This is a genomic window from Lutibacter maritimus (genome assembly GCF_900116115.1).
GTDB lineage: Bacteria > Bacteroidota > Bacteroidia > Flavobacteriales > Flavobacteriaceae > Lutibacter > Lutibacter maritimus.
Window position 1 is genome coordinate 1 of sequence record NZ_FOZP01000003.1, and the last position, 57,671, is coordinate 57,671.

The window sequence follows — 57,671 nt, forward strand, 5'->3', positions numbered from 1 at the left end:
TCTTACTTTTTCAATAATTTCCAAAGCACTTTTTACATCTTCTGTTAGCTTTGTATAATTTTTACTTGATAATATTTCTTTTGATATTAATTGTGATCCCATTCCAACACAAGTTACTCCTGCACTAAACCAGCTTTTTAGGTTTTCTTCTGTAGGTGAAACACCTCCTGTTGGCATTACACTCGTCCAAGGTTGTGGTCCTTTTATTCCTTTTACAAATTGTGGTCCGTAAATATCTCCAGGGAATAATTTTACAATTTCACAGCCCAATTCTTCTGCTCTAGCAATTTCTGTTAATGTTCCACAGCCTGGTGACCATAATACTTTGCGTCTATTACAAACTACTGCGATATCTTCTCTTAAAACAGGTGTTACTATAAAGTTTGCCCCTAAAGCCATATATAATGAAGCTGCGCCAGCATCGGTTACGGATCCAACTCCCATAATCATTCCTGGTAATTCTTTAATCGCATATTTGGTTAACTCTCCAAAAACTTCGTGTGCAAAATCACCTCGTGCCGTAAATTCCATCAATCTTGCTCCGCCATCATAACATGCCTTTAATACTTGTTTACTTACTTCTAAATCATTACTGAAAAATAAAGGAATCATCCCTGTTTCTTTCATTGCTGTTGCAACTTCTATTCTTGTAAATTGTGCCATTTTTTATTTATCTTTTTTTAATGAAGCTTTTCTTAAAATGGATTGTTGAGTCGTGTTTTCTACGACTCAACTTTCCGATTTAACCAAACTTAATTATAATACTTCTTTGTTATCGTGCTACTCTTCCTGAGGCATCACCACCCATTAATTTAGTTACTTCATCTACAGTTACTAAGTTGGCATCTCCTTTTATGGTGTGTTTTAAACAAGAGGCTGCTACTGCAAAGTCTAATGCGTTTTGATCATCATCTGGATACGTTAATAATCCGTAAATCAATCCGCCCATAAAACTATCTCCACCTCCAACTCTATCTACAATATCAGTAATTTGATACTGACGTGTTTGCAATAGTTGTTTTCCATCATATAAAACGCCGGCCCAAGTGTTATGAGATGCTGAAATTGAACCTCTTAACGTAGTAATTACTTTTTTAGCTCTTGGGAATTTCGCCATCATTTGCTGACAAACCGATAAAAACGCTTCTGCCTTTACATCATGTCCGTGTGTTTGAACTGCTGCTCCTTCTGGCTTAATGCCAAAGTGCATTTCTGCATCTTCTTCATTGCCTAAAATAACATCACAATACGATGTTAACTCGGTCATAATTGCTTCTCTATCTCCACCATATTTCCAAAGTTTTGCTCTATAGTTTAAATCTGTGGAAATGGTTAATCCTAATTTGCTGGCTGCTTTTACTGCCTCTAAACAAACATCCGCTGAACTTTGTGAAATTGCTGGAGTAATGCCTGTCCAATGAAACCACTCGGCTCCAGCAAAAACTTCCTCCCAATCTATCATGCCCAATTGAATTTCAGACATAGATGAATGTGCTCTATCATACACAACTTTTGAACCTCTACTAACTGCGCCTGTCTCTAAAAAGTAAATTCCTAAACGATCTCCTCCCCAAACAATCTTATCTACTCCAACGCCTCTTTTACGCATTTCCATCATCGCACATTCTCCAATGTCATTTTTTGGTAAACGTGTTACAAAATCTACTGAAACACCATAGTTGGCTAAAGAAACTGCTACGTTTGATTCTCCGCCTCCATAAACAACATCAAAATTGTCCGCTTGTGAAAATCTTAAAAATCCTTGTGGTGATAATCGCAACATAATCTCACCAAATGTTACTACTTTACTCATTTGTATTTGTTTATAATATTATCAATTTTTAATTTAGAAAACATAAAATTACTTTAATGGATAATTGTAATTGTTCAAATTATGGTAGTTAATAATACAAAATGTTATATTTAAAATTTGAAATATTCTTTTGCGTTGTTATAGCTTATATCTGTAACCATTTTACCAATCCATTCCATATCATTTGGTAATTCTCCTCTTTTAATTTCATCACCAAGAAGGTTACATAATATTCTTCTAAAATATTCATGTCTTGGAAAAGATAAGAAACTTCTAGAATCAGTTAACATTCCTACAAAACAACTAATCAATCCCATGTTTGAAAGTGCATTTAGTTGTTTAGTCATTCCATCTTTTTGATCTAAAAACCACCATCCCGAACCATATTGCACTTTTCCTTTTAAACTTCCATCATTAAAGTTGCCAATCATAGTTGCCATTACTTCATTGTCTGCTGGATTTAAGTTGTAAAGGATTGTTTTTGTTAATTTATTTTTGCTGTCTAAAGCATTTAAAAACGATGATAATTTTTGGGCTTGTGAATAATCGCCAATAGAGTCCCAACCAGTATCTGGACCTAAAACTCTTAACATTCGTTCATTATTATTTCTTAACGCTCCTAAATGAAATTGTTGAACCCAACCAAATTCGTGATATGCTTCGGCTAAAAATAACAAAATAGCACTTTGAAATTTATACGCTTCTTCTGTTGATATTGTTTTATTGTTTCTTTTCTTTTGAAATATTGAATTAATTTCAGTTTCGGTAAAATTTTCAAAATAAATTTGATCTAAACCGTGATCGCACAATTTACAACCATTATCATTAAAATATTGAATTCTATTTTTTAAAGCATCACATAAATCTTGGTAAGTATTAATAGAGCAGTCTGCTGCATTTTCCAGAGCATTTAAATAGTCATTATAACCATCGTTTGCAATTAAAATTGCTTTATCAGGCCTAAATGCAGTGCTTACTTTTAGGTTCAGATTACTTTTTGCAATTTTTTGATGATGTTCTAAATTATCAATAGGATCTTCTGTTGTACAAACTAACTCCACATTTACTTTATGCAACAAGTTTTGACAACTATATGCTTCTGTATTTAACTTCTCCTTTGTTTCTTGATAAATTTTTTCTGCTGAGTTTTCATTTAATAAATCATAAATATCAAAATAACGAGCTAACTCTAAATGTGTCCAATGATATAAGGGATTTCTCATTGTATAAGGCACTGTTTTTGCCCAACTCATAAACTTATCTTTATCAGACGCATCTCCAGTAATAAAGTTTTCATTAATTCCCAAGGTTCTCATGGCTCTCCATTTGTAATGATCGCCATTTATCCAAACATTTGTAATGTTGCTAAAAATTTTATTTTCAGCTATTTGCTGTGGAGGTAAATGATTATGATAATCTATAATAGGCATTTTACTTGCATACGTATGATAGAGTTCTTCAGCATATTTATTTTCAAGTAAAAAATTATCGTGTATAAAATTTTTATCACTCATTTTAAAATACTTATAATTATTTAATAAATTTATTTAAGTGTAAAATTTAATTTTAACAACCTTTAAATCCTTTTTAAATTGATTTTTAATTTAAAAATTATTTTAGGATTAAGTGAATGTTTAAAATTAAATTATCAACAAACAATATAAATTGTAATCGATTACACAAATGTAAAACAAATTTATTGAAATCCAATTTTTTATGTCATTTTATGCAAAATTTGATTTAAATTTTTATAAAAACACTCTAAACATTGAGGTTTTAAAATAAATTTAAATGATTGAAGTAAAAACAAGTTTTAAACAAAAAGTATCCTAAAATAACTTTATACAGAAAAATAAGTATAGAAGACTTAAAAACATCACCACAATCATATGTTGATTTTTATATATAAAAAAAGGAAAAACCCATAAACATCACTCTTATGGGGCTCTTTCTTGATTGATTGTTGGCAGAGGAAGGGATTTGAACCCTTGAAGTTTTCTCTTTATTTACTAGTACTTCCCATCTCCATTAAAATTTTGTTGACAGATTTGTTGACCTAAATTGACATTAACCCACAATCTCATTAATAAATGACAAGATTTTTAACACTACAAATAGCACTAAAACATATCAAATATTATGAAACTTTTTGTAAATAATCTGTCACAATTTTAATGTTGAACCCACTATATTCGGTTAATTCTTCTAAAGTAATAAACTGTTGTGACTCTTTACTTTAAACTAAATTCAACTTCCAGAAGCTCTACACTATTTGTTCCGACAAATACTTTAAAATCGCCTATCTCAGCTTTAAATCTCATATCGTTTGTATAAAATGCTAAATCTTTTGAAGTTAATAAAAATGATATTTCTTTAGATTCCCCAATTTTCAAAAAAACTTTTTCAAATCCTTTTAATTCTTTCACTGGTCTAGTAACACTTCCTACAATATCTTGAATATATAATTGCACAATCTCTTCACCATCATATTTTCCAGTATTTGTAATTGTTACCCTAACCTCAATAGTTTCATTAAAATTAAACTCATTTTTATTAATTTTTAAGTCTGAATACTGAAATGACGTATAACTTAAGCCATAACCAAATGGATATAATGGCGAATTAGGAGCATCTAAATATTTAGATCTAAATCGTTGTTCAGCTCCTTTAATTTTATAAGGTCTTCCAGTATTTTTATAGTTGTAATAAATAGGAATTTGTCCAACATTTCTAGGAAACGACATGGTAAGTTTCCCTGATGGATTGTACGCTCCAAAAAGCACATCCGCAATTGCTGCTCCGCCCATTGTTCCTGAAAACCAAGTTTCTATAATTGCATCCGTAACTTCGTTTTCATATTCTAATGTTAAAGGTCTACCATTCATTAAAATTAAAATAATTGGTTTCCCTGTTTTTTTAATTTCAGCTATTAGCTCTTTTTGCACACCTGGTACATCTAAATTAGTTCTACTTGCAGCTTCACCACTTAATCCGTGAGATTCTCCTAAAACCATTATTACAACATCTGATTCTTTAGCAATATTTACAGCTTCATTGAATTTTGATTTATCATTTCCTTCAATTTCACAACCCTTTGCGTACTTAATAATTTCAGTATTCCCTAGTAAGTTTTCTATTCCTTCATAAACGCTAACAGCTTTACCAGTCCTATCTCCACGCGCTATCCAAGTTCCTAAAATATGACTTTCGTCTTTAACTAAAGGACCAATTAACGCTATTTTTTGATGCTTATTTAAAGGTAAAATATTGTTTTTATTTTTTAATAAGACAATAGATTTTTGAGCTAATTCTTTGGCTGTCTCTAAATATTCAGGTTTATAAAGCGTTACTTTTTCACGTTGTTCATTACTATACCTGTAAGGATCTTCAAACAGCCCTAAACGATATTTTAAAATTAAAATACGCCTTGCTGCAGCAGTTATTTTTTCTTCTGAAACTTTACCTTCTTCAACTAATTTTTTTAGATTTCTTAAAAATATACCACCTTGCATATCCATATCAACTCCGGCATTTAACGCTTGTTCACCTGCCTGTTTTTCATCTTTAGAATACCCGTGAGGAATCATTTCATTTATTGATGTATAATCAGTAACCACAAAACCATCAAAGTTCCATTCATTTCTTAAGATATCCGTCAATAAAAATTTATTTCCAGAAGCTGGAACTCCATTTAAATCATTAAAAGAAGTCATAAATGTTGTTACTCCTGCATCAATGGCAGCTTTAAATGGAGGTAAATAGGTTGTCCTTAATTCTCTTTCCGACATATCTACTGTATTATAATCTCTTCCTGCAATCGCTGCTCCATAAGCTGCAAAATGTTTTGCACAAGCCAAAATTGTATTGTTTTTAGATAAATCATCACCTTGAAAACCTTTAACACGTGCTTTTGCAATTGCATTACCTAAAAAAACATCTTCCCCTGCTCCTTCTGAGACTCTTCCCCAACGAGGATCTCGAGAAATATCAATCATTGGTGCAAACGTCCAGTGAAAACCTGAGGCCGAAGCTTCTTCTGCCGCAATCCTTGAACTCTTTTCAATTAAATCTAAATCCCAAGATGCTGATTCTCCAAGTGAAATTGGAAATATAGTTTTGTATCCGTGAATAACATCATATCCAAATAATAATGGAATTCCTAATCTGGTTTCTTCAACTGCAATTTTTTGAAGTTCTATGGTAGCTTTTACAGTTGGCACACTAAATACAGCTCCAAGCATACCATCTTTTAAATAATCAACAAAATTTTTGTCTATAGTTGGCCCTGTAATGTCGGAGCCAGAAGAAAAGAGAACAGTTTGACCTATTTTTTCATCCAATGTCATTTTTTGGAGTAAACTATCAACAAAAATTATTGCTTTTGAGTTATTGGAACTTTTCTCTGGCTGCTCTTTATTTATAGTCATTTTAGTTGAACAAGAAGAAATTGATAGAAAAGATATCCATAAAATTATATTTGCTAGCTGTGTTTTCATTTTTGAGTATTTACTTTTTAAAACTTATCTCGTCTAGTTTTATTGAATATTAAATTCGTTGATTGTCATATACATCCAAATTTCCATTTTAACTTAAGGATTAAAGAATTGAAATTATTCTAGCATAAAAACCAAAAATGAATTCACATAAATACACAACAAATTCCACTTTTTTTTTGACATAAAGAATGTGTTTTTTATATTATTTATATCTCAATTTTACGAATACAGGCAAGTGATCTGATGGGTATTTTAAGTTTTTAGAATCGCTTAAAATTGCATATTTGTCAACTACTATTTTATTGTTTTTTGAAATAAAAATATAGTCAATTAATTGTGTCACCGGTTCATTGTGTTTAAAACCATTAAAAGTTCCTGAAGGGCCAAAAGGTTTTTCTCTTGAAACTTCCCTACAATCATTCATTTCTTTTTTTAGATTTATAATTCTTTCAGTAGTTGGTTCAGAATTGAAATCGCCCATAAATATTACGGGGTAATTTTTTGTGTTAAGAATTTTAATTTTTGACAGAATTAATTCAATACCTTTAGTTCTCGCTTCTTCTCCAATATGATCTAAGTGTGTATTGAAAACCCATATTTTATGTTTTGTTTTTTTATCTTTCAACAAAGCATAGGAACAAACTCTGTTATATGCAGCGTCCCAACCTTTTGAAATTTCATCAGGTGTTTCAGAAAGCCAAAAAGTAGCTGTTTCTTTAACAATAAATCGATTTTTTTTATAATAAATATTTGAGGATTCTCCTTTACCATCACCATCTCTTCCAACACCAACTTGATTGTATTGAGGAAGTAATACTGACATTTCAGTAACCTGAAGAGGAGTTGCTTCTTGAACACCTAAAATATCAGGTTCATAAAACTGTATTTGTGATGTTAAAAATTCCTTTCTTAATGGCCAAGCGTTTTCGCCATCAACTTCAACATTTAAACGGACGTTATAGGTCATTGCTTTAAAAGTCTGGGCATATGAGTTGATACACAATCCAATAAATAGTAATAAAATAACTAATTTTTTCATCCTAATTTTTAATTGTTGGTTTCTGGTATATTCTAACATAATCTACTAACATTTCGGAAGGGAAAATTGTATCATCAATATCACCTCCCCAATTTCCACCAATGGCAAGATTTAATATTAAAAAATAAGGTTTATCAAAAGGCCAACCTTCGTTCGTAGAAATCATTCCATTTTCTCCTTTTTTAGCTTCAAAAAATAATTTATTATCTATATAAAACTTGATAAATTCAGGTGTCCATTCTATTCCATATAAGTGAAAGTTATTAAAAACATCAGGAATTCTATCAAAATGTGTTATTTGAGTATTCTTTATATGATTGTATTCTTTGGAATGTAGTGAAACATGCACCATATTTGGGTCTTTTCCAACATGTTCCATAATATCAATTTCACCACACAAAGGCCAAGCCTCTTCTTTTTTACGAAGACTTTCTGGTAGCATCCAAATTGCTGGCCAAGTTCCTTTTCCTTTAGGTAATTTTGCCATTACTTCAATTTTTCCGTATTGCAAAACAAACCTATTATAAGTTGTTAACCTTGCTGAAGTATAATGTCTATTTTCAATGTCTTTTTTTAAAGCTACAATATGTAATTTCCCATTTTTAACAAATGAATTATCTAAAGATTTTTCCAAATAGAACTGTTTTTCATTATTACCAAACCCCTGACCTCCATATTTATAATTCCATTTTAATGAATCTGGCAAACCCTCATTATTAAATTCATCAGACCAAATTAACTTATAATCTTTATAAGTAGTTAACCGATTTTTAAACATTTTTAATAATAATTCTGGTTCATCAGTAGTAATAAAATCAAAATTATTAGCTAATAACCAATCCATATCGGCAACATTATTTACTGTCCAAGCATTTAAAGTAAAATCAGATGCTTTAGTGCTTTCAATGGATTTTAAATTGTTTTTATAATTATTATAGTAGTAATCAATACCACTAATACCATCTTTTTTTAATTGCTCAATTGATTTATTGCTTTCTAAGTATTGGGTTAAAGCTGCTGGTTCTAATTGTATTATTTTTTTTAGTATATCATAATCAAAACTTATATATACTACCAAATCTTTTGCTTTTAGTGCTTCAACCATTTGAACTACTTTAGTTGCTATAAGCTGTCCTCTTTCCTTACTTATTTTTGAAGGTTTTATCTCACAAAACAATCTAGTGGTGGCATTGTTTTTAATCCCAGCCAAAAGATATTCTTTTAAAGTTGGGAGCTTTTCTCCATTGAATAATTTAAAAGCAGCTAATTCTGAATAGTTGGTTTTTTCAATTTCTAAATTATTATATTGTGGGTCATGCGTTACAATTAGCACGTTATCTGCAGTCATTCTAACATCAAATTCTGAACCTGAACAGTTTAATTGAATTGCTTCCTTAAGTGAAGCTATTGAATTTTGAGGAAGATTTTTATTTTTCCAAGCACCTCTATGCGCTACAACTTTGTTATTTACAAAATTAACATTGCTTTGTAAATTAATATTAGTTGAGTTACAACCTAAAATAAATGCAAAAGTTGCTATTAATAAACCTGTGGATATTTTTTTAATTTTTCCCATTTTAAATACTATATATTTTAAAAGTTGCTTCTGAATTTTCTAAAAAAACAGAAGCAACAATAAAACTAAACTTAATTAATAGATAAAAACACTTAATTATACTTGGATAATTAACTTAACTATGATTATTTATTTTAGCACCCACATTATTTTATTAATCTCATCATAACCTTGGTATTGATTATCTAATGCTATTATTAAATTTTCTCTATTCACTGAGTTTTCTGAACTAGGGTAAGTCCAACGCATAGGAATTCCTGATAAATTTTCCGTATTTAAGCTAGTTGCAGCATTTATTGGAAAAACTGGATAACTATTTCTACGATATTCAAAAAAGCTTGATTCTGCTTCTTGCATAAAATTAAGAATATAACGTTGCATCCAAATTTGTTTCAACTGGTCTGCAGAAGTAGTTTTAAATGCTGCTTCTCCAGTAAAATATGCATTGATATAGGCTGCTGTAATTGCTTTTCCGTGAGCAAAACTTGAAGTTACTGCCATCATATCTGTTAAAGCGGCTTTTACTCCATTTTCATAATGTGTTTGGGCTGAACCTGATATCCAACCACGAATTACAGCTTCTGCAAGAATAAGTTCTTGTTCTGCATACGTCATTTTTCTTAAAGGTTCTGTAGCATCTTGAGTTAAGAAACGCTTGTTAATTAAAGAATATACTCCTGCACTATGATTTAAATTCATTTGAGAATAATCCATTTCTACATCAACTCCAACATAAGCTTCAGCATCTGACATTAATTTTCCTGCTGTTATTTGTGCAACAGCTGGTTCTCCAAAATAAAATAAACGATAATCATTTAATGATTTTAAATTATTAACTAATAATGAACTTAAAATAGTTTTTGAAGTGAATAAATCAGATGTTCCAGAAATTGGATGTTTATTAGTTGCAGAATAGTTTAAACCATAAAAACCAGTACCAGCATCCATTAAATTACCAGCAGCAACAATTGCTGCAAATCTATTTTTTATATCTAATGATGTAACGGTTTCCTTTTTACTTAAGCTCATTAATACCTTTAAAGCAAAAGCATTAGTTGCTTTACGCCATTTTTCTGGATTTCCGTTATAAGGTGTTGGATCACCAGTAAATGTTATTCCATTTGCAAAAAATTGATCTGCCTCAACTAAATCATTTAAAACACCTATTAAAACAGATTCTTGAGAATCATATTTTGGTTTATATATCCCTTCTTGACCTAAATTAGCTTCAGAATAAGGTATATCTCCCATTTCCATTGTAAGGTTATAGAACATGATTGCTCTTGCAAATTTACCAACTCCTTTATAAGAGTTTTCCATAGTACTTCCAGTTGCATATTCAACCATTCTATCAATATTAGGAAGTATTGTCATAGCATCAAAACTACTACCGCCTATTAAATTATACTGAGAAGCTAATTGTCCTTCATTTGCATAACCTACATATTTAGGTAGGGCGTTGTCAGAAATCATTGCTTTTGCATCTCTTCCTCCAAATTTTGTAACTCGCAATACTACATTTGTACATAACATAGCCGCATTTCCTTCTGTAGTTGCATCTGGATTATCATTCAGATCGTCAAAGTTACTGCAGCTGCCAACCATCACCAATATTATTATAATGGTTATTGTTGTTATAAGTTTTTTTATTGTTTTCATTTTTTTAAAATTTCTTAGTTAATAAATTAAAAATCAAGTTTTAAATTAAACCCTAAATATCTTTGAGAAGGATCACTAAAATCATCACTTCCACCATCTGGATCAGAGTATTTAAAATCTTTAGCCCATAATAACAGGTTTTGTCCTATTGCAGAAACCGAAATATTTTTAGCGTTTAACTTATTTGTAACATCTTTTGGCAACACATAAGTAATAGACATTTCTCTCATTTTAAAGAATGTAGTGCTATAAGTATCTACAGGAGAAGGTGATCCGCCCCAAGCTGTACCTTTATGATATTTACTAATATAATTTTTATAAGTTACAGCAACATCATTTGGTGCGTAGGTACGTGTATCTGTAACTATGTTTCCGTAAGTATCAAAAGTAACATCTCCTGAAACTATTTTAACACCTTGACCTACATAATTGCTAGTACCAGGTTGTGTTGCATCTAACATTCTTTCTGGCACTACTGAATCTGGGTGAGATCCTGAAATCCACATATACATTTCTGTACCTGTTTGAGCTAATCCTCCTACTCGACCATCAAAAGAAACTTGTAACATCCAATTTTTATACTTTAAACTTGAGTTAAGTCCCCAAATCCAATCTGGATCATAGTTTCCAAATTTAGATCCAAATTTTGAATATTGTGGTAAACCATTACTGTGTATTATATTACCCTCAGAATCTTTTAAATAATCATTAATTATATAATGATCAACTCTACTTCCTTCTTTTACCCAAGGTTGGTCTGTAGAAAACTCATCATCTAATTTTGTATAATAACGTGCATATTTAGACCAGTTTAAATTTAAATCCCATTGCCAGTCTTCTGTTTTAAATGGTGTAACATCAACAGAAACTTCTATACCTTTTCTAGTAATTTCTTCATCAATATTTACATAGTTAGAATAATATCCAGATGCTGGGCTAATTGTAGTTGATTTTAAGAAATCATACATTCTTTTGTTGTAATAAGATACATCTAAAGCTGCTCTTTTTTTGAAAAACTTCATTGCTGTACCAATTTCAAATGTTGATGAAGATTCTGCTCTTAAATCAGCTCCACGAATTGAACCAGGATACGATGCTGATGTTAAACTACCCCAAGCATTTGGTGTAATTGAATAAGCCGTATTAATGTCGTAAATACCAGCTGGTTTTTTAGCTGTAGTTTGTGATGCTCTAATTTTCCAGAATGATAACCAATCAGATTTTGGCAATAACTCTGAAGCTACAAAACTTGCAGAAAAAGATGGATATAGGTAAGATCTATTATCTTTTGATAGCGTTGAAGTCCAGTCATTACGCAATGTAGTTTCAGCAAATGCAATACCTTTATAAGAAACTCCAAAACGACCATATAAACTGTTTACTTGTTGTTTATGTATTCTTGAATTAACATACACTGGAAGTACTGATGCTTTTAAAGAATAAAAACCTGGTATTGAAAGACCTCCTTTAGTTAAAGACTCTAAACCTTCATCTTGATTATAAGAAATTGATCCTCCAAAAAGTCCATCAACCGTAAAATCATTTACTTTTTTATTAAAAATAAACATTAAATCTTCATTTAAACTATACCCTCTTGCAATCCCTTTATTAAAAGAACCTTTTCTAGATTCTCCCCAAATTTCTGTCCCTCCATCAATAACTTTTGCGGTACCTGCTCCTTGAAATGAACCCATAGAAACTGTTACTTCTTGTACATTACTATATGTATCAAACCCAACACGATTGGTAAGTTTTAACCACGAATTGATATCATAATTCACTGAAAGCATACCATTTAAAATATCTTTATTGGCACTTCTTGTTCTTTCATTTCTATCAAAGTAAGGGTTGTTAGCACCTGCTGTATAACTACTATTTTGTACTTCATTTTTAACCAACCAATAATCTTTGTAATCTCTTACATCCCAATCTCCAGTTCCCCAAATAAGCATACTATACATTGGATCATAAGCTCTATAACCATTAAATCCTAAGTTTGGTGAAGTTTGTTTACTATAAGACATGGTAGAAGAAAGACTAAATTTATCTGCCTTCATTTCTCCTCCTATACTATATGAGTATTTGTTAAATTTAGAATTTGGATATTGACCAACATTATCAACTTTTGTGGCAGAAATACGAAAACTTCCATTTTCGCCTTGTTGTAAAACACTTATACTATTATTTAAGATATAACCTTGTTCAAGAAAATTATTAAAATTATCTTTTCCTATTGGTAAATAAGGCATTGGTACAAGTGTTTTTGAAATAGGATCCCATTGAATTACTTCTCGTCCATCCATTGGCACACCCCAAGATCCATTTGCAGATCTATCGTAAGTGTTTGTAGCTGAACTAACGGTTCTACCAAATGTAGATTGTAATTCTGGAATTGCTAAGTAACCTGCGGTAAACATAGACCCACTATTAATTGAAACTGACAAACCGCTTTTTCCACTTTTTTTAGTTGTAATTAAAATTGCACCTCCTTGACCTCTAAAACCATAAAGTGCCGAGGCTGTAGCTCCTTTAAGAACACTCATAGATTCTATATCATCTGCAGCAACATCTCTAAGTGTCATATTTTGATATGGGACTCCATCAATTACTAAAAGTGGATTTTCTCCACGAATTTGAATATCTGGTGCAGCACCAAACTCTGTACTGTTAAGCACTTTTAAACCAGAAATCTTACCAGTAAGTGAAGTTCCAACATCTACACCTCTTACAGTTTGTAGGCTTTCTCCAACTACTTTTTGAACCGCATAACCTAATGCTTTTTCCTCTCTTTTTATACCTAATGCAGTTACAACTACCTCATTTAATGTTTGAGTGTCTTCTGTAAGAATAATATTTAAATTATCAGCATTGTTGATAACTATTTCTATTGTTTTATATCCTATAAAAGAGAAAACCAACTTTTCTCCTTTTTGAATATTTGACAACGTAAATTTACCTTCAAAATCTGTAGTTGTTCCTTTTGTTGTATTTTTTACAACAATAGAAACTCCAGGTAAAGGAATTTCATTAGCGTCAATAACGGTTCCGTTAATTTCTATGGTTTGCGCCGTAACGACGAAAATACCTAAGAATAAAAAAAGTGAGAAAAGTAATCTGACTTTTTTAGTGAATAGTCTAAATTTCATAAACATTTGAGTTAAGTTATAATTTTGTTTGATTATATCTATTGGATGAATCCAAAAAGAATAATATTAAAATTAAACATTATTCTCACTGTTATATAAAAGTATACCACAACAAAAAACAGACAAACTCATTCAATTGTTAAAATTTTTAAATATTCATTACTGAAACGTTAATAATATTAGGTTTAGGGAAATTAAATATGTTTTAATGTTGTAGGTTAATTATAGTTATTTATCTAATTAAAACGTTTGCGTTGTGGTAATGTCGTAGTAAAAATAATATACGATGTAATGTTATATGTTTAAGATGTAGCTAACTAAACAAGTATCATGAGGTAAACCCATTTGTTTTCTTAATCTGTAGCGTTTTGTTTCAACACTTCTTACAGTCATGTTGAGTAATGGTGAAATTTCTTTTGAAGTTAAGTTTAAACGTAAATATGCACAAAAACGCAAATCGTTAGGAGTTAAGTTTGGGTGTAATTCTTTAATCTTATCTAAAAAATATTTATCTGCATTATTAAAAGCTTCTTTAAAAACATCCCAGTCTTTTGAGTTATTTAAATTCCCATCAATTAATTTTAATACTTGTAAATTATTTGAATTAATATTATTCGTTTTTAATTCATTCTTTATACTATTTAGTACTTCATTTTTATTAATAATACTCATTGTAGAAATTGCCAACTCCCTATTTTTATTTTCAATATCTTGGTTCAACTTTTCATTTTTCATTCTAATAATTAATTGCTCACTTTCTAGTTGTTTATGAGCTAGCTGATTTTTATAATGCCTTAAATGTGCCTTATGTAATAAAAATGTACATATAAAAAACACAAGGCAATAAATGAATATTGCAAAATATGAAAAATACCAAGGCTTTAAAATTTGAAAATGATATGTAGCAATATTACTTGTGAGTTCATTTCCTAATTTTCCTCTAACACTAAAAGTATAATCTCCAAATGCTAAATTGTCAAAAGTTAATATAGTTTGGTTACTCCAATCGCTCCATTTATTATAATAGCCTTCCAATTTGTATTGATAGGTTACTGATTGGTATTTATCAAAAACCGGGACACTAAATTTAAAAACAATTGAGTTTTGATCAAATGTAAACTCTCCATTATTACTCAAATTCACTAATGATTTATTTGACTCCCTATTTTTTGTTGAAATTTCATTAATAAAAATTAAACTTTCTTTTCGAGTTTCAAAATTTTCAAGATCTAAAGTAATATAACCATTTGAAGTACCTAGTAAATATTTGTTGTCTTTGTATAATGAAATATTTTCGTATCCACTTATACCTTTTCTAAGAGATGCAGGAATATCTATTGTATGTATATTAAATTCTTTTGTTAAATCATTTATTGTTGCGTAGTTAATACTTTCTTTAGAGAAACCCCATAATTTTTGACTTTTATCAACAATTAATTTTCCAGATAAAAAAGTTTCAGTTTTAATTATAGGACTTAAAATAGTGTCTATTAAAAATTTATCTGTTGTTAAATCATATTTATAAATTCCTTTATTATTAGCGTAAAAAATAGAATTATTGAATTTTATTAAACTAGAGTTTTTTCCAATAGAAACATCGTTTTGTTTTGAAATTTTGGTAAATTTTTCAAAACTTTTATCAATATTAAGTTTAAATACCCCCTTATATCCGTGACTTACAAATAACTCATTACTATTAATAAATTCAAAATATCTTGCAGAATTATCAAACCCAACTATTTTATTTTCTAAAACCCATTTCCCATTTTTATTAATCAATACATAAAAACCACTATAATTACCTTGCAATAATCTATTTTTTGAATCAGGAATTTTTCTAAAACTCCAGGTGCCCGATATATCACTTATTTTTATGGCTTTATTTTCATCAATTAAAAAAGTACCTAAATGATGCCCGCAAAATAACTCTTTATCATTTTCAAATAAATCCCAAACCTGACCAGCGGTTCCTGCAATAATTTTAAAGGTTTCATTAGAGTTTATTTTTTTGCAAAACAATCCTTGATTGGTTCCTAAATAAATATAATTATTAAAAACAATTGAAGTATAAACAGTTCCTAAAAAACCGTCGTCATCATTAAAAACATTTACAGGAGATTTTATGTTAATACAATTAATTCCATTGTCTAAACCTACCCAAATATTCTCATCACTATCTTCAAAAAGTGAGAGTGCCGTGTTATTGCTTAATCCATTTTTCTGATTTAATTGGTATTGTATTTCACCTTCTTTTGATAAAAAAATAATTCCATTTGAAATTGTTCCTAAAACAAAACTTTTGTCTTTTAGCTGAATGCTATTGTATATTTTAATACCATCTAATTCATTCAATTCAGAGCCTTTCCACTTTTGAAGCTTCCCTTCTTTAAAAATATAAAAACCTGAATTTCTTGTTTGAATAAGGAGCCCTTCATCAATTGAAAATACATTAATTAAAATATTGACATCTAATATTGAATTATTTACAATTAATTTTGACTTACCTTCTTTGATTTTAAACAAGCCTTCATTATTAACAAAATAATAGATTTCATTATTATTGTTAAATACCTTAGAAATTGAATTTTTAGAATTTATAATTGTGAACTTACCTTTTGCCGGATTATAAAAATAAATCCTATTAAATGACTGAAAAATTATCCAATCTTGATAGGTAATAATATTCCATATATTCTCATCTTCAATCATTTTTTCATTTAGCTTAGGCACCAAAGAATTATAATTCAACATTCCAAATGAGTCTTTTTCCCAATACCCAAATTCCATATAAGATCCCGTATATATTTTATTATCAACAACTTTTACAGCTCTTATTATAGTGTTATTTGGTGAAGAATATATTTTCCATGTGGCACCATTATATTCTAATAAACCTTCATTATTTGCTATATAAATAAACTTATTTGAAGCTTGTGAAATCATCCAATTCTGATTTTCACCTCCATATACTTCAGGTGTAAATATTTGTATAGATGGTAATTCTTGGGCGTTTAAAGAGCAAGAAATTAGAAAAATAAAAAAAACTTCTTTTAAATATCTCACTATTTTGAAGTTAAGGATTAATAAATACTATTACACTTTTTATAAATGCTTTCCAAAGTTAATCAAAATTGGTTTTGAGTAATAATTTATCACAAGTTAATAAAACAATTAAGATGAATTAAATTGGAACCTTTCTTTTAATACTAGATATTAACTCGCTTTTAATTAGGCAGGTATATAATACAAATACTGTTGCTTTTGTGCTTTTTTGAAGTTTAGACATTTTTTTTACATCTAATTTTTATCAGTTGTGAATATTAATAATCTAGTGTTCAATTTTTGACCCACTTTTTTAAGAAAAACCTTTCAAAGTGAATGTTTACAAGGGGTTTGTAATTTTTAGCAGAGAGGAAGGAACTAAAACCTATTCTCAAAATCCTTAAAAATAAAGGGCTAACAGACTCATTAAATTTAACTGACACCGAATTAGCCCCTTTTTATTTAATTCGAAATGTATTCGTTTATGATATCTATCTCTATTCCTGAGTATTCTGAAAATTCATTTATGGTTATAAACTGATGTGGCTCCTTCCCAAAATGCACTTTTATTTCATTGAGTAGTTTTCTTCCATAGCGTTCACTTCTGCCAGTGATACACTGAATGTCTTTTGGGTATATGCAAGCTCTTATTATTTTCATTTCATACACTATCCATACTTTATCCTACCAGTATCTATTCTTTATCTGTGTTTAATTCGGAACAAAAAGAATGTTTCGGAATGGATGGATGTTGGTTTTTTAAATTTTATTTAAAGATACTTTCATTTGTTGAGAATTAAAAATTTTAAATAATTATGGCTAGACAAAATGGTATTATTAAACTAAAAGGAACTATCGGAGGTATTTCCTTTTACAAAACAAGTGATGGGCATTTGGCTCGTGAAAAAGGAGGCGTTGAGGCTTCCAGAATCGCCAATGATCCTGCGTTTCAAAGAACGCGTGAAAATGGTTCTGAATTTGGAGCTGCAGGTAAAGGTGGAAAGATTGTGCGAAATGCTATTCGTATTCTTTTGCAAAATGCAAAAGATAAAAGAGTGGTGAGTAGATTGACAACTGACCTTTTAAAGGTGGTAAAAACAGACACTGTAAATGATCGTGGAGCAAGAACTATTCAAGATGGGAATATGAGTTTAATTCAGGGGTTTGAATTTAACACGAACGGTAAATTAGGTTCTACGTTGTTTACTCCATCTGTAAACGCTTTTGACCGTGTTACTGGAGAAGCAACTGCTAGTATTGCCCCTTTTTCAGCGAAGAAAAGAATTGCTGCTCCAAATGGAACAACACATTTTAAAGTGGTAACAGGTGTTGCTTCCTTAGATTTTGTAAATGAAACCTCCACTTTTGAAAGTGATGAAACTGAAATTCTACCTTATGTAAACGCAAATACAGCTGCCATTGATTTGAGTGCATCTGTAACTGCAAATTCTGATCTTCCTGTTATTCAGGTTTTGGGAATTGAGTTTTATCAAGAGGTAAATGGCGCTATGTATCCGTTGAAAAATGGTTCGTACAATGCATTGTCAATTGTAAAAGTTGATACGGTATAGTGGAACTTGTTTTACATAGAACGTATTTTAAAGAGGGTACCAACGGTGCCCTTTTTATGAATCAACAATTTATAGGTTTTTGTATTGAACTGCCCTGGAAAGATAATTTAAAAAGAATGTCTTGTATTCCTGAAGGTATGTATGAGTTAAAACCTCGATATTCCGACAAGTTTAAACATCATTTAGTGCTGCAAAATGTACCCAAAAGAAGTTTGATTTTAATACACCCAGCCAATGATGCCAACAAAGAATTACAAGGCTGTATTGCGCCTGTAAGTTCACTTACAGGAATTGCCAAAGGATTGCAATCTCGCAGTGTGTTTCAGAAAATACTTTCAGCTTGTTACCAAGCTTTTGACCGAAAAGAAAAAGTAACCTTAACCATTAAAAACTAATTTATGAAAATTACTGAACGCTATAAAAAACCAACTCCAACCTTTTTTAGAAAATTGAGAAATATTGGAATTGCATTGGCCGCAACTGGGGGTGCAATTATTGCAGCTCCTATAAGCTTACCTACTATTTTAGTGACTATTGCCACTTATTTAACTGTTGCAGGAACTGTGGCAACTGCCGTAAGTCAAGCTGTAGTGAGTGACAATGAAAATGAAACCAATGGCGAATAATGACATTCAATTACGCTCTGGAATTGTTGGAGGTACATTTCTCTCCACTATTTTTAATATCAGCTTAAACGATGTTGTTTTTACTGTTGTAATGGCTGTGATTGGGGCAGTTGTAAGTTTTTTTGTTTCTTGTTTGTTGCGGAGGTTTTTTTCTAAAAAATAAAGCCTAGCTATTTTTTTAGCCAGGCTTTGTTTTTAACGGTCTAATATAAGCGTAGTGCGGGATTAGAAGCACTTCACTTTCGGTTTAACCATATGTTTATTAATGTTCAATTCGTTTAAATTTAGCACTTTAGCCCGCATTACGCTTATACATTGTTATGGGCTGTGCATTTTTTGTTGTCTTGTCTTTCTTTTTTAGTCAATTGTCAAAAATTGTTCGTATAAAATTTTAGCGTAATACTTTCCATATCGGTTTATAACAAGTTTGCTAAATAGAATTGGAAGGAAATATGCAACAGAAAGAATCCAACCTAAATTTCTTGTCGTTAGGTCGTTGGAACAATATGAATGAATGAGAATTATTACTGAAATAAAAAAGGCTAAAAATGAGCCTCCTATTAAATTTCTAAAAAATCCGTATTCAATATTGTGTTGTAACAAAAGAGAATTGTCTCGTAAAACATTTCTGATTTGAGAAACTGCTGTTACTATAAGTTTTCTTGCTCTTAAAACGTCTGACGATTCTTCTGTTTCTGAAAGTAAACTTAATCCAAATTTAGTTTTTATTTTATCTTCAATTTTTTGCCTAATACTTATTTCAAGTTCATTATTTGATTTTAGCAAAAAATTAGTTGTTGGCATATTTATTTCGTCTTTGAAATAAAGTTTTTGAAATATTTCCTTAGATAAAAAACGATTTATTTGAACAAGTAAAAAAACAATTGCTGATGAAAGAATTATGTCGGTAATTGTCGGAAGTACTGAAAATATATTTTCAAGTTTGTCGTGATACAACGAAGATACAAACTTATTGTAAAGTATTATTGCTGGTATTGAAGTCAATACGGTTGGAAAAAGTCTTGCCTTGAAATAATAGTTGTTGAGTGCCATATATTAAGCGTTGTATAGGAAAAGAAAGTAAGCTTTATGTATTGAATTATATTGTGGCTCGTCCCAACCACGTTCTGCTCGGAAATCTCTTGCAAATTCGTAGTTTTTCACATAAACTTTTAAGTAGTCTGTTGAAGTGTCTAAAACTACATAACCAGCTTGATTATTAGTGATTCGTATCTTGGGATATTTTGAATATGCCAGATGTTTCGAACTTGCATTTCCAAACAAAGTAACTTTGGGTTTAAGTGTATCTAAAAAATCGTATTTTCTATCTGAATCTCTACCGTGATGTGGTGCTAATAAAACATCAATATTAGAAACTTCACTTTTGTGATTTTTAAGTATGTATTCCCAAGAATCATCGTGTGTGTCACCTGCTAAAAGTATTTTCCAATTACCACCATTTTTCTTGGGTGGCGTGAATAATATTGCATAAGAAGCGTCATTGTAATCTTCTGTTTCATTGCCGTTTTGCACGAGTTCGGCTGTTGGGCACAAGATTGTTATGTTGTCCTCATTATAATATTGATTGTCGTTTTTTGAGAAGTATGTCAGACGTTTGGTATTCGTGTTTTTTCCTGCTCTTAGGTTTTTATAGAACTTCCAGTCTTCTTTGTTATAACCCGCAAAGAACCCGTTAAGGTCAATTTCTTTGTCATTATCGGTGTCCCAAGTGTTGTAAATTGAAAACTCCTCGTATAAGTCCTTAATGCCGTCTAAGTGGTCCATATCTGGGTGAGAAATAATGAACCGAAAAATACTGTTAATGTTAAGATTGTTTTTTAAGTAGTCAATTGGATTGTCTGGTGTTTTCTTTTGGTTGTAGTTTTTCTTGTCAGAGGGTACGTGAGTTCTATTTCTCATTTCTTCTCTTTCTGCTGATGCTTTAACCGCTTTTTCTTCGTCTGTATCTTCGTCATTGTATGCGTTGCTTACATCCATAACTGTAACTCGTCCTGAATCGTGTTGTATAATGTTGCAGTCTCCTTCAAGTACGTTTAAAAAATGAATTGTCGCCATAATTCTTTGTCAAATTTTGATATTGTAGTTTCGTGTCGTTGCATTGCCCATAACTTGTTATATACATTATTTTTCTCTTTTATCCCTTAATAAAATAGAGGTTAAAAGTAATTTTAGATTATTTTATCATTTGTTGAAATTGCAATTTTTTCAATGTACTAATTTACTAAAAAAGTGATTAAAAAATATGGTTGTTACTAATTTTAAATGAATTTAAATTTCATTTGTAGTAATATGGTACAAAAATATTTTAAAACCTCTGCATTTCGCTAAATCAATCATATGTTTAGTTCCTTTACTTTTTCTATCCCAAAAGGCAATTAATACGTCAGCATAATTTGCCATTTGCTCGTTGCGTTTTGGTCCTGCAGCTCTTCCAAATCTTTTCCAGTCGGCTGGAAATTGGGTTATTTTAAAACCTCTCTCCTTTGCGTATTGCTCACCAAGTTTGTCGGCTCCTTTATAATAAGCTCCGCTTACAATTTCTACATCGGTTTGATCTTGGAGAAACTGGTCGCATACTTCAGATAGTTTTTTATAGTCGGTGAAGGTTCTACTTCCAGCAATGATTATTTTCATAAGTTGTTTTCATTTAATGATGGTGAGATCCCCAGTCAAGCTGGGGATGACGTTTAGGTTTAGCTTGCTGCAGACCCTTAAGACCTCAACAATGCAATTTTTAATTGCTTTATTGTTGAAAGTTGTTGTTTTAGATTGTCTTCAAATGCATTGATTTTTTTGAGTTTTTCAACTTTCATTTTCCATTGTTTTTCCTGGTTATTTTGGAGTGCTTCATTGATTACTTTTTTAGCATCTGAAATACTGATAAAAGGGATAACACTTCCTTTTAAATAATAACTGAAGTATTGACCTGTTTTAAGCGATAAGCATAAATAATACAAGGATTCCCGGGTTGGTTCTGCAGCTGTTGTAATCACAAAACAGTTGGTGCAAGGCTGGTTCATCGGCCTGCCACTGTTTAAGCCTTTCGACAAGATAAAAAAGTGCGGTGTGTTGTAGGTTCTTCCTGGTTGGTGTGTTTTGATTTCAAAATTAGACATAGGTACGGAATTAAAGTTATGCTTCACTGCGTTCCGCACACATAAATTTTGAAACAAAAAGAAAAAAGAAAGCAATGTTACTGGTTGTGAGGGATCGCCTGTCAAGGTTTTTGAGAAAAATACGACCTGTGTTTTTATAAAAAAACGGAGACGAACATTTGTGAGGTGGAGATTTTTTTCAAAACCCATAGGGCTTGACCTTGAAAGGTGTTGTGCGGCTGGAGAAGGGAACAACCTAGTTTTGCTGTCTTTTTTTATTTTTACTTTGAATCTAAAATATCGTATTATGGAAAATCCTTTTGAAATTATTATTGAAAAATTGAATGTTATTGAAAAACGAATTTCATCAATCGAACACAAATTAGGTGGTACATCTATAAATGATTGTTATAAAGAAGTTATGAACTTAAATCAGTTATGCGACTATTTAGAGCTTTCTAAAAGCCATATTTATAAACTAACGAGTAACCAAGAAATCCCGCATTATAAAAGGGGTGGCAAAAAATTGTATTTTAACAAATATGAAATTGATAATTGGCTATTACAAAATAAGATTGTAACTAGAAGGGAAATAGAAATGCAAGCAGCTAATTATTGTATAAAATATAAATTTAAGTTTTAGCAGGTAATCGCACGACAAATGCGGTAGCATTTAGGCGAGCCGCCTAGGCGAGTTGAACGGAGGGTGTTGGGGCAAAAGCACGTTGACAACGGAATAAGTGCGTGCAACAACTACGTGGCACACGCAGGGTTGGCGCTGTTTTTGCTTACTTTTTTGAAATCGGATAATGATGTGGGAAAAGCAAGTGCAAGATATAAAGTGAAGAATGTAGCGTATTGTGTACTTCGCTTTTGGTTATTAGCTGCTTGATTTTAGTTGTTGGTTTGATAGGATGCTAATTATCAATTTTGTTGGATTAGCGAAGTGCCAAAACGAGAAATGATGAACAGAATATCTTGCTCTTGTGAGCGTTTGCAATATGGTTTAATCACGAGTGATAAGGAGTGGTTAAATTATATGCAAAATGGATTTTCTTTTTCTGAAGTAAGTACTGCAAAAACTGTGACAACCCGATTAGCCCGGAGTGAGCAGCAGGCGAGCCAAAATTATGAAACAGCGGTTGTACCCAATAAAATGACTTGCGTAGCAAAACATTAAAGGGTTTGGGTACAAAAGATAGCTGTGGGTGAGGAATGCGTGGAATGTGTGCAATAAAATAAGTGAGTGCGCTACAATGAGCACCCACTGGAGCACAAATTGTAGTGCAATGAATGGCAAGTACAAATGCGACATAGGAGCATTTTTAATTGTATTTTATGAAACAAAATGGAGCAATTGACGAACACCTTATTACCTGCACGAATGTTTGTAGTTTGTTGTGTTTATTCTTATGGAAACGGATTTAAAAGCGCAAAGGCAAAAAGTAAGTTCTTGCTTTTTTCAGCAAGTTCTTACTGTGCGGAATTGGAAGCTGTATGTAGTGGAATGTAATGAAACGGAATACTGCTGGAGATGGGGCGATTAATTATAACATTATGGTAACTAAAATGTTAAAATGGACCTTAAATAATTTTAAGTTTATTGTTAAATATCGATTGACCTTATTTTTGTATGCCTCATATTTGGCATTATGGATGGACTTTAAATATTCTTCTTCCTCCAAAATCATTTTATGAAAAATGATTACAAGTAGCACATATAAAACGATTAAGATAATTGAAGGGAAAATTAGAATGTATCCTAAAAAAAGAATATTATACGATAAAAAATAAGGGTTTCGACTAATGCTATAAATTCCAGTTGTAACCAATATGGTTTTTTGATTGTATTTAATACCCACTCTCCAAGAATTTTTCATTGCAATCAACGCAAAAATTCCTAAAATAAAACCTACAAAAATAACTATATAGCCAATTGATTTTAATGAGTGGTAATTCAATATTTCAATTTCAATAATCCATTTAGGTTTAAGTAAAGTTAAACGGAGCATTATTAATACATACATAATTGTTGAAATGAAAATCGACATTGATAATTTTAATGATTTCCCTCTTATGGATTGCTTTGTAGCTAAATATGTCTTTATATTTCTAATTGCAAAAGCAAGTATAAAAAATACAAGTATGAGCCCTAAATATATTTTTTCAATCATTTCTTATACCGTTTTCCTTTATAATTTGCAGGCATATTTATTCTTTAAAAGTAAATTGATTTATTTAATCCCACTTCATTTTTTGAATACGCACCGCATTTAAAATAGCCAATAATGCAACGCCTACATCTGCTATAACAGCTTTCCACATTGTTGCCATTCCCATAGCACCAAGAATTAATACTAGTATTTTTACACTCAATGCCAACCAAATGTTTTGCCAAATAATCTTATTGGTGGAATTGCCAATTTTTATGGCTGTTGCAATTTTTGAAGGTTGATCTGTTTGTATCACTACATCGGCTGTTTCAATGGCTGCATCACTTCCTAAACCTCCCATTGCCAACCCTACATCAGCTATGGTAATTACTGGAGCATCATTAATTCCATCGCCTATAAAAGCAATTGTTCTTCCCATTGCCTTCAATTTTTCTACTTCTGAAATTTTATCTTCAGGAAGTAAATCACCTATTGCTTTATCAATCCCTAATTTATTTGCAATGGTGTCAACAACTGCTTGTTTATCACCAGAAAGCATCACAACTTCTTTTATGTTTTTAAAGTTATGCAAATCTAATATTGCTTTTTTAGCATCTTCTTTAAGGGTATCTGCGATTGTAATATAACCTGCATATTTACTATTTATGGCAATAACAACAATGGTTTCAGTATTGGATTTTAAGTTTTCATCATACGCAATTTGAAATTTATCCAATAGCTTTGTATTTCCAGCTAACACCTCATACTCTCCAATTTGCCCTTTCATTCCATAACCGGAAATTTCTTCAACATTTGTGGATTTATAATTAGTCTTTTTAATTGCAGCATATTTCACAATAGCTTCTGCAATTGGATGAGTAGAATTGGCTTCAAGGACAGCTGTTAATTCAACCATTAATACTTTATCGAAATTTAGGGTAACAATTTCTTGTACTTCAAATACACCTTTTGTTAAGGTGCCTGTTTTATCCATAACCACAGTATCAACTTTGGTTATTAAATCGAGATAATTAGAACCTTTAAATAAAATACCATTTTGTGATGCTGCACCGATTCCACCAAAATATCCAAGTGGTATAGAAATTACCAAGGCACAAGGACACGATATTACTAGAAATATTAAGGCACGTTGTAACCAAACTTGAAATATATAATTATCAGCAAGAAAAAAGTAGGGTACTATAACTAATGCAATTGCCAACCAAAAAACAATTGGGGTATAAATTTTAGCTAAACGACTAATTAAGAGTTGGGTCTTTGCTTTTTTACCAACTGCCTCTTGCACCAATTTAAGGATTTTGGAGAGTTTGGTGTCTTCGTATTTACTGGTAACTTTTATTTCTATGACTTTAGTAAGATTTACCATTCCTGCCAGCACTTGCTCACCTTTATTACTGTTTTTAGGAACGGATTCTCCTGTTAATGCAGCTGTATTTAAAACGGCATCATTTGAAATTAATTCACCATCTAAAGCTATTTTTTCGCCTGCTTTAACCCTTATTATTTGACCAATTTTAACATCTTTGGGATGTTTTATAAATGTTAATTCATTCTCAATAATTGTTACTTCTTCAACCTGAACTTTTAACAAGGCTTCAATAGAACGTTTTGCTCTATTAACAGCACCGTCTTGAAATAGTTCTCCTACTACATAAAATAGCATAACGGCAACACCTTCTTCATAAGAGTCTATTAAAAATGCACCAATTGTTGCAACCGACATTAAAACAAACTCATTATAAATTGTCCCTTTAACTATTAATTTTGCTGCTTTTAAAAGAACAGGTCCGCCAATAAGCATATAAATTACACTAAACCAAATTAAAGGAATAGGTGCTCTAAAAAAAGGAACTTCAAAAAAATCAAGACCAATACCCAACAATAGAAAAAGCAAACTAATTATTGGAATTATGTAAGCTTTGTTTATGGCTAAAGTATTATTTGAAGCAACAGTTTCCTTTGTATAATCTACTGCACAAGCACCATCTTCGCATTCATTGTCTTTACTCATAATTTAATATTTAATTCAAAATTAAGTAAATAGTGTATGCAATGGAAGTGCATTAATTTGAATTGCATTTGTTGCAAATGCCTTTTACAACAAGATTTACATCTTCAGCAATAAAATTTTTAGGTAAACTTATGTTTGGTATTTTGTGGTCTGTTAAACAACTAGTTTCATTACATAATTTGCAATGAAAGTGCAGATGTAAATCAGTCTCAATTTCACAATGACAATTTTCTTCGCATAATGCATATTTAGTAATTCCAGTACCATCGTCAATTTTATGAGCTAATTCACTTTCAACAAATGTTTTTAAAGTGCGATATAATGTTGTTCTATCGGATTTAACAAAATAATCTTCTACATCCGTTAAGCTGATAGCGGATTTTTTATTTAAAAGAAATTGTAAAACCAACAGTCGCATTGCTGTTGGTTTTACGTTATTTTTCTTTAATATTTGTTCTAATTCAATCATATTAAAAATCAATTTTTTTTATTGACTTCCCAGTTTTTATTTTATATGCATCAATAACATCAGAGACATAAACAATGCCATCAGCTGGATAAGGCGTTTTTGCATTTTCGCAAATTATTTTAACTGCTTTTTTAACTTCCTCATTTTGGCAAATCAATTCTAACTTAATAATCTTACTGTCTGCAAAATGAAATTTTAACGAAGGTACTGAATCTTCTCTTTTATAGGCTCCTGTGCCTTCACATTCAGATAATGTAACACTTTCAAATCCATTCTCTTTAAGAGCTTCTACAACATTTTCTAATTTTGTAGGTTTTATAAATGCTTTAATTTCTTTCATTTTAAAATATTTTAATGGTCGTGTCCTTCAAATTCGCCTTTGTTAAGCTCTGAATTTACATAATATGCACCTTTTGTAACTATTAAGATGTTTTTTTCCATAGGATTGGGAAACTGTACTTCTGAAAATCCTAAATCAGAAACGCCCTTAATTACTTGAATTTTTTCAAGTACAAGATCATCTTCATCCTTTTCTATTTGAATAAAAATATAATCCAACCCCTTTTCATTTACAAATGCTTCATCAGGTAGCGCGTCAACTAATTTGCTATCTGTTGCAATTCTGGCTTCTACAAACATACCTGTTAACAATCCTTCGTGTGTGCCAATAATTTTAGCGTGTACTTTTACAGATCTAGTATCCAAATCAAAAGCTTTTCCTAAGGCAAAAATTTCAGCTTCATAAATTTTATTAGGCCTTGTTGAAAGTGTAAATGCTATTTTTTGTCCCATACTTAATTTTTCAATGTCTTTTTCAAATACATTTAAACCTAAGTGTAAAAAGTTATTATCTACAATTTCAAACATTTCTTGTTCAGGAGCAACAGATTTCCCAATATTAATTTCAATTTTTTGAATATAACCTTGAATTGGAGCTATTACCGGAATTGAAGCAATAATTACACCTTTGTCAATGGAAGAAACGTTAATCCCGATTAAATACAGCGTTGCCTTTGTAGCATTTAAATCGGCTTTGGCATTTAAATATGCTGCTTCCGATTCTTGAAATGCACGAGCAGAAGTAATTCCTTCTTTTTCTAATTCTTTCTTTCTTACATAATCTTTTTCTAAATATGTTAAATTACTTTTAGCAGCAAGATATGCACGTTGCATAGAAATAAATTCGGGATTGTTCAATGTTGCAATAACCTGACCTTTTTTTACAAAATCACCTTCAACTACTGAAACACTTTGTACGCGACCGCCAATTATAGCACTTACACTTGCCATATTTTGAGGCGGTAATTCTAATTGACCGTTTACTTTTAATGAAGCTCCTAAATTTAGTTGACTAAGGTTGCCTAACGCTATGCCCATTATTTCTAATTGGTTTAATTTTAAAGCTACTTTATTTGGGGTTTCCTCTTCATTAGCCACATCTTTTGTTTGTTCACTTTTATTTTCATCGCCTTCAGTATGCTTTGACTCGCTATTTCCACAACTTATTATGGTAAAAAGAAGTATTAATAAGGTGCTGATTTTTAAAATATTTTTCATCTTAATTGTATTTTCCTGTTAGGTAATTAATTTCGTTTACTGTTTGATTGTGAAGATTAAGAGCGTTTAAATAACTACTTCTAATTTCAATCGATTGTTCCATAAGTGCAATATATTCTACATAGCCTATTTCACCATCTTTATATGCTTTTATAGCAGATGAAAATAGTTTATCCGCTAAAAATATACCTGTTGAATCATAATATGCTAAAGCAGCTTTTTGCTTTTCATATTCATTGAGTTTGGTTTGCACTATTGCGTCTAATTCTAATTTTGTTTGCTGATAATTTATTGAAGCTATTTCAGCGCTTTTTTTGGCTGCCTGAGATTTTCCTTGTTGTGCTCTAAAAAATAAAGGTATTTTAAGACCTACTTCAAAACCCGAGAAGTTTTTAACTCCATCAATTTGTTGATTGAAATAACCTGCGGACAGGTCTGGAAGAAATTTTGCATTCTCTAATTTATGTTCTCTCTCTTTAACTGCAATTTCATTTTGTTGTAATAAGAGTATTGGATTTTCAGTATTTTCTTCGGCAAAAGTTTTAAAAGGAATTTTTTCTAAATTTTTATTAGAAATTTCAAAGGAAACATCCATATTCATTAGCAACTGCAATTGCTTAGTTAAACTTTTTATGTCTAATTCCACTTCAGATTTCAACAATCTAATAGCTTCATTTTTACCTTCTGCGGCGATTTTTTCTATCAAATTAGTTTCGCCAAGCGCGTATTTTTTTTCAGCAATTAAGGCGAAATTTTCATATTCTTTCTCTAGGCTGGAAATTAAATTTGATTTGTTTTTTGTGAACCATAACTCTAAATAAATAGCTCTTACATTTCGCTCTAACTTATTATTTTCAACAATTAAATTAGTTTCACTTAGTTTTATTTTATCAGCTTGTAACTTAGCTTGTGTTCCATAAATTGTAGGAAATTTAAAATCTTGTGAAATATTCCATTCATAATCTATTTGTGGTGAATTTATTTGACCACGTGTATAATTTATAGCTGTTTTATCAAGATCAAAATTTGTTTTTTTTAAACTTTGTTGTTTTTCAATTTCTAATTGAGCTCCTTTTATTAAAGGATTGTTTTCCATTGCAATTTTAACTGCGTCTTCAATTGATATTTTTATAGGTGCTGTTTGTGCATAGGATTTATTTAATGCCATACTAAACACCATTCCAATAATTAAAAGTGTTGTTTTAGAAATTTTCATTTTAAGTTTTGATTTAAAAGAAGTACCATTTTCAACAAAGTAATACAGAATTGGCACCACTAAAAGGGTTAATAGCGTTGATGAAATTAAACCACCTATAACAACTGTTGCTAAAGGGCGTTGAACTTCTGCACCTGCTGATGCTGAAATTGCCATTGGTAAAAATCCCATAATAGCTGCAATTGCAGTCAATAAAATTGGTCTTAATCTTTCTTCAGTAGCTGTAAAGATTCGGAGTTTTACGTCAGTCATTCCTTCTAGTTTTAAACTGTTAAATCTACTTACTAAAACCAATCCGTTTAATACAGCCACTCCAAATAACACTACAAAACCTACCCCTGCTGAAATACTAAAAGGCATACCTCGTAAGGATAAACTTAAAATACCACCAATGGCAGCCAAAGGCACTGCCATATAAATCATAGCTGCCTGTTTTATTGAATTTAAAGCAAAGTAAAGCAGTATAAATATTAAGAATAAAGCAATAGGAACAACAATAGAAAGACGCTCTTTTGCTCTTAATAAGTTTTCAAAAGACCCACCATATTCAATAAAATACCCTTCTGGTAAGTTCAATTCTTTATCTAGTTTTAGCTGAATATCACCAACCATAGATTCTACATCTCTTCCTCTTACATTTACACCTACAGAAACTCTTCTATACGTATTGTCACGTGAAATTTGCATAGGACCAGGCTTGTAACTAATATCTGCTAATTCTTTTAAGGGTATTTGCGTATTTGTATTTGGAAGATCTACAAAAAGATTTTTTAAATCTTCAATACTCTCTCTGTTATTAGCTGCGAAACGAACTACCAAATCGAAACGTTTTTCCCCTTCAAAAATAATTCCTGCATTTGCACCAGCAAATGCGGTGCTTACATATCTATTTAATTTATCAATATTTAAACCGTATTTCGCTAATTTTTCTCGTTGATAGATTACCGTGATTTGCGGTAAACCTTCAGTAGCTTCAGCTCTAACATCAGCAGCACCTTCAACAGTTTGTATAATTTTAGCCATTTCTTCTGCTTTTATAGCTAAAACATCTAAATCATTTCCATATAATTTAATAGCAACATCTTCACGAACACCTGTGAGTAATTCATTAAAACGCAATTCAACAGGTTGGCTAAAAATAAAATTCACCCCCACTATTGCTTTTAATTTTTCTTGCATTAATTCAATTAGTTCTGCTTTATTATCTGCAGAAGTCCATTTTTTTACATCTTTTTCTAATATTATAAAGCAATCTGCAATATCCATCGGCATTGGGTCGGTAGGAATTTCAGCAACACCAATTCTACCTACGACTGTTATCACTTCAGGAAAATTATTTTTGATAATATTTTCTACCTCTTCAGATACTTTTATAGATTCTGATAATGAACTACCTGGTTTCATAATAATTTGCATTGCAATGTCCCCTTCATCTAATTTTGGAATAAATTCCCCACCCATATTTGAAAAGATAAGTGCTGCAATTATAAATAAACCACTCGCTATTGCAATGGTTGTTTTTCTAAATTTTAAAGCCCCTTGTATTAAAGGTTTATATACTTTAAAAATAGCTGCCATTACCTTGTTGCTAATAGTGTTTAGCCAAGTTTCAGAACGTGTAAATATATTGTTTTTGCCTTGTGGAGATGGTTTCATAAATAAGGATACCATCACTGGAACATAGGTTAAACATAATAACAAGGCGCCTAAAACTGCAAAACCAAAGGTGTATGCCATTGGTGTAAACATTTTACCTTCAACACCTGTTAAAAATAAAATTGGGGTAAAAACTATAAGAATAATTAATTGTCCAAAAAAAGCAGCATTCATCATCATACTACTTGATTTATAGGTTAACTCATCCATTTCAGCAGTAGTGATGTTGATTTTGTTTTTCTTGAGGCGTTGCTCAATATGATGTACAGTTCCTTCAACAATAATTACCGCGCCGTCAACTATAATTCCGAAATCAATAGCGCCTAAGGACATTAGGTTTGCCCATACACCTGTTGCTTTCATTAGAATAAAGGCAAATAATAATGACAGCGGAATAATTGAAGCCGTTAATAAACCTCCTCTTAAACTTCCCAACAAAAGTACTAGGACAAAAATTACAATTAAGGCACCTTCAATAAGGTTCTTGGAAACTGTACTTGTAGTCCGTGCAATTAAATCGCTTCTATCTAAAAACGGTTTTATTTCAAGACCTTCTGGTAAGGATTTTTGAATATTCGAAATTCTTTTCTGAACATTTTTTATAACTTCATTTGGATTTTCACCTTTTAACATTAATACTTGTCCACCAACCGATTCTTGACCATCTTCCGTAAAAGCGCCATAGCGAACAGCTGTACCAAAATGGACTTCATCTGCTACATCTTTTATTAAAAGGGGCGTATTTTCTACATTTTTCACAACAATATTTTCAATGTCTGCTAAACTTCTAGCAAGACCTTCTCCACGGATAAAGGAAGCTTGGTGATTTTTTTCAATATATGCACCACCAGTATTAGAATTATTGGTTTCCAATGCTTCAAAAACCTCATTGATACTAATACCCATACTGTTTAATTTGTTTGGGTTTAAAGCAATTTCATATTGTTTTACATTTCCTCCAAAAGAGTTTATTTCTACTACACCAGGTACTAATGCCATTTGACGTTTTACAATCCAATCTTGAATTGTTCTTAAATCAGACGGGGAGTATTTAGTTTCATAACCTTTTTTTGGAACAATTGAGTATTGGTAAATTTCTCCTAAGCCAGTAGCAATTGGTGCCATAAAAGGTTTTCCAAAACCAGCAGGAATGCTTTCTTGAATGGCTGTTAATTTTTCTTGAACCAATTGACGTGGTAAATACGTACCCATCTCATCAGAAAATACAATAGTTACTACCGAAAGTCCAAAACGAGAAACTGAACGCAATTCTGTAACGCTGGGTAAGTTAGCTACTGCAAGTTCGACAGGGTACGTAACAAATTGTTCAATATCTTCCGTTCCTAAATTAGGAGCAACTGTAATTACTTGAACTTGATTATTGGTAATATCGGGTACTGAACCCAATTTTATTGTTAACATTGAATATATTCCAGCTCCTATAAGAACTAAAATAAATAAGCCTACAATTAATTTATTATTAATTGAAAAGCGAATGATTTTATCGATCATTGTTTTTTAAGATTAAGTTATTAATATTTAAAATCAACCTTCGTAATGAAGGTGATTCAATTGTATTTATAACTTAAACTTGAGGAGGTAGGTAAATTTTTGAGTAATAGTTATTGGAAAAAGATGAGCTATAAAATGTAGCTACTACTTTTGAAGGTTTTTCAGCATACATTACATATTCTATATGTTTTACAGGTTCTGTAACACTTATAGAACAACAACTACACATACAAAAAGGAGAACACATATCTGAATGTGAATGATTATCTAGATTGACAACTTGAGATACTGTTTCAGTTTGTTGGTTGTCAAAGCTATCATCATCGCACGGTAGTGCAGACAATGAGAGTATAAATAATGCTAGTATGGTTGCTAAAAATTTCATTATGAACGCAAATGTAGTAAAATTATAAATGCAATGGTAGTGCAAAAAAATCTTTGAACCTATGGTTTTGGTAAGGGATTAAAATTTTGGATTTTTTAGGTGCAGATTGCTTCCCTACGGTCGCAATGACACTACGACCCTTCGATAAACTCAGGAAAGGCTCAGCTCAGGGTGACGTTATGCTGAAAATACTGCTGGAAATGGGGATTTATTCTACTACTAATTTATAGATTTATTTTTCTTTATTTTTTTATTTTTCTCTTTGTAAAGTGCTCCTAAATCTATTACCGGGAGAGTGTATTTACCAAGTGGGTTGTACATTGTTATATTATCTATATAACTACGTAAATTATTAATAGCAATGCTTAAACCTGAAATATTTATTAAATCATCTTTTTGTTTTTGAGCAACTATTTTAGCTTCATTAATTTCAAATATTGAAACCCCTTCAATAAACATTTTATAACCTGGTAAGGCATTTTTTATATTGTTAATTTCAACTTTTACAAATATGTATATTTGCCCATTGTCTTGTAATTTATGTGCAAAGTCAAAATCAATTTTATAGTTGCTAAAGGTTTCAGTAATGTTGGTAGATTCTTCGGTAGGTTCAATAAAATTATAGTTGCAGTTTAGTACAAAAAAATCGGTTTGTACTAATGGAGATTTGGTTATTTTCATTACAAAATAATTAAGCGGATTGGTAATCTACAGAGCTAAAATTATATGGTTTAGCTGTGTTTTTTATACGATTTGGCAAGGTGTTAAAAGGCTTGTTTTTAATAATTTTAATATAATCACCATTGTGGGATTGGTAGAATTTATTCAAATACTGAGAGATGTCATCTTCAGAAATTTGAGAATTAATTTCACCTTCTAAACTTATACTAAACTCAATATTTAGAACGTCTTTCATTTTTGCCAAGGTTAAAAAGTTTGGCATTTTATTCCCTCTAAATAACTGGGTAATATAACTTGCTGAAGTTCCAATTGCCTCAGCTAATTCTTTTCTATTACCATTGTTTTTTTCTAATTCTTTTTGAACAATAGACAAAAATTTAGAGACTAAAATTTTAGCTTCTACCTCCCATTTGTCTTCTTTATTTTCAAAGTTAAATATACTGTCAAATTCATTGTGCATTTCTTTCAATGATCTCGTATTCATAGTTTGAAATTTTGTTTATTAAGTGTGTGGTTTTTGGAGAATTTTTTTGTGTTTTCTTTTTCTCAAATAGCTCAACGGCTACAACGGTAAATGTTTTATCATCTTGGGTAAATTCTTTACAATAAATTCTATCATTAGAACGGCCTTTAAAAAATTTCATAGCGGTTACACCTTTTACCTTTTTATTGATGTTTTCTTTATCGTATAAATCGGGTACTCTTAACTGGTTTAGGATGATGCTTACCATATGATTGAATTTTTTTTGATGTAATTTTGCATACGCTAAAATGGTTTCAAAATTTTCTACATCAACACAAACACATCGTTTGCCATCACTGCTTTTTCTTATAATTATTGCTTTTCTACGCACAAAATTAAGCTATTGGTTAATTATTTCAAAGTTTTTAGCTATTTATTAACATAAAATTGTTAATAATAATTGATTTGTAGTTGTTTAAGTGTGTGTTTTTCATAGTTTTTTTTAATAATTGATTGGTTCTCGATATTATTTTTGTTCCTTTTCAATTCACAAAAATCACTCGAACTGACGGGAAATTATGTGTTTTTATAAGGTTTCTTGTGTTTTAGGTTCGTACTAATAATTAATTTGTTCTCGATATAATTTTATTTTAGTTATACAATAAACAGATTGCTTCCCTGTGGTCGCAATGATGTTTTTACTTAGCTCAATGCTGGCTGTTGCATATGGTTCTCGATATTATTTTTGTTCCTTTTCAATTCACAAAAACACTCGAACTGCCGGGGAATTATGTGTTTTCTATAATTTCTATTTCATCTGGAGTTAAGTTATACAGTTTATACACCATTTGATCTATTGCCTTTTCTGTTTGGGTTATTTGGGTTTGTAACTCTTGGGCTTTTTTCTTGTTATCCTCAAAAAGTTCTAACCACTCAAACTCGTCTTTTTTAGTGAGTGGTGTGCCACCTGCTTTTTTAATGGCTTTGTTGAGTTCTTTTATAAAATCTCCAAAATCTAACTCGTGCCAGTTTTCGAGTTTACGGGTTAGTTTTTCTATTTCTATGCTATTAGAAAAGAAAGTACTAAAGCGTGAAAGCATAATAATAAAATCAGTATTTTTCTTTTGTAAATCTTCTGATAATTGAATAAATTGATTCTGCCTATCAATAGGAATTCTTTTGATATATGTATTGCGCAAGTTTGGTGCTGAAAAAAGTAGATAACCACCTGACATTCTCAATCCATCAAAGAAGCATTCAAACATATAATTATATAATTTTGAATTAATCCAGCATTGTACATATTCCGGTAAATAATCTTCACTAAATGAGTGAATACAATTTGTATTTATAGATGAATATTCTCCTTTATTATCATAAAAAGCTTCACATTTTAATCCAATTTTGGCAATAATAATTTTAGGCGATGAGTATAAATTATGCCTATTTTCAGAAATGCTCGTTGATTCTTTGGGTAAAAAAGGTTTTAATAATTTCCTACCCTTATCTGTTAATTCAGAAATTCCCCAAGTTGTACAATAAGGGTCTATTGTTCCAGTATTAATTAATTTATAACCTTGACCATCTTCAGTAATAAGTTTAGAATAATCATCAGCCTCACTTGCGGTAGAAGTTGCATTAATCTTACCTACATTTTCTAAACTTTCCGATTGATTAATAATTTTTTCAGTAATTATTAATTTATCGTTCAATAAAAAACCTAAAATATAATCCTCTAAAACGTTTAGTTTTTTTGAATCAAATTTAGCTTCAATAATTTGCTTTGAAACTTCATCAAAACCTCCTGTTGTTACTTCATAGTTTTCTCTCTCTTTTTTCTTTAAAAATGATATAACAGGATAGGTACTCGCATCTTCGAAAACCCTCTTATCTGAATAATCTATTAAACCTAATATTTCATATTGATTAACTAACATTTCTCTTAATGCCTTACCATAACTTGCTGATAAAAATCTATTAGGTGTTATATATGAAAGAATACCTTTTTGACTAATTATATCTAATCCTTTTTCAAAAAAATAAATATAAAGGTCTACTGTTCCTTTAGCCGTAGCGAAGTTAGATTTTAAAAACGAATATTGGTCTTTGGATAATCCCTTTTTTAATTCATTTGCATTGACATAAGGCGGATTTCCAATGACGACATCAAAGCCTTGTTTTGATTCGGCAGATTGCTTCGTTCCTCTCAATGACGTACCAAATATTTGTGGGAACTGTAATTGCCAATTAAAAGCTTTGTTGCCAGCCACGGCTTTGCTATCAATTAAACTGTTACCACATTTTATGTTGTTACTTAAATCGTTGAGTTTACGTCGTGGTTGAGCGGTGCGTAACCAAAGGGATAGTTTGGCAATTTCTACAGACTCTTCGTTGAGGTCTACTCCATAAATATTGTTTTCGAGTATGGTATTTTCTATATCGCTTAAAATGAAACCTCCGCCCAATACTTTTGCTTTTAGTTCATCTATATACCTGTGTTCTTTTATTAAAAAATCTAATGCTTGGTTTAAAAACGCTCCAGAACCACAAGCAGGGTCGCAAATAGTGATTTGCAATAGCCATTCTCGGTAGGTATCTAAAATATCTAATAATTGTTTTTTGGTATTTTGGTGTGTGCCTTTTTTTAGCTCAAAATAGGTTTCTTCTTTAAAACCTAATGTTTCTTTTTTCTCCTGGCAAAGTTTACCAACGGTATTTTCAACAATGTATTTGGTTATGTATTTTGGCGTGTAGAACACACCGTCTTTTTTACGTTTGCTTGTTTGTTTGTCGAACTCACCACCTTCAATTTCGGCATTTACGCTTTCAATTTCATTTAAAGAGTTTTCAAAAATGTGTCCTAAAATATTGACATCTACTTGACTGCTAAAATCGTATTTAGCGAGTTTGTATGCGTGTTTGTAGAGTAACTCATCGTCAATCTCTAGACTATCTAAAATGGCATCTGGTTTAAAGAGACCACCATTGTATGCGTAGATTTCAGCTCTTGAGGTTGTGCCTTTTCTGCCTTCATCTAAAAAATGAAAGTATTGTTTAAAGAGGTTGTACAATGGGCGTTCATCACCAAAATCAATGTCGGATTTCCACTTGTCCAGAATTTGTATGGTTGAGTTTGCAGGTAATAAATCTCTATCTTCGGCAAAGAAAATAAATAGAAAACGATCTATTAATTTTTGTGATTTTTTGAAAAGGGATAGTTTTACGTTTTTTTCGAGGGCTTTTTGGTCGTCAACTTCTCGATACGATTCACTTTGTGAATCACTCGAAGTGACGTTGTTTTGTTTGAGTCGTTTGGCATTTCGTTTTACGAGATCTCTAAAGAGTTCACGTTTAAATACTGAATAGTCGTTGTAAAACTGTTTTGTGATTTTGTCTTCCTCAACCAAAGAGGCTTCTTTTATAGTGAGCGGTAAGTTGTTGAGAATATTGTCTTTTTGCAAACAGAGGTACAACAAATTGAATTCTTCTGGTGCTAACTGAAATAGGTTGAACTCTAAAAACTCGGTAGCATCGTTGATGTAAAATCGCAACTTCTCAAAATTGGATGTAATGACATACACACAGCCTTTTTGATTGGCTTTGTAATCGAATGCCTGTTTACGAATGCTTTCTAAATCTTTGGTGTTGGTTCCTTTTAACTCTATAACACCAATGGCTGAATTTTCTTTTAAAATAGCACCATCTGCTTTTCCTGCACCTTTTTGGTTTTTAAACTCGGTTGTGATATTGAAATTAGGCATTGGATTCAGCGAATAGTCCAATATATTTACAAACAACTCGTCTAAAAACTTTGCCTGGTATTGTTCTTCTTTAGAATTTTTAATATTTTCCTGTATGGTGGTATTGTGAAAGTACTTGGTATATTTTTTATATGCTTTACTAACTTTATCAACATTTTGTAGATTTAGATAGTTTTTAAGTACTGAGGTTTGATATAATGCCATTAAATACAGATTGAATTGAAAAAATGTAGTTGAACTACAAACGCAATTATTTTGTATAAAAATAAGGTTAAATTATTATTTAACAAACATTAATTTGCACTTAATTGTTGTTTTTTGGGATTCTTTAATGTCATAAAAAAAGCCTCCTTTGGAGGCTTTAAAAATTGCTATGAAAAAGAGTAAAGAAACGAAAGTTTCTTAAGAATCACAAGATACAAATTATTACAATTTAATCAACAACTTTATTCATTTTTTTAAAGCTTGGTTTTTCTTAATCTTAGTGAATTTACAATTACAGATACCGAACTAAAACTCATAGCTAATGCGGCAATAATTGGTGAGAGTAAAATACCAAAAAAAGGAAATAATAAACCAGCAGCTATAGGTACACCAAGCACATTATAGGCAAAAGAAAAGAACAAGTTTTGTTTGATATTTTTCATTACACCGTGGCTTAAATTTTTAGCTTTCACAATGCCTTTTAAGTCGCCTTTAACTAAAGTAATTTCAGCACTTTCAATGGCAACATCGGTACCTGTTCCCATCGCAATACCAACATTAGCTTGTGCCAGCGCCGGAGCATCGTTAATGCCGTCTCCAGCCATAGCAACAATTTTTCCTTCTGCTTGTAATTTTTTAATGAATTGTAATTTATCTTCGGGAAGGCAACTTGCTTTGAAATTACTTAAGTGCAGTTTATCTGCAACTGCTTTTGCTGTATTTTCATTATCACCAGTTAGCATCATAACATCAACTCCCTTATCCATTAAGGATTTTATTGCTTCTTTACTGGTTTTTTTTATGGCATCAGAAATAGTAACAAATCCAACTGCTACTTGGTTAATTGCTATATATGAAACTGTTTTACCTAATTTTTGTTCTTCAATAATTTTAGTTTTTAAGTCGTTAGAAATGCTTGTTTTTATTTTCACCATTAATTTTTCATTACCTAAAGCAACTTTATTATTAGCAACAGTACCCATAACGCCCATACCCGTTATAGTTTTAAAATCATTAACTCTACTTAATTTGGTTTTAGTTGTTTTTGCATAATCAACAACAGCTTGTGCCAATGGATGTTCACTATATTGATTAAGTGATGCTATTTGTTGTAATAATTCTTCTGAAGTGCCTTCTAAAGCAACTACTTTTTCTACCGAAGGTTTCCCTTCAGTTAAAGTTCCTGTTTTATCGGTGATTAAAACATTTACTTTATTCATTAACTCTAAAGCTTCCGCATTTTTTATAAGTATTCCGTTTTGTGCTCCCTTACCAACACCTACCATTACAGACATTGGCGTAGCTAAACCCAACGCACAAGGACAGGCAATAATTAATACTGCCACGGCATTTACAAAAGCATAAACCAATGCAGGATCTGGCCCAAAATTAGCCCATATAATAAACGTAATTATTGATATTAGTACAACAATAGGGACAAAGTATTTTGAAATGGTGTCGGCTAATTTTTGAATAGGTGCTCTTGATCTACTAGCGTCACTTACCATTTGTATTATTTGAGCTAAGAGCGTTTCAGAACCAACTTTAAGAGCTTTCATTACAAATGATTTTGTACCATTAATTGTTCCTGAACTCACGGTATCACCTTCCTTTTTATCGACAGGGATTGGTTCACCCGTAATCATAGATTCATCGATACTGCTACTTCCTTCGGAAATAACACCATCAACAGGTATTTTTTCACCTGGTTTTACACGTAATATATCATCTTTTTTAATTGCGTGAATTGCTACAACTTTATCTTCACCATCAACAACTAACGTTGCTTCTGAAGGTGCTAATTTTAGGAGTTCTTTAATGGCACCACTTGTTTGACTATGCGCCTTTGCCTCTAACAATTGCCCTAATAAAACCAATGTTAAAATTACCGCTGTAGCTTCAAAATACATATTAACATCGCCAGATGCTCCTTTAAATTCACTTGGAAAAACCTCTGGAAATAATAGACCAACTATACTAAATAAAAATGCAGCACCTGTTCCTATACCAACTAAGGTGAACATATTTAAATTCCAAGTAATAATTGATTTGTAAGCACGTTCAAAAAACATCCAACATGTATAAAATACAATAGGAATTGTTAAAAAAAGCTGTAACCAATCCCAATATAATTGCGGCATTAATTTTGGCAATGGATTAGAAGGTAGGTGCATTGACATTGAAATTATTAAAACAGGAATGGCTAAAAAAGCTGAAATTTTCATTTTTTTAGCTAAGGATTTATAAGTTTTTAATTCTTCACTTTCATCGGGCTCCATTGGGACTAAATCCATACCACATTTAGGGCAGGAACCTGGAGCATTTTGAATTACTTCAGGGTGCATTGGACAGGTATATTTTGTTGTTTGAATTAATTTTGGTTGCTCAACTAAGTCCATTCCACATTTTGGACAGCTTCCATGTTTATCATAGGTTTTGTCTCCTTCGCATTGCATTGGACAATAAAAAATTCCATTACCTTCTTTAGGTTGGTTGAGATGATTGGATTTCTGATTATTTTGAGATACTTTGGTCTCTCCAGCATTTGAAATTGTATAATGTAATCCTGCTTTTAGCAAGGTTTCTTGTAATTTTTCTATTGAAATATGTGATGACATTTCAATAACAACTTCACCCTTTTTTAAATCTGCAGTTACTTTGGTAATTTCTTTTAAATTCCCTAAAGCAGATTCAACGTTGTTTTTACAACCACTGCATGTCATTCCAGAAATATGGTATGTATGTTTCATTTTTTAATATTTTTAGTAGTTCGTAATAAAATTATGTTATCGTTGATTTATTTTTTGGAAGAAGGCACATAAATGTGTTTGAACAAAAACCACTGTGAAGGTTTAAGATTTAAAAAAATTGTGCCTGATTAAGAAAAGAGTAGGTTCTTCATAAATTAAATCAACTTAAAAATCAAGAATCTCTTGACAAAAGGGGTGCTTACTCTTTTCTTAACAGGACTTAAAAATATTTTTAGTGATGTTTATGCTCACTTTTTTTCTCCATCTCCTTTTTTTTCACAACAAGCTTCATCCCACATTTTGGACATTCACCTTTTTTGTCACTAACAACTTCAGGATGCATTGAACATGTGTATGATGGCTTCATTTCCATTTTTTTAAGTTCCATACCACATTTAGAGCAATCTCCTGGCTTATCACTTTTTACATCGGCGTGCATTGGGCAGGTGTACATTTCTTTCATTTCCATTTTAGAATGGTCCATCATTTTTGTCGTGTCTTTTTTCATTTTAGAATGGTCCATTTCTTGAGCATTCATTGACGATAATCCTAAGATAGCTATCACAAAAACAGCTAATAAATTTTTTGTATTCATCATTTTTAGTTTTTAAATTTTTATTATTAATTATATTATAAAGGTCTGTAGATATTGTAATTTAGTTGTGCATAATTATGTTTAAATTGTATCTAATTTCTCACGAGACCCTATGTTTTTATACTGTGTAGGAGTGATTCCTGTAATTTTTTTAAATTGACGAGATAAGTGTTGTGGACTGCTATAATTTAATTCATATGAAATTTGACTTATGGTTAATTCATTATAGCTAATAAGTTCTTTTACTCTTTCAATTTTTTGTTGAATAATGTAATTTTCAATAGTTCGTTCTTCTAATTCAGAAAAAATTCTACTTAAGTGTGCGTATTCTATTTTTAAATTTGAAGATAGGAATGTTGAATAGTTTTCATTAAACAATTTGTGTTTTTGGTGAAAGATATTCTGAATAATTAACGTTTTAATTTGGTTTACTATTTTTAAATCAGATTCTTCAACTATCTCAAAACCTTCTTTCTCTACTATTGTTTTTAGCGTTAATAATTGATTTTTTGAAGGGCTTGTTTCAAAATGAATTTTTCCTAATTCAATAAAGTTAAACATTATATTATTTTTAATTAACTCATCTTTAACCACTTTAATACAACGGTCGCATACCATATTTTTTACACTAACTATATTCTTTTGTTCCATTGCTATTAGTTTTTAATTAAACTATTTTAAAACTACCCATCAAATAATTGAAAGGTAGTTTTGAAAACTTTTTATTTTATTATAGCTTCTGTACTACCACATTTAAGCATTGCTTTGCCATAATAAGGGTTTCTAATTTCTTCATCCAAGCTTAGCCAAAAAGCTCCATTATCATTATTAGCCATTGGGCAAAATTGTTCATATACAGTTTTATTTATTCCAAATAATTTTATCGCCTTTGATAAATGAGCTGACAAATGAATAAAATGATTTCTTTGAACATTGATGTCTGAGGTTTTAGTAATTGAAGTTGCAGAAGCAGCAATTTCCTTACTAATAGTCATCCAATGTTTATGAGCTTCATTATTAGATAATAATTTCATATCAACTTTAGCTAATACATTTACAACTTCAACGGCATTCTCTTGTGCTGTTTTTGAGTTATCATTGGTAAAGGCATTTTTTAAGCTTATGTATTCAACAAATACCTTATTTAATTGACTTTGAAAATCTTTTGAAACTGCAATTCTAGATTCCATTTTGGTATGGTCAGCATTTTTAGTGTCTGTAGAATTTCCTGTTTGACTTTGGGTATGGTTAGTATGATCTTCTTCTTTATTTTCCATAGCACTTTCAGAAGCCTGCTTTTTCCCGTGACCTGCGTGTCCAGTTACAGCTTTACCCCCTTCTAAATTCATCATACTTGGTTTACCAGCCAATTGCGATGCTGCATCTACAGTAAATGTACCGTTTACAACAATCTCTTCTCCTGATTCAAGTCCGGATTTGATAACAAAAGCTTCACCAAGTGATGGACCTAATGTTACTTCTCTTAATGTAAAGTTCACTTTATTACCAGCATTATTTTTTATATAGATTACAGACCTTTCACCTGTCCACATAATTGCTGATTTAGGAATTATAATTTCTTGTGATCCCTTTTTACCCAAGTTATTTTTAATAATCCCAGATGCAAACATTTCAGGTTTTAATTTGTTGCCCACATTTTTAATTTCAACACGTGCTGTTGCCACTCTTGTTTTAGCATTGATTATTGGGTCTACAAATGAAATAGTTCCTTCAAACGTTTCGCCTGGAATTGATTGAATGGTATATGAAACTTTATCGCCTACTTTTACCCAAGCCATATCACTTTCATACACATCAAAAAGTACCCAAAGTGAAGATAAATCTGCAATCTCATAAATAGGCATTCCTCTGCCTACATAATCACCCAAATCAACCTTTTTGGCTATAACAATTCCAGAAACATCTGAAGTAATTGAGAATTGTTGAATTAATTTACCAGAACTAATAATTCTGTTGATTGTGCTTTCGCCAATTTTCCAATTCATTAATTTTTGTTTTGCAGCTGCAAACAATTCAGGTTGTGAATTTTTGATGGCATACGCTTGTAATAATTCTTCTTGAGCAGTTACTAAATCTGGTGAATATACCGTAGCCAATGTTTGTCCTTTACTCACATTTTCACCTGTAAAATTGATTCTTAAGTTTTCAATTCTGCCAGGGATATGAGTAGATTGTGTGTATAATTTACGTTCATCAACTTGTACTTTTCCATTTAAACGTAATTCCTTGTTTGCTGCTGAAGTACCCACAAACATTGTTTGAATGTTTGCTAATTTCATTGCATTTTCACTCATTTGAAGCGCATTTGGATCAGCACCAGCATCATCAGAAGCGACAGGTATTAAATCCATACCACATAAAGGGCATTGACCTGGTTCTGATTGACGAATTTGAGGGTGCATTGAACAGGTCCAAGATGCTCCCGCTTCCTGTTCTGCAGTATGATCGTGTAATTCTTTAGGTGTGTCGCTTCCTCCGAAAAGCATCCACCCTAGTAACAATCCAATGAAAAGGATTCCTGCTATTTTTAATATATTCTTTATTTTTGTTGTCATTTTAGTTATTTTTTGAAAGTAAGTAATCTAGTTTTGCTTGTGCTGTAAATTGATTTTTAATCTCAGCTGCTATTGCTTTTTCGTACATCAGCTCGTCTTGATTTAATCTTAATATTTCTACAAAGTCTGAACCTGAGTTACTATATGCTGCAATTAAAAGCGCAATAGCTTGGTTAGTACTTTTTAGTTGAATATCAAATAAATTCAATAAATCAATAGACTTTGATACATCATATTGCGCACTGCTATAATTTGCCATTAAATTATTTGTTACTGCTACTTTTTTTTCTTCAGTAGCAGCTATCATATATTCCGCTTCTTTCTGCGCTCCTTTATATTTCTTTCTAAAAACAGGCAACGTTATAGAAAGCATTGGCATAATAGCGTCTTGACCATTCATTGCCAAATCTGGTACATCTCTTTTTGAGATAATTGAGTAATCTAATCCAACACCAATTTTAGGATAACCTTCTTTTATAGCTACTATTTTTTGTGCCTCAAAAGCCTCTTTTTGACGGTCTAATTGAACTACTTTTGGGTTATTATTAAAAAGCGAATCTGTTTTTATATTTAAATTAAGGTTTGCTTTAGGCAATTCTGTTGGAAATTGAATTTCAAATAAACTTTCTCTATTTAACATTGAATTGAATGCTGTTTGCAAAGGTTCCTTTCTTTTTTGAAGAATTTGAATATTAGTTAAACTTTCGTTTCTTTTAATATCAATTCGAACTACATCAACCATAGCACCTTTACCGTTTTCAAATTTGCTCAAAGCCAATTTTTTATAGCTATTTAAGATTTCTAAATTTTCTTGTTCCAACATTATTATCCGTTGTAACTCAAACATTTCAGCATACACTTTTTTTACATTAAAGAACACTTCATTTTTCGTATCTAAATACATTTGAAATGCAGCTTCTGCCATTAAATTTGCAGCGTTTTCTTTTGCTGCTAGCGTTCCAAACCAAGGAAACATTTGTGTAATACTAAACCTCGCTTCTTGTCTTCCTATTCTAGTTTCAATCATTTTTCCAAATGCACTAACAGAAAAAGTAGGGTCTGGTAATGCACTTACTTGAGGTGATTTTTGCAAAGCAGCTTCAAATTTTAAATAAGCCGATTTTACCTCAGGATTATTTTTTGAAGCTATTAGCAAATACTCATTTAAAGTTTGACCACTAAGACTTACTGAAAATAATACGCTTAATACTATTAAATATCTAATATTTAATATCTTATATATAAACTTTGTTTTCATTTACTGATTTTTTTTAATTACAGATTCTCTCCAAAAAGCTTGCAATACAGGTACCACAAACATGGTCATAATTTGTATAATCATTCCGCCAAATGTTGGTATTGCCATTGGAATCATTATATCGGCTCCTTTTCCAGTTGAAGACAATACTGGCAGTAGCACAATTATGGTAGTTGCAGCAGTCATCATTGCAGGACGTACCCGTTTTTTACCAGCTTCCAATACAGCTGCACGTACTTCAGGCACCGTATTTGGCTGTTTTTCTTCAAAAACTTGATGTATATATGTTCCCATAATAACACCATCATCTGTTGCAATACCAAAAAGGGCAATAAATCCAACCCAAACCGCAACACTTAAATTGATCGTATGAATTTGAAAGAGATCTCGCATATTAACACCTGAAACTGAGAAGTTCATAAACCAGTCTTGACCATATAACCAAAGCATTATAAATCCACCAGCAAAAGCTACAAACACTCCTGAAAAATGGATAGATGATGCGATGACCGTTTTGAATTGAAAATAGAGTAGCAGAAAAATAACCACCAAACTTATTGGAATTACAATGGATAACCTTTTTACTGCACGAATTTGGTTTTCATAACTACCTGAAAATTTAAAACTAACACCTTTTGGAACTACCAAACTACCTTCAGTAATTTTGGTGTCAATTAATGCTTGTGCATCATTTACCACATCAACTTCAGCAAAATTTTCTTTTTTATCAAAAAGCACATAACCAACTAAAAACGTATCTTCACTTTTAATCAATTGAGGACCTCTAATAAAATTTATTTCTACCAATTCACCCAATGGAACTTGAACACCTGTTGGAGTTGGCACTAATATTTTTTTAATTTTTTCAGGATCATCTCTTAATTCACGTGGATAGCGAACCCTAACAGGATAGCGTTCCCTACCTTCAACGGTTGTAGTAGTTTTCATTCCACCAACAGCTGTTTCAATAATTTGTTGTGTTTTTTCTATGCTCAACCCGTATCTAGCAATAGCATCTCTATTAATGTTTATTTCTAAATAAGGTTTTCCCACAATTCTATCAGCAAAAACTGCTTCACTTTTAACTGAGGGCACTTCTTTCAAAATACTTTCTAATTCTAAACCAAAATCTTGAATAGTTTTTAAATCTGGTCCGTAAACTTTAACTCCCATTGGTGCTCTCATACCGGTTTGTAACATTACCAAACGAGTTTCAATTGGCTGAAGTTTTGGAGCAGAGGTAACCCCAGGAATATTGGTAACACTTATAATTTCTTTCCAAATATCATCGGTATTTTTGATGTGTGAACGCCAATTTCTATAGTATTCACCATCTTCATCTAATATCAATTCTTTTTCGCTGATTCCTTTAGTTAAGGCATCATCGTTTGAAATGGCAGAGCCGTCAGCTAATACAAATTTATCATTCTTATCAACTTTGAATCTATAAGGTTTGCCTTCAGTATTTACAATAAATTCAGATTTATAATTAATAATGTTTTCAAACATTGAAATTGGAGCAGGGTCAATCGCACTTTCAACTCTTCCTAATTTCCCAACAGCATTTTCAACTTCGGGAATATTTGCCAAGAGCATATCCAATTTTTGAACTGTATTTTTACTTTCTTCTACCCCTGTATGTGGCATAGATGTTGGCATTAATAAGAAACTACCTTCATTTAATGATGGCATAAATTCTGAACCAATTCCAGGGAACGTATTTGATACTGCTGTCCAAGCTTTGGTTTCTCCAATGTTCCAACCAACTTTTTCAAATCCATTTTTTACAAAACCGAAAGTACTATTAAAACCTATCCAAGATAGAATACCAATAAATAAGGTAAATAATGGGATTAAAAAGAACTTAGCTTTATTATCTAAACACCATTTTAAAACCGGTTCGTAAAAATGAACTATTGAAAAAAGGGCTCCTAAAATTACACCCATAATGGTTATAACAAATAGATAATTAACCAATAAGCTATTTTGTGGACCCAATGGCATCCACTCTTTGGTAAGGAAAAAAGTTGCAATAAATAATACAATTCCTACATTTATTCTGTTTGAATGTTTGGTGACTTTTGCTGGTAGTTTATGCTCAAAAAGTGAATTCACACCTAATAGGCATAACGCTAAAGGAAGCCACATATGCATTGTGATGGCTAATAATAAACCAGCAACAATTAGGATAATTCCCCAGGTTCGTTTAACCCTTTTTTTATCATAATTAATTCCAAAAATAAAATGTGCTAAAGCTGGTAATACCACTATTCCTAGAGCAAAAGCACCTAAAAGCGCATATGTTTTAGTAAATGCTAACGGTCTAAAAAGTTTTCCTTCTGCAGATTGCATTGCGAAAACAGGTACAAAACTCACAACTGTGGTTGCTAAAGCAGTTGTAATTGCAGAAGCAACCTCAGTAGTTCCTCTGTAAACCACCTGCATTAATTCCTTGCCTTTTGCACCCTCATTTTCAGGCATTTCTAAATGCCTAATAATATTTTCAACAAAAACAATCCCAATATCTACCATTACACCAATGGCAATTGCAATACCTGACAGCGCTACCACATTTGCATCAACACCTGCATATTTCATTACAATAAAAGTCATTAAAACCCCAACAGGTAATAAACTTGAGATAATGATGGAAGCTCTTAAATTAAACATTAAAACCAGTACTACTATAATGCTGATTAATATTTCATGTGAAAGTGCCGTTTCAAGCGTTCCAATGGTTTCGTGAATTAGTTGTGTTCTATCATAAAAAGGAACAATGGTTAACTGACTAACAGTGCCATCAGCTAATGTCTTTTTAGGTAATCCAGAAGCAAATTCTTTTATTTTTGATTTTACATTTTCAATTACTTCTAAAGGATTTGATCCATAACGAGCCACGACTACACCACCTACAACTTCAGCACCGCCTTTATCTAAAACACCTCTTCTTGTAGCAGGACCTAAACTTACCGTTGCAATGTCCTTGATTAAAATAGGTTTATTATCGGTTACATGAACTACAGTATTTTCTAAATCTTTGGTAGATTTAATGTAACCCAATCCACGAATAAAGTATTCTGCCTTATTAATTTCCACAGTTTTAGCTCCAATATCTCGATTGGAGTTTTTAACTGCCATCATAACCATATCTATTCCAATATTGTATGCTTTTAATGCATCTGGATTGACATCTACCTGATATTCTCTTACATAACCACCAACAGAAGCTACTTCTGATACTCCAGAAACGGCATTTAAAGCGTATTTAACGTAATAATCTTGTGCTGAACGCAGCTCGTGTAAGTCCCAGCCACCTGTAACATTTCCTTCTGGATCTCTACCCTCAATGGTATACCAATAAACTTGACCTAAAGCTGTAGCATCTGGACCTAAACCAGGATTAACTCCTTCTGGTAATAAATTTGATGGTAGGGAATTTAACTTTTCAAGTACTCTAGAGCGAGACCAATAGAAATCTACTTTTTCTTCAAAAATGATATAGATACTTGAAAATCCAAACATTGATGAACTTCGAATAGATTTAACATTCGGAATCCCTAATAATGAAGTTGTTAAAGGATAGGTAATTTGATCTTCAATGTCTTGAGGTGATCTCCCAGGCCATTCAGTGAAAACAATTTGCTGATTTTCGCCCAAATCTGGTATAGCATCAACAGGCACAGGGTCTTTTGGTAAGAATGCAACATCCCAATTAAATGGAGAAGTGACAACTCCCCAAGCAATTAAAGATATTAATATGAGAATAGTTACCAACTTATTCTCTAAAAAATATTTTATTATATTATTAAGCATATTAATATTATTTGATATTTACAATTAATTTAACTTTGTGAATTTTTAAAAAAAACACACAAATACTTAAGAAGTATATAAGATTTTGAAATACTTATATACTTACTAAAAAATTAAAAAGTAAGGTATCAAATACGAAATACGCGATAAAGTACATTTAAGTCTTTCTCGACCAGAGGTGGTGAATAATTTTGAAAAGCAGTAACATTATTATCAAAACTTTCAAATAAATTTAAATAAGAATACGTGTAAGCAACAACAAATTGTTGTTGTTCTAAAGTTAGATTTTTAAAGTCAATTTTTAAATTAGATTGACCTTCAATTTGCTGTATTTGGTCAGAACAGCAATCTTTTTTAATAGCATTACAATCACTATCATTAGATGCTGTCTCCATAGCCATCCCACAAGATTCTGCTTTAGAAAAAAATGCAATATCGACTAAGTGATCACCGCAAAAGTGTTCACTGAAAGAAAATGACATTGTAGAAAATAAAACTACAAAGGCCATTAAAAAAGCTGATATTTTTTTAAATGATTGCATAATAATTGGATACAAAATTAATTAAATTAATTCAAATTTTGCTAAAACGATGTTAAAATTAAATTGTAAAGATTTTAGACTAAAAGCTATAACGCTTAATATCAAGTACTTAAAATTTTTAATAAACTTTTAGTCTCCCTGTTTTTCGGCTTAATTGAAAACAATATCGATTATTAAATTTGCCAAGTGTGCCATAAATTATTTTCGCTTATCAGTAGTAGAACTATCAAAACTAATTAGGTTAAACATTGATCTTAGTCGGCTTCTAACTCGGTTTCCGTAACGTTTTTCTAATTCTTGTGCGTTGAGGTTGGTGGTGATGTGGGTTTTACTATGGTTGTTAGTGATTGGTTGTTGGTTGTTGGCTTTAGGACTCAATTGATAAGATCCTGAAACCAGTTCAGGGTGACGTGTAAAAAGGTCATATCTTGAGAGTAAAATTTCCCCTAGTACGTTGAGGTCTTTTCCGTAATGGCTTCCTGTTGGTTCTACTCCTAAATCATCAAAACAATAGTTTTTGGTGTCGTTGTATTTTTCAAGGATTTCAAATCCAGTTGCATTGAAGCTGTACACAATATTTCGAGTTGGAATTATTTCATAGGTTGTTTTATGTGGAGCTAAATGAGTTAATAATTTCATTAATGATGTTTTTCCACAACCAATAGGGCCTGTTAGTAATATTCCTTTGTTAGTGTCTATTCCCATTTGAGCGCAGCTGTAATGGTCTTGAATGAAGTAGCAACATAATTTAAAAATTAGTGGTTCGTCTTCTTTGTAGATTTTGAAGTTTTTACCAAATAGTAGATGGCCTTTGATGTTGAGGTAGGTTTTTATTTTTTCAAAGTCGTAGTGAATTACGTTGTTTTTGATTTCTCCGATTTGGAATTTTGAGGTACCTTCGGTTTTGATGTGTGGTGTTGGGTTCATAGTTGTTTTTTATATTTTTTGAATTTCTTTGGCGTATAAAAGTTTATTTTTAGGTTTCCTTGGTGTTCTTTTCATTTTGCCTTGATGCAAAACGAAACAAAAAATCAAGACTGATTTAGGTTCATTTGATAAGATTCCCAGTCAAGCTGAGAATGACGTTTTTCTTTTTTAAAGTGGTTCATCGTAATTTTTGTTTTGGTTGGTGTGGAGGTTGTCTTGAAAATGGTCAAGTGGTAAATTGTTTTCACTGTTTGTTCTCGACTGCGCTAGAACTGACAAATTCATTTCTTCAGCTTTTAGCATCCAACTTCTGGCTGTAGCTTGCCAGTCAACCATTTTTGTTTTTCCTCCAACTTTCCATCCAATGCCCTGGTAATGATTGAAGAATTTTTTGGCTTCCAATTCCGGGTAATTTTCTTTTTTAAAAAAATCTAAAATCAATTTTTCCTTTGCGATTGCCTCTAGTTTAATAAAGTTTATATTATGTTTATTAACGTTTGTATTAGATACCAGCGCTTGTTCATTTATGGTAGAGTCTAAATACAAGGCTTGCTTATCGCTTGTACTGAAATTAAACAACTTCACTTTACTGCCTTTAAATGGGTTATGTGATGGACTGTAAAGAATATATTTCCAATGACTTAACTCTTTTATACATCGATGATATGTTGTGTTTGAACCAATTTTGGAAAACTTCATTATTTCTTCCCTATTGATGTAAAAATCATTTGGAAATCGGTTGTAGTTCCAAAACTGAAATAAAGCTATATACAAACTGATATGTGTTGGATTTAAGCGATTGTCTTTGGAAAATTGAACATAGACTCCGTTAAGGTGTTTGATGTAGTTCATAGTGCTTAATTAATGGTTATAGTAGTCTGATTGAGTTTTGATTATTAATCAAAATCAATAGTATACATACGTTATATTTAATTGAAATCCCTTGAATTAGAATTAAAGCAAGTGATGTAGAAATAAATTAATTTGAAGTGTTCACCATATTTTCTTCTAACACTTTCATTATTTGTTCATAGTCATAATAAATTACACCACCAATTTTTGTGTAAGGTAACGTTCCGTTTATTCTAAGGTTTTGCAAGGTTCCAGAAGATAGCCCTAAAAGCTTTTTTACTTCAGGTGATTTTAGCCATTTTTTTTCAGGAGCTTTTGATTTTTTACAAATCAATTCTTTAATGTCACTTAACAAATCGACTTTAAATTCATTTAAGTCTTCTGGTGTAATAATTTTCGATGCCATTTTTTTAAAATTTTTTAATTATACTTAAAAAAGTAGGTTTTTACTTTTTTTTGTTAGGCAAATATGAAAAGTATAATTCATTAAAAATCACAAGTTGTTATTGATTTTTTAAACATTTTATATCCTACAATTTGTTATAGTTTAATAAATGTGTTAAAAAATTACATTTAATTAAACATCAAATAATATCAAATAATATTTTTTTAACTTTTTTTACCCAACTTGGGTGTTTAATTGTCAGAATTTTCTATGCGACTCAATAAGTTACTTTTTAGGGTATCGATAAACTTAGTATTGTTTAATTTTCTTCCTTTAATTTCCAAAAATGCTCTGTAATAATCGCCCAGATCAATATTAAAAAGTAGCTCCATACCTCTGGCAATTTCTTTAATATCTGTATTTCCATTATTAATTACACCTAAACCTTCAAGCGCATACGTTAATTCTATCAAGCTAATTTTTCGCCCTGTCCAGGTTAAACCTGAATTTAAGCTTAATGAAATCCCATTATTTGATGAAAGTTTATCAATTTCAAAATGAAAATATTGAATTAACATTTCATAAGCTATAAATTTTGAATAGGTAGAATCTAGACTTGTTGAAAAAAAATCATCGATAAAAGAGCCTGAGCAGTCGAATTGAGTCCGAATATTTTTATTATTTCTTAAAAAATACTGTTCATCAGAATAAGTTTCTCCACCTTTAAAGTATAGATAGAACAAATGATTCTCATTAAAGTATTCTTGGCATTTTGAAATTTGATTTTCAAAATATTTCTTTTGTGTTTTAGCACTTCCCTTTGGACGCTTACTTTCAATTTGAAATAGTTTACCGTAGTAAATTAATTTTGAAACTACTTTTGGTTTGATGTTTTTAAAAAAATCAATTTCATCTTCCTCTGAATTGAATCCATTTGAAATAATAAAGTTTCTAAATTCGCTTAAACTATTACGAATTAAATGAACGCTTTCTTCTGAGGTAGTAACAATTTCATAATTTTTGGATTGAATATTTTTTAAATCTTTTTCTAAAGTAGCTATAACAATAGCATATTTTTTCTTCACAATTATTGCAATTAATTAAGTTTTTAAAATCCTTTTTTTCAACAAAAAGCCTTAAAGTTAACTAAAAACTTAATTATTCAAACAAATTACGCTGTTTTAATCACTCTTTTTATTAATTAAATTGATTTTTTGCTTTTTTCTGAAGAATCTGATGTGTTCTTTTTACCAATATTGAGTTTTTCTTTTAAAACATTCATATCATCACTTACTTTTCTGTCAATTATTTTAGCGTAATGCTGCGTTGTTTTTAAAGATTTATGCCCTAACATTTTACTTACAGATTCAATAGGCACACCATTTGTTAAAGTAATTGTAGTCGCAAACGTATGACGTGCTAAATGGAAGGTTAAGTTTTTTGTTATTCCACATAAGTCTGCAATTTCTTTAAGGTAAGCATTCATTTTTTGATTGCTTAATACTGGGAGAAGTTTATCACTATTAACTATATTTTTATGAGTTGCATATTTTTCAATAAGCGCTAGTGATGTAGGGAGCAATGGTATATTACTTATAGTATCTGTTTTTTTCCTTTTTGTATTAATCCATTTATTGCCATCTATACCAATTACAATATTTTCCTTTTTCAATTTCCGAACATCAGCATAAGCTAATCCAGTAAAACAACTGAATACAAATAAATCGCGCACTTGTTCTAATCTAGGAATACCAAATTGCTTATTTATCAAGTCTTCAATTTCCAACTCTGATAAAAACTGTCTGTCAACCGTTTTTAATCGTGCTTTCCAATTGAAAAATGGGTCCTTTGTTATCCATCCATTTGCATAGACAATTCTTATAACTTTTTTAAAATTAGTGATGTATTTTATAGCTGTATTATGTGCACAATTTCTTTCTGTCTTTAAATAATATTCAAAACCTGTAATAAATTTATGGTCCACTTCTGTAACCGCAATATCATTTACCTTGTATTCAAATTTGATAAATTCTTCTATATGACTTTTAGCTGTTCGATATCTTAATGCAGTTCCTTCAGCAAACTCCTTCCCTACTAATTTTTCAACTTGATTATTATGATCCTGGAATATTTTTAAAAGCATTTTTTGATTCTGATCTTTCCCTAAATATTTGTCACGAATATTTAGGGAAGTAAATGGTTTTCCCAAATCAACAAATTTCTGATGTATCTTGTTTAGCTTATTTGTAATTAGCTCTATGTATTGATTAATTTCCTGTGCCTCTTTGGAAAACCCTTTAACCTTGTTGGCAATTGAATTCCATTTGTCAATAGGAACTTTTCTATCGATACTTAATTCTGAACGTTTACCATTAACAGTAATTCTAAGATAAATATTTGCTTTTTGATTTACATCTGCTTTGCTCTTTTTGATGTAAAATAGGTGTGTGAATGAACTTTTCATAGCTTTTTTTCATTTTTTACAGTATAAATATACAAAATTTAAATCAAAAAATATGCTAAACTACCAGGTTTTTCAATACCTACATCGCTATTCGGTGTCACTTCATTCAATATTTTTACTGACACCGAATTAACCCCTTTTTATATAGTATTTATTGGTTTATTATGGTTTTTAGAGAGAAATACGTGTATTAAAAAACCCTACAAACATAGTGTTTATAGGGTTTTGTTCTTTTTTGATTGATTGCTCGCAGAGAGGAAGGGATTCGAACCCTCGATACCCTTTTGGAGTATACACACTTTCCAGGCGTGCGCCTTCGACCACTCGGCCACCTCTCTAAATTAGTTATTTAAGTATAAGTCTATTAAACCTGCTGGAGATTCAACAATAATTTTTTTATGCTCTCGATCAACATTTTTAATAAAATCGTCAATCATTGGAATAAAAACGTCTGTTCCGTTTGAGTTAATTTCAAACAAAGGTTGTGCAGAAGTATCATTTACGCCAGTTACAACGCCAACATAACCATAATTAACATCTTCTATATCAAACCCTATTATTTCATGAAAATAAAATTTATTTCCAGTTAATTTAGGCAAAAATTCAAGTGGCAAATACAATCCGGCACCCATAATAGTGTCAGCATCTTCTTCACTGTCAATATCTTCAAATTTAATACGAAGTTGATTTCCTTTTTGAAGTAAACTTTCTTCTAAAAAAAATGGAACCAGATCATTGCCTAAAGCAACAAATACTGATTCCAAATTTTGATAAAGTTCAGGTTCGTCTGTATCTAATTTAGCTACAACTTCACCTTTAAAGCTATGTTTTCTAACGATTTTGCCTAAATAAAAACAATCTTTTTTATGCATTATCGCAACTAACTTATTACTCTGTTTTTCCTTCTTGTTGAGCAGCAGCTTGTGCGTCATCAATAGTTTGAGGTGCATCTTCAGCAACCTCTTCAGTAGCTTCTGCAGCAGCTTTAGCATCTGCTTCAGCTTTAATTGCAGCATTTGCAGCTTCATTAGCAGCAGCAGCTCTTTCTTCATTAACTTTAATTTCAGCAGCTAATGCTTTCGCTTTAGCATCTGCTTCAGCTTTAGTTAAGCTTTCTTTTTTAGCGTCAATTTTTCCATCTTTTTCATCTAACCAAGCTTGGAATTTTGCTTCTGCTTGCTCTTCTGTTAAAGCTCCTTTTCTAACACCACCTGCTAAATGATTTTTTAGCATTACACCTTTGTAAGATAAAATTGCTTTCGCAGTATCTGTTGGTTGTGCACCGTTTTGTAACCATTTTACAGATCCATCAACATCTAAATCAATAGTTGCAGGATTTGTGTTTGGGTTGTAAACACCTAGTTTTTCTAAATACTTACCATCTCTTGTTGCGCGTGCATCTGCAGCTACTATCCAATATAATGGTTTTCCTTTTTTACCGTGTCTTTGTAATCTAATTTTTACTGGCATTTTGTTTAAAATTTTAAGGTTCTCGACCTTGGTTATTAATTAAGGGTGCAAATATAGTTAGTTATTTTTAAATAACACACTCTCTATCAGTATTTTTTATACTAAACCAGTAAATCCTAAAAAAGCTAAAGATAAAAGTCCTGCTACCAATAAATTAATTGGAACACCTTTCATTTGCTTTGGAATATTAGCCAATTCTAAATGCTCACGAATACTTGCAAAAACAATTAATGCTAATGCAAATCCTAATGAGTTAGAAACCGCAAAAAATACAGCTTTTAACAAACTTCCACCTTCTAATCCTAGCGCTAAAATAGCAACTCCTAAAACAGCGCAATTTGTAGTAATTAAGGGTAAAAACACTCCTAAAGCTTGGTATAATGGCGGACTTACTTTCTTTAAAATAATTTCTACCATTTGCACCAATGCTGCAATTACTAAAATAAAAGTAATGGTACGTAAATAATCTAATCCAGCTGGTACTAATATAAATTGATGTAATAAATAGGTTGCCATTGTTGCTATTGTCATTACAAACAATACAGCTCCAGACATACCAACCGAGGTTGATACTTTATTAGAAACTCCTAAAAACGGACAAATTCCTAAAAATTGTGATAATACAATGTTGTTTACAAAAACTGCGGCAATAAGTATAATTATATAATCCATTATTTTGCTGTTTTAGCGGTTACTTTATTAAATAATACGGTTAAATATGCTAAAGCGATAAATGCTCCAGGAGGTAAAATAAACAAGATAAAAGTATTTGCATTTTCAGCAACAAACTTTAAACCGAATAAACTTCCGTTTCCTAAAATTTCTCTAGTTGCACCTAATATTGTTAATGCTAAAGTAAAACCTAATCCCATTCCTAAACCATCTATCAATGATGAAAGTGCATTATTTTTAGATGCGAATGCTTCGGCTCTTCCTAAAATAATACAGTTTACTACAATTAATGGAATAAAAATTCCTAATTGCTCATATAAAAAAGGTACAAATGCTTCTAAAATCATTTCAACAATGGTTACAAATGATGCGATGATAATGATGAACGCCGGAATACGAACTTTGCTTGGGATTTGATTTTTTACTAATGAAACAACAATGTTACTCATTATTAATACAAACATTGTTGCAACTCCCATTCCTAAACCATTAGAAGCTGATGATGTTACTCCTAAAGTTGGACACATACCCAATAACATTACAAAAATTGGGTTTTCCTTTACAATCCCCTTTAAAAAATTTTGGGTTTGATTTACAGTTTCTGCCATACTATTAATTTTTAGGAGTTTTAAGATTCTCTTTATTTTTCATAAACTCATCAAATGCCATTTGTGTAGCTTCACCAAAAGCTCTTGAAGAAATTGTTGCTCCAGTTAGCGCATCTACTTCACCACCATCTTTTTTTACTTTTAAATTATATGTTGAAGGATTTTTATCTCTAAACTGTGCTAAAAACTTTTCATCTTTCATTTTAGTTCCTAAACCTGGAGTTTCCTTTTGTTCTAGAACTTCAATGTTCTGAATTTCACCTGATGCTTTAAAACCAATCATTAATTTTACCAAACCGCTAAATCCTTTTTCTGAAGACCCAATAACTGCAGCTCCAACAAATTCGTTATTCGCAAATCCAGGATAAACTTCTATTGAGTCATTTATATTTTCAGATTTAATTAATACAACATCTTCTACAGGATTGTTATCAAAATCGGGTAAAACTAATTTTATAGCATTCGTTTTCTTTGCAACTTTTGCATCTTTTATAGGTTGTTCGGTTAATTGATTTACATAACCTAATGAAAAACCTGATATTATGGTAATTACAAATAATGAAATTACCATATTCATAAATGTATC

Annotated in this window: 48 protein-coding genes and 1 tRNA gene (1 of these 49 running past the window's edge); 7 read left to right on the forward strand and 42 right to left on the reverse strand. The window is 31.1% G+C overall.

Going from position 1 to position 57,671, the window contains the following annotated elements; translation table 11 throughout:
- The 9 genes from BM335_RS05500 to BM335_RS05540 all read right to left on the reverse strand — a co-directional run.
- Positions 1-663, reverse strand: a 663-nt coding sequence (locus BM335_RS05500; RefSeq protein WP_090221647.1) for a bifunctional 4-hydroxy-2-oxoglutarate aldolase/2-dehydro-3-deoxy-phosphogluconate aldolase, incomplete at its 3' end; no start/stop codon positions are given.
- 109 nt (positions 664-772) lie between these two features.
- Positions 773-1,813 (reverse strand): sugar kinase, encoded by a 1,041-nt coding sequence (locus BM335_RS05505; protein WP_090221646.1) that lies wholly within the window; start codon positions 1,811-1,813, stop codon positions 773-775.
- Between the two features lie 110 nt (positions 1,814-1,923).
- A complete protein-coding gene (gene uxaC, locus BM335_RS05510; protein ID WP_090224075.1) occupies positions 1,924-3,327 on the reverse strand; it encodes a glucuronate isomerase in 1,404 nt (467 codons plus the stop codon).
- Positions 3,328-4,044: 717 nt separating this feature from the next.
- A complete protein-coding gene (locus BM335_RS05515) occupies positions 4,045-6,309 on the reverse strand; it encodes a glycoside hydrolase family 3 N-terminal domain-containing protein (protein WP_090224077.1) in 2,265 nt (754 codons plus the stop codon).
- A 202-nt stretch (positions 6,310-6,511) separates the two neighbouring features.
- Positions 6,512-7,348: an endonuclease/exonuclease/phosphatase family protein gene (locus BM335_RS05520; RefSeq protein ID WP_090224813.1), complete on the reverse strand. Its 837-nt coding sequence runs from the start codon at positions 7,346-7,348 to the stop codon at positions 6,512-6,514.
- A gap of 1 nt (position 7,349) precedes the next feature.
- Positions 7,350-8,924 (reverse strand): family 16 glycosylhydrolase, encoded by a 1,575-nt coding sequence (locus tag BM335_RS05525; protein ID WP_090224079.1) that lies wholly within the window; start codon positions 8,922-8,924, stop codon positions 7,350-7,352.
- A gap of 129 nt (positions 8,925-9,053) precedes the next feature.
- Positions 9,054-10,583 (reverse strand): SusD/RagB family nutrient-binding outer membrane lipoprotein, encoded by a 1,530-nt coding sequence (locus tag BM335_RS05530; RefSeq protein WP_090224082.1) that lies wholly within the window; start codon positions 10,581-10,583, stop codon positions 9,054-9,056.
- A gap of 26 nt (positions 10,584-10,609) precedes the next feature.
- Positions 10,610-13,729 carry a SusC/RagA family TonB-linked outer membrane protein gene (locus tag BM335_RS05535; RefSeq protein WP_218157804.1) on the reverse strand — a complete coding sequence of 1,040 codons (3,120 nt, stop codon included), beginning with the start codon at positions 13,727-13,729 and terminating at the stop codon, positions 10,610-10,612.
- 294 nt (positions 13,730-14,023) lie between these two features.
- Positions 14,024-16,792, reverse strand: a complete 2,769-nt coding sequence (locus BM335_RS05540; RefSeq protein ID WP_245780616.1) for a helix-turn-helix and ligand-binding sensor domain-containing protein — start codon at positions 16,790-16,792, stop codon at positions 14,024-14,026.
- Between the two features lie 794 nt (positions 16,793-17,586).
- Here BM335_RS05540 and BM335_RS05550 point away from each other — a divergent pair.
- Genes BM335_RS05550 through BM335_RS15685 form a run of 4 tightly spaced genes read left to right on the forward strand, consistent with a single transcriptional unit; the run spans position 17,587 to position 19,131 of the window.
- Complete coding sequence (locus BM335_RS05550; protein WP_090224089.1) at positions 17,587-18,342, forward strand: hypothetical protein; 756 nt, start codon at positions 17,587-17,589, stop codon at positions 18,340-18,342.
- The gene (locus BM335_RS05555) at positions 18,342-18,737 is read left to right on the forward strand and encodes a DUF5675 family protein (RefSeq protein WP_090224092.1); all 396 of its coding nucleotides are present in this window, start codon (positions 18,342-18,344) and stop codon (positions 18,735-18,737) included. The genes BM335_RS05550 and BM335_RS05555 overlap by 1 nt, the downstream gene beginning before the upstream one ends.
- Positions 18,738-18,740: 3 nt before the next feature.
- On the forward strand, positions 18,741-18,968 hold the full coding sequence (locus BM335_RS05560; protein WP_090224095.1) for a hypothetical protein: 228 nt from the start codon (positions 18,741-18,743) through the stop codon (positions 18,966-18,968).
- Positions 18,958-19,131, forward strand: coding sequence for a hypothetical protein (locus BM335_RS15685; RefSeq protein WP_177219164.1), 174 nt, complete (start codon positions 18,958-18,960; stop codon positions 19,129-19,131). Before BM335_RS05560 ends, BM335_RS15685 begins: the two co-directional genes overlap by 11 nt.
- Before the next feature lie 194 nt (positions 19,132-19,325).
- Here the strand turns inward: BM335_RS15685 and BM335_RS05570 are convergent, their stop codons facing one another.
- From BM335_RS05570 to BM335_RS15555, 4 genes are all read right to left on the reverse strand, one after another.
- Positions 19,326-20,021 carry a hypothetical protein gene (locus BM335_RS05570; protein ID WP_090224099.1) on the reverse strand — a complete coding sequence of 232 codons (696 nt, stop codon included), beginning with the start codon at positions 20,019-20,021 and terminating at the stop codon, positions 19,326-19,328.
- Positions 20,022-20,024: 3 nt separating this feature from the next.
- On the reverse strand, positions 20,025-21,044 hold the full coding sequence (locus BM335_RS05575) for a ComEC/Rec2 family competence protein (RefSeq protein WP_090224101.1): 1,020 nt from the start codon (positions 21,042-21,044) through the stop codon (positions 20,025-20,027).
- Between the two features lie 213 nt (positions 21,045-21,257).
- A complete protein-coding gene (locus tag BM335_RS05580) occupies positions 21,258-21,623 on the reverse strand; it encodes a DUF2493 domain-containing protein (RefSeq protein ID WP_090224103.1) in 366 nt (121 codons plus the stop codon).
- A gap of 77 nt (positions 21,624-21,700) precedes the next feature.
- The gene (locus BM335_RS15555) at positions 21,701-22,105 is read right to left on the reverse strand and encodes a DUF6943 family protein (protein WP_218157805.1); all 405 of its coding nucleotides are present in this window, start codon (positions 22,103-22,105) and stop codon (positions 21,701-21,703) included.
- A gap of 286 nt (positions 22,106-22,391) precedes the next feature.
- Between BM335_RS15555 and BM335_RS05590 the strand changes: the two genes are divergently transcribed.
- The 3 genes from BM335_RS05590 to BM335_RS15695 all read left to right on the forward strand — a co-directional run bounded on the left by BM335_RS05590 (position 22,392) and on the right by BM335_RS15695 (position 23,597).
- A complete protein-coding gene (locus BM335_RS05590) occupies positions 22,392-22,727 on the forward strand; it encodes a helix-turn-helix transcriptional regulator (RefSeq protein ID WP_090224108.1) in 336 nt (111 codons plus the stop codon).
- A gap of 318 nt (positions 22,728-23,045) precedes the next feature.
- Positions 23,046-23,264 (forward strand): hypothetical protein, encoded by a 219-nt coding sequence (locus BM335_RS15690; protein WP_177219165.1) that lies wholly within the window; start codon positions 23,046-23,048, stop codon positions 23,262-23,264.
- A 168-nt stretch (positions 23,265-23,432) separates the two neighbouring features.
- The gene (locus BM335_RS15695; protein WP_177219166.1) at positions 23,433-23,597 is read left to right on the forward strand and encodes a hypothetical protein; all 165 of its coding nucleotides are present in this window, start codon (positions 23,433-23,435) and stop codon (positions 23,595-23,597) included.
- Between the two features lie 34 nt (positions 23,598-23,631).
- On the opposite strand, the gene BM335_RS05600 is transcribed toward BM335_RS15695, so the two are convergent.
- From BM335_RS05600 to BM335_RS05740, 29 genes are all read right to left on the reverse strand, one after another.
- Positions 23,632-24,258: a methyltransferase family protein gene (locus tag BM335_RS05600; protein ID WP_090224113.1), complete on the reverse strand. Its 627-nt coding sequence runs from the start codon at positions 24,256-24,258 to the stop codon at positions 23,632-23,634.
- Positions 24,259-24,322: 64 nt separating this feature from the next.
- Positions 24,323-26,269, reverse strand: coding sequence for a heavy metal translocating P-type ATPase (locus tag BM335_RS05605; RefSeq protein WP_090224115.1), 1,947 nt, complete (start codon positions 26,267-26,269; stop codon positions 24,323-24,325).
- Between the two features lie 52 nt (positions 26,270-26,321).
- Complete coding sequence (locus BM335_RS05610; protein ID WP_090224117.1) at positions 26,322-26,738, reverse strand: Fur family transcriptional regulator; 417 nt, start codon at positions 26,736-26,738, stop codon at positions 26,322-26,324.
- Position 26,739: 1 nt separating this feature from the next.
- Positions 26,740-27,078, reverse strand: coding sequence for a P-II family nitrogen regulator (locus BM335_RS05615; RefSeq protein ID WP_090224119.1), 339 nt, complete (start codon positions 27,076-27,078; stop codon positions 26,740-26,742).
- Positions 27,079-27,089: 11 nt separating this feature from the next.
- Positions 27,090-28,295: an efflux RND transporter periplasmic adaptor subunit gene (locus tag BM335_RS05620; protein WP_090224121.1), complete on the reverse strand. Its 1,206-nt coding sequence runs from the start codon at positions 28,293-28,295 to the stop codon at positions 27,090-27,092.
- Between the two features lies 1 nt (position 28,296).
- Positions 28,297-32,679, reverse strand: a complete 4,383-nt coding sequence (locus BM335_RS05625; RefSeq protein WP_090224123.1) for a CusA/CzcA family heavy metal efflux RND transporter — start codon at positions 32,677-32,679, stop codon at positions 28,297-28,299.
- A 73-nt stretch (positions 32,680-32,752) separates the two neighbouring features.
- Positions 32,753-33,064 (reverse strand): DUF6660 family protein, encoded by a 312-nt coding sequence (locus tag BM335_RS05630; protein WP_090224125.1) that lies wholly within the window; start codon positions 33,062-33,064, stop codon positions 32,753-32,755.
- Positions 33,065-33,283: 219 nt separating this feature from the next.
- Positions 33,284-33,745, reverse strand: coding sequence for a hypothetical protein (locus BM335_RS05635; protein WP_090224126.1), 462 nt, complete (start codon positions 33,743-33,745; stop codon positions 33,284-33,286).
- Positions 33,746-33,755: 10 nt separating this feature from the next.
- Positions 33,756-34,229, reverse strand: a complete 474-nt coding sequence (locus BM335_RS05640) for a helix-turn-helix domain-containing protein (protein ID WP_090224128.1) — start codon at positions 34,227-34,229, stop codon at positions 33,756-33,758.
- Positions 34,195-34,599 carry a hypothetical protein gene (locus BM335_RS05645; RefSeq protein ID WP_090224130.1) on the reverse strand — a complete coding sequence of 135 codons (405 nt, stop codon included), beginning with the start codon at positions 34,597-34,599 and terminating at the stop codon, positions 34,195-34,197. Before BM335_RS05645 ends, BM335_RS05640 begins: the two co-directional genes overlap by 35 nt.
- 397 nt (positions 34,600-34,996) lie before the next feature.
- The gene (locus BM335_RS05650) at positions 34,997-38,173 is read right to left on the reverse strand and encodes an Eco57I restriction-modification methylase domain-containing protein (protein ID WP_090224132.1); all 3,177 of its coding nucleotides are present in this window, start codon (positions 38,171-38,173) and stop codon (positions 34,997-34,999) included.
- A gap of 254 nt (positions 38,174-38,427) precedes the next feature.
- Positions 38,428-40,923: a heavy metal translocating P-type ATPase gene (locus BM335_RS05655; RefSeq protein WP_090224134.1), complete on the reverse strand. Its 2,496-nt coding sequence runs from the start codon at positions 40,921-40,923 to the stop codon at positions 38,428-38,430.
- Between the two features lie 232 nt (positions 40,924-41,155).
- A complete protein-coding gene (locus BM335_RS05660; RefSeq protein ID WP_143102385.1) occupies positions 41,156-41,431 on the reverse strand; it encodes a heavy metal-binding domain-containing protein in 276 nt (91 codons plus the stop codon).
- Positions 41,432-41,599: 168 nt separating this feature from the next.
- Positions 41,600-42,169 carry a helix-turn-helix domain-containing protein gene (locus BM335_RS05665; protein WP_090224138.1) on the reverse strand — a complete coding sequence of 190 codons (570 nt, stop codon included), beginning with the start codon at positions 42,167-42,169 and terminating at the stop codon, positions 41,600-41,602.
- Positions 42,170-42,240: 71 nt separating this feature from the next.
- Positions 42,241-44,094 (reverse strand): efflux RND transporter periplasmic adaptor subunit, encoded by a 1,854-nt coding sequence (locus tag BM335_RS05670; RefSeq protein ID WP_090224140.1) that lies wholly within the window; start codon positions 44,092-44,094, stop codon positions 42,241-42,243.
- Position 44,095: 1 nt separating this feature from the next.
- Positions 44,096-45,352: a TolC family protein gene (locus BM335_RS05675; RefSeq protein ID WP_090224143.1), complete on the reverse strand. Its 1,257-nt coding sequence runs from the start codon at positions 45,350-45,352 to the stop codon at positions 44,096-44,098.
- A complete protein-coding gene (locus tag BM335_RS05680) occupies positions 45,353-49,165 on the reverse strand; it encodes an efflux RND transporter permease subunit (protein ID WP_090224146.1) in 3,813 nt (1,270 codons plus the stop codon).
- 128 nt (positions 49,166-49,293) lie between these two features.
- A complete protein-coding gene (locus BM335_RS05685; protein ID WP_449405324.1) occupies positions 49,294-49,707 on the reverse strand; it encodes an HYC_CC_PP family protein in 414 nt (137 codons plus the stop codon).
- Positions 49,708-49,905: 198 nt separating this feature from the next.
- Positions 49,906-50,412, reverse strand: a complete 507-nt coding sequence (locus tag BM335_RS05690; RefSeq protein ID WP_317041025.1) for a nucleoside/nucleotide kinase family protein — start codon at positions 50,410-50,412, stop codon at positions 49,906-49,908.
- Positions 50,413-50,802: 390 nt separating this feature from the next.
- Positions 50,803-51,486 carry a hypothetical protein gene (locus tag BM335_RS05695; protein WP_090224150.1) on the reverse strand — a complete coding sequence of 228 codons (684 nt, stop codon included), beginning with the start codon at positions 51,484-51,486 and terminating at the stop codon, positions 50,803-50,805.
- A gap of 127 nt (positions 51,487-51,613) precedes the next feature.
- Positions 51,614-51,892: a helix-turn-helix domain-containing protein gene (locus tag BM335_RS05700; protein WP_090224152.1), complete on the reverse strand. Its 279-nt coding sequence runs from the start codon at positions 51,890-51,892 to the stop codon at positions 51,614-51,616.
- 230 nt (positions 51,893-52,122) lie between these two features.
- The gene (locus BM335_RS05705; protein WP_177219167.1) at positions 52,123-52,956 is read right to left on the reverse strand and encodes an RteC domain-containing protein; all 834 of its coding nucleotides are present in this window, start codon (positions 52,954-52,956) and stop codon (positions 52,123-52,125) included.
- A gap of 116 nt (positions 52,957-53,072) precedes the next feature.
- On the reverse strand, positions 53,073-54,335 hold the full coding sequence (locus tag BM335_RS05710) for a site-specific integrase (RefSeq protein WP_090224158.1): 1,263 nt from the start codon (positions 54,333-54,335) through the stop codon (positions 53,073-53,075).
- 250 nt (positions 54,336-54,585) lie between these two features.
- A tRNA-Ser gene (locus tag BM335_RS05715) sits at positions 54,586-54,673 on the reverse strand.
- A 3-nt stretch (positions 54,674-54,676) separates the two neighbouring features.
- Complete coding sequence (gene rimM / locus BM335_RS05720) at positions 54,677-55,207, reverse strand: ribosome maturation factor RimM (RefSeq protein WP_090224161.1); 531 nt, start codon at positions 55,205-55,207, stop codon at positions 54,677-54,679.
- Positions 55,208-55,223: 16 nt separating this feature from the next.
- Positions 55,224-55,805, reverse strand: coding sequence for a 30S ribosomal protein S16 (locus tag BM335_RS05725; RefSeq protein WP_090224164.1), 582 nt, complete (start codon positions 55,803-55,805; stop codon positions 55,224-55,226).
- Between the two features lie 96 nt (positions 55,806-55,901).
- Entirely contained in the window at positions 55,902-56,477 is a 576-nt protein-coding gene (locus BM335_RS05730; RefSeq protein ID WP_090224166.1) for an electron transport complex protein RnfA, read from the reverse strand.
- Positions 56,477-57,085: an electron transport complex subunit RsxE gene (gene rsxE, locus BM335_RS05735; RefSeq protein ID WP_090224168.1), complete on the reverse strand. Its 609-nt coding sequence runs from the start codon at positions 57,083-57,085 to the stop codon at positions 56,477-56,479. Before rsxE ends, BM335_RS05730 begins: the two co-directional genes overlap by 1 nt.
- Before the next feature lie 4 nt (positions 57,086-57,089).
- Positions 57,090-57,671: the 3' portion of an RnfABCDGE type electron transport complex subunit G gene (locus BM335_RS05740; protein WP_090224170.1), read on the reverse strand. The gene runs 15 nt beyond the window's last position; 582 of the gene's 597 nt are visible here — the last part of the coding sequence; its start codon lies off the right edge, out of view; its stop codon occupies positions 57,090-57,092.

Excerpts from the sequence above, each read along its gene's own strand:
- BM335_RS05590 (WP_090224108.1), top strand. The coding sequence starts at position 22,392 with ATGGAAAATCCTTTTGAAATTATTATTGAAAAATTGAATGTTATTGAA.
- BM335_RS05530 (WP_090224082.1), bottom strand. The coding sequence starts at position 10,583 with ATGAAAACAATAAAAAAACTTATAACAACAATAACCATTATAATAATA.
- BM335_RS05625 (WP_090224123.1), bottom strand. The coding sequence starts at position 32,679 with ATGATCGATAAAATCATTCGCTTTTCAATTAATAATAAATTAATTGTA.
- BM335_RS05550 (WP_090224089.1), top strand. The coding sequence starts at position 17,587 with ATGGCTAGACAAAATGGTATTATTAAACTAAAAGGAACTATCGGAGGT.
- BM335_RS05725 (WP_090224164.1), bottom strand. The coding sequence starts at position 55,805 with ATGCCAGTAAAAATTAGATTACAAAGACACGGTAAAAAAGGAAAACCA.
- BM335_RS05655 (WP_090224134.1), bottom strand. The coding sequence starts at position 40,923 with ATGAAACATACATACCATATTTCTGGAATGACATGCAGTGGTTGTAAA.
- BM335_RS05650 (WP_090224132.1), bottom strand. The coding sequence starts at position 38,173 with ATGGCATTATATCAAACCTCAGTACTTAAAAACTATCTAAATCTACAA.
- BM335_RS15690 (WP_177219165.1), top strand. The coding sequence starts at position 23,046 with ATGATGAACAGAATATCTTGCTCTTGTGAGCGTTTGCAATATGGTTTA.
- BM335_RS05525 (WP_090224079.1), bottom strand. The coding sequence starts at position 8,924 with ATGGGAAAAATTAAAAAAATATCCACAGGTTTATTAATAGCAACTTTT.
- BM335_RS05570 (WP_090224099.1), bottom strand. The coding sequence starts at position 20,021 with ATGGCACTCAACAACTATTATTTCAAGGCAAGACTTTTTCCAACCGTA.
- BM335_RS05635 (WP_090224126.1), bottom strand. The coding sequence starts at position 33,745 with ATGAAAATAACCAAATCTCCATTAGTACAAACCGATTTTTTTGTACTA.
- BM335_RS05695 (WP_090224150.1), bottom strand. The coding sequence starts at position 51,486 with ATGAACTACATCAAACACCTTAACGGAGTCTATGTTCAATTTTCCAAA.
- BM335_RS05515 (WP_090224077.1), bottom strand. The coding sequence starts at position 6,309 with ATGAAAACACAGCTAGCAAATATAATTTTATGGATATCTTTTCTATCA.
- BM335_RS05730 (WP_090224166.1), bottom strand. The coding sequence starts at position 56,477 with ATGGATTATATAATTATACTTATTGCCGCAGTTTTTGTAAACAACATT.
- BM335_RS05520 (WP_090224813.1), bottom strand. The coding sequence starts at position 7,348 with ATGAAAAAATTAGTTATTTTATTACTATTTATTGGATTGTGTATCAAC.
- BM335_RS05615 (WP_090224119.1), bottom strand. The coding sequence starts at position 27,078 with ATGAAAGAAATTAAAGCATTTATAAAACCTACAAAATTAGAAAATGTT.
- BM335_RS05600 (WP_090224113.1), bottom strand. The coding sequence starts at position 24,258 with ATGATTGAAAAAATATATTTAGGGCTCATACTTGTATTTTTTATACTT.
- BM335_RS05505 (WP_090221646.1), bottom strand. The coding sequence starts at position 1,813 with ATGAGTAAAGTAGTAACATTTGGTGAGATTATGTTGCGATTATCACCA.
- BM335_RS05580 (WP_090224103.1), bottom strand. The coding sequence starts at position 21,623 with ATGAAAATAATCATTGCTGGAAGTAGAACCTTCACCGACTATAAAAAA.
- BM335_RS05605 (WP_090224115.1), bottom strand. The coding sequence starts at position 26,269 with ATGAGTAAAGACAATGAATGCGAAGATGGTGCTTGTGCAGTAGATTAT.
- BM335_RS05660 (WP_143102385.1), bottom strand. The coding sequence starts at position 41,431 with ATGAAAAAAGACACGACAAAAATGATGGACCATTCTAAAATGGAAATG.
- BM335_RS05575 (WP_090224101.1), bottom strand. The coding sequence starts at position 21,044 with ATGGCGACAATTCATTTTTTAAACGTACTTGAAGGAGACTGCAACATT.
- rimM (WP_090224161.1), bottom strand. The coding sequence starts at position 55,207 with ATGCATAAAAAAGATTGTTTTTATTTAGGCAAAATCGTTAGAAAACAT.
- BM335_RS05535 (WP_218157804.1), bottom strand. The coding sequence starts at position 13,729 with ATGAAATTTAGACTATTCACTAAAAAAGTCAGATTACTTTTCTCACTT.
- uxaC (WP_090224075.1), bottom strand. The coding sequence starts at position 3,327 with ATGAGTGATAAAAATTTTATACACGATAATTTTTTACTTGAAAATAAA.
- BM335_RS05640 (WP_090224128.1), bottom strand. The coding sequence starts at position 34,229 with ATGAATACGAGATCATTGAAAGAAATGCACAATGAATTTGACAGTATA.
- BM335_RS15695 (WP_177219166.1), top strand. The coding sequence starts at position 23,433 with ATGGAGCAATTGACGAACACCTTATTACCTGCACGAATGTTTGTAGTT.
- BM335_RS05700 (WP_090224152.1), bottom strand. The coding sequence starts at position 51,892 with ATGGCATCGAAAATTATTACACCAGAAGACTTAAATGAATTTAAAGTC.
- BM335_RS05620 (WP_090224121.1), bottom strand. The coding sequence starts at position 28,295 with ATGAAAAATATTTTAAAAATCAGCACCTTATTAATACTTCTTTTTACC.
- rsxE (WP_090224168.1), bottom strand. The coding sequence starts at position 57,085 with ATGGCAGAAACTGTAAATCAAACCCAAAATTTTTTAAAGGGGATTGTA.
- BM335_RS15555 (WP_218157805.1), bottom strand. The coding sequence starts at position 22,105 with ATGTCTAATTTTGAAATCAAAACACACCAACCAGGAAGAACCTACAAC.
- BM335_RS05670 (WP_090224140.1), bottom strand. The coding sequence starts at position 44,094 with ATGACAACAAAAATAAAGAATATATTAAAAATAGCAGGAATCCTTTTC.
- BM335_RS05710 (WP_090224158.1), bottom strand. The coding sequence starts at position 54,335 with ATGAAAAGTTCATTCACACACCTATTTTACATCAAAAAGAGCAAAGCA.
- BM335_RS05610 (WP_090224117.1), bottom strand. The coding sequence starts at position 26,738 with ATGATTGAATTAGAACAAATATTAAAGAAAAATAACGTAAAACCAACA.
- BM335_RS05675 (WP_090224143.1), bottom strand. The coding sequence starts at position 45,352 with ATGAAAACAAAGTTTATATATAAGATATTAAATATTAGATATTTAATA.
- BM335_RS05630 (WP_090224125.1), bottom strand. The coding sequence starts at position 33,064 with ATGAAATTTTTAGCAACCATACTAGCATTATTTATACTCTCATTGTCT.
- BM335_RS05665 (WP_090224138.1), bottom strand. The coding sequence starts at position 42,169 with ATGGAACAAAAGAATATAGTTAGTGTAAAAAATATGGTATGCGACCGT.
- BM335_RS05560 (WP_090224095.1), top strand. The coding sequence starts at position 18,741 with ATGAAAATTACTGAACGCTATAAAAAACCAACTCCAACCTTTTTTAGA.
- BM335_RS15685 (WP_177219164.1), top strand. The coding sequence starts at position 18,958 with ATGGCGAATAATGACATTCAATTACGCTCTGGAATTGTTGGAGGTACA.
- BM335_RS05680 (WP_090224146.1), bottom strand. The coding sequence starts at position 49,165 with ATGCTTAATAATATAATAAAATATTTTTTAGAGAATAAGTTGGTAACT.
- BM335_RS05685 (WP_449405324.1), bottom strand. The coding sequence starts at position 49,707 with ATGCAATCATTTAAAAAAATATCAGCTTTTTTAATGGCCTTTGTAGTT.
- BM335_RS05690 (WP_317041025.1), bottom strand. The coding sequence starts at position 50,412 with ATGGGAATAGACACTAACAAAGGAATATTACTAACAGGCCCTATTGGT.